The sequence below is a fragment of the Pseudonocardia alaniniphila genome (assembly GCF_022524485.1).
GTDB classification, from domain to species: Bacteria; Actinomycetota; Actinomycetes; order Mycobacteriales; family Pseudonocardiaceae; genus Pseudonocardia; species Pseudonocardia alaniniphila.
This window is the reverse complement of sequence record NZ_JAKXMK010000010.1, coordinates 1-57,671: the sequence shown is the minus strand read 5'-3', so window position 1 is coordinate 57,671 and position 57,671 is coordinate 1. Positions and strand designations below refer to the sequence as shown.

At 70.3% G+C, this 57,671-nt stretch carries 48 protein-coding genes and 2 pseudogenes (1 of these 50 running past the window's edge); 26 read left to right on the top strand and 24 right to left on the bottom strand.

Annotation, left to right across the window (positions count from 1 at the left end):
• The 6 genes from MMF94_RS12720 to MMF94_RS12695 form a co-directional block, all read left to right on the top strand.
• Window positions 1-78: the 3' end of a helix-turn-helix domain-containing protein gene (locus tag MMF94_RS12720; protein ID WP_241036579.1), read on the top strand. The gene continues 723 nt to the left of window position 1, outside the view; 78 of the gene's 801 nt are visible here — the last part of the coding sequence; the start codon falls outside the window, past its left edge; its stop codon occupies window positions 76-78.
• An 84-nt stretch (window positions 79-162) separates the two neighbouring features.
• Window positions 163-690, top strand: a complete 528-nt coding sequence (locus MMF94_RS12715; RefSeq protein ID WP_241036578.1) for a YlcI/YnfO family protein — start codon at window positions 163-165, stop codon at window positions 688-690.
• 70 nt (window positions 691-760) lie between these two features.
• Entirely contained in the window at window positions 761-1,603 is an 843-nt protein-coding gene (locus MMF94_RS12710; RefSeq protein ID WP_241036577.1) for a DUF4097 family beta strand repeat-containing protein, read from the top strand.
• 30 nt (window positions 1,604-1,633) lie between these two features.
• Window positions 1,634-2,593, top strand: coding sequence for an ATP-binding cassette domain-containing protein (locus MMF94_RS12705; RefSeq protein ID WP_241036576.1), 960 nt, complete (start codon window positions 1,634-1,636; stop codon window positions 2,591-2,593).
• The gene (locus MMF94_RS12700) at window positions 2,590-3,420 is read left to right on the top strand and encodes an ABC transporter permease (protein WP_241036575.1); all 831 of its coding nucleotides are present in this window, start codon (window positions 2,590-2,592) and stop codon (window positions 3,418-3,420) included. The genes MMF94_RS12705 and MMF94_RS12700 overlap by 4 nt, the downstream gene beginning before the upstream one ends.
• Window positions 3,421-3,504: 84 nt before the next feature.
• Window positions 3,505-4,716: a cytochrome P450 gene (locus MMF94_RS12695; protein WP_241036574.1), complete on the top strand. Its 1,212-nt coding sequence runs from the start codon at window positions 3,505-3,507 to the stop codon at window positions 4,714-4,716.
• Window positions 4,717-4,748: 32 nt separating this feature from the next.
• On the opposite strand, the gene MMF94_RS12690 is transcribed toward MMF94_RS12695, so the two are convergent.
• From MMF94_RS12690 to MMF94_RS12680, 3 genes are all read right to left on the bottom strand, one after another.
• A complete protein-coding gene (locus MMF94_RS12690; protein ID WP_241036573.1) occupies window positions 4,749-5,417 on the bottom strand; it encodes a biliverdin-producing heme oxygenase in 669 nt (222 codons plus the stop codon).
• A gap of 76 nt (window positions 5,418-5,493) precedes the next feature.
• Complete coding sequence (locus MMF94_RS12685) at window positions 5,494-6,111, bottom strand: TetR/AcrR family transcriptional regulator (protein WP_241036572.1); 618 nt, start codon at window positions 6,109-6,111, stop codon at window positions 5,494-5,496.
• A 115-nt stretch (window positions 6,112-6,226) separates the two neighbouring features.
• A complete protein-coding gene (locus MMF94_RS12680; protein ID WP_241036571.1) occupies window positions 6,227-7,183 on the bottom strand; it encodes a zinc-binding dehydrogenase in 957 nt (318 codons plus the stop codon).
• A 50-nt stretch (window positions 7,184-7,233) separates the two neighbouring features.
• Between MMF94_RS12680 and MMF94_RS12675 the strand changes: the two genes are divergently transcribed.
• Window positions 7,234-7,869 (top strand): TetR/AcrR family transcriptional regulator, encoded by a 636-nt coding sequence (locus MMF94_RS12675; RefSeq protein ID WP_241036570.1) that lies wholly within the window; start codon window positions 7,234-7,236, stop codon window positions 7,867-7,869.
• 53 nt (window positions 7,870-7,922) lie between these two features.
• On the opposite strand, the gene MMF94_RS12670 is transcribed toward MMF94_RS12675, so the two are convergent.
• The 11 genes and pseudogenes from MMF94_RS12670 to rpsF all read right to left on the bottom strand — a co-directional run bounded on the left by MMF94_RS12670 (window position 7,923) and on the right by rpsF (window position 18,944).
• Window positions 7,923-8,849, bottom strand: coding sequence for a decaprenyl-phosphate phosphoribosyltransferase (locus tag MMF94_RS12670; protein WP_241036569.1), 927 nt, complete (start codon window positions 8,847-8,849; stop codon window positions 7,923-7,925).
• Window positions 8,850-8,925: 76 nt separating this feature from the next.
• The gene (locus MMF94_RS12665; RefSeq protein ID WP_241036568.1) at window positions 8,926-10,605 is read right to left on the bottom strand and encodes an ArnT family glycosyltransferase; all 1,680 of its coding nucleotides are present in this window, start codon (window positions 10,603-10,605) and stop codon (window positions 8,926-8,928) included.
• 130 nt (window positions 10,606-10,735) lie between these two features.
• Window positions 10,736-11,347 carry a hypothetical protein gene (locus MMF94_RS12660; RefSeq protein ID WP_241036567.1) on the bottom strand — a complete coding sequence of 204 codons (612 nt, stop codon included), beginning with the start codon at window positions 11,345-11,347 and terminating at the stop codon, window positions 10,736-10,738.
• Between the two features lie 186 nt (window positions 11,348-11,533).
• Window positions 11,534-12,759 (bottom strand): annotated as a pseudogene (locus MMF94_RS43565) (RNA polymerase sigma factor).
• 29 nt (window positions 12,760-12,788) lie between these two features.
• A complete protein-coding gene (locus MMF94_RS12640; RefSeq protein ID WP_241036563.1) occupies window positions 12,789-13,820 on the bottom strand; it encodes an alpha/beta fold hydrolase in 1,032 nt (343 codons plus the stop codon).
• A gap of 412 nt (window positions 13,821-14,232) precedes the next feature.
• Complete coding sequence (locus MMF94_RS12635) at window positions 14,233-15,225, bottom strand: iron-siderophore ABC transporter substrate-binding protein (RefSeq protein WP_241036562.1); 993 nt, start codon at window positions 15,223-15,225, stop codon at window positions 14,233-14,235.
• 135 nt (window positions 15,226-15,360) lie between these two features.
• Window positions 15,361-16,770, bottom strand: coding sequence for a replicative DNA helicase (gene dnaB, locus MMF94_RS12630; protein ID WP_241036561.1), 1,410 nt, complete (start codon window positions 16,768-16,770; stop codon window positions 15,361-15,363).
• Window positions 16,771-17,307: 537 nt separating this feature from the next.
• A complete protein-coding gene (gene rplI / locus MMF94_RS12625; RefSeq protein ID WP_241036560.1) occupies window positions 17,308-17,757 on the bottom strand; it encodes a 50S ribosomal protein L9 in 450 nt (149 codons plus the stop codon).
• A gap of 43 nt (window positions 17,758-17,800) precedes the next feature.
• Entirely contained in the window at window positions 17,801-18,037 is a 237-nt protein-coding gene (gene rpsR, locus MMF94_RS12620; RefSeq protein ID WP_241036559.1) for a 30S ribosomal protein S18, read from the bottom strand.
• Window positions 18,038-18,094: 57 nt separating this feature from the next.
• Window positions 18,095-18,595 (bottom strand): single-stranded DNA-binding protein, encoded by a 501-nt coding sequence (locus MMF94_RS12615; protein WP_241036558.1) that lies wholly within the window; start codon window positions 18,593-18,595, stop codon window positions 18,095-18,097.
• A gap of 10 nt (window positions 18,596-18,605) precedes the next feature.
• A complete protein-coding gene (rpsF, locus tag MMF94_RS12610; protein WP_241036557.1) occupies window positions 18,606-18,944 on the bottom strand; it encodes a 30S ribosomal protein S6 in 339 nt (112 codons plus the stop codon).
• A gap of 249 nt (window positions 18,945-19,193) precedes the next feature.
• Here rpsF and MMF94_RS12605 point away from each other — a divergent pair, with 249 nt between their 5' ends.
• Window positions 19,194-19,964 (top strand): deoxyribonuclease IV, encoded by a 771-nt coding sequence (locus MMF94_RS12605; protein WP_241036556.1) that lies wholly within the window; start codon window positions 19,194-19,196, stop codon window positions 19,962-19,964.
• Window positions 19,965-20,085: 121 nt separating this feature from the next.
• Window positions 20,086-21,405 carry a glycosyltransferase family 87 protein gene (locus MMF94_RS12600; protein WP_241036555.1) on the top strand — a complete coding sequence of 440 codons (1,320 nt, stop codon included), beginning with the start codon at window positions 20,086-20,088 and terminating at the stop codon, window positions 21,403-21,405.
• Here the strand turns inward: MMF94_RS12600 and MMF94_RS12595 are convergent.
• Window positions 21,402-21,986, bottom strand: coding sequence for an NUDIX hydrolase (locus MMF94_RS12595; protein WP_241036773.1), 585 nt, complete (start codon window positions 21,984-21,986; stop codon window positions 21,402-21,404). The genes MMF94_RS12600 and MMF94_RS12595 overlap by 4 nt on opposite strands.
• Window positions 21,987-22,035: 49 nt before the next feature.
• A complete protein-coding gene (locus MMF94_RS12590; RefSeq protein WP_241036554.1) occupies window positions 22,036-23,502 on the bottom strand; it encodes a phenylacetate--CoA ligase family protein in 1,467 nt (488 codons plus the stop codon).
• Window positions 23,503-23,568: 66 nt separating this feature from the next.
• Between MMF94_RS12590 and MMF94_RS12585 the strand changes: the two genes are divergently transcribed.
• Complete coding sequence (locus MMF94_RS12585; protein WP_241036553.1) at window positions 23,569-24,390, top strand: N-acyl homoserine lactonase family protein; 822 nt, start codon at window positions 23,569-23,571, stop codon at window positions 24,388-24,390.
• 10 nt (window positions 24,391-24,400) lie between these two features.
• On the opposite strand, the gene MMF94_RS12580 is transcribed toward MMF94_RS12585, so the two are convergent.
• The 3 genes from MMF94_RS12580 to MMF94_RS12570 all read right to left on the bottom strand — a co-directional run bounded on the left by MMF94_RS12580 (window position 24,401) and on the right by MMF94_RS12570 (window position 29,111).
• Window positions 24,401-25,930 carry a glycosyltransferase family 87 protein gene (locus MMF94_RS12580; protein ID WP_241036772.1) on the bottom strand — a complete coding sequence of 510 codons (1,530 nt, stop codon included), beginning with the start codon at window positions 25,928-25,930 and terminating at the stop codon, window positions 24,401-24,403.
• 112 nt (window positions 25,931-26,042) lie between these two features.
• Entirely contained in the window at window positions 26,043-28,436 is a 2,394-nt protein-coding gene (locus MMF94_RS12575) for a transglycosylase domain-containing protein (protein WP_241036771.1), read from the bottom strand.
• Between the two features lie 258 nt (window positions 28,437-28,694).
• Entirely contained in the window at window positions 28,695-29,111 is a 417-nt protein-coding gene (locus MMF94_RS12570) for a DUF5318 domain-containing protein (protein ID WP_241036552.1), read from the bottom strand.
• A gap of 156 nt (window positions 29,112-29,267) precedes the next feature.
• Between MMF94_RS12570 and MMF94_RS12565 the strand changes: the two genes are divergently transcribed.
• The 4 genes from MMF94_RS12565 to MMF94_RS12550 all read left to right on the top strand — a co-directional run bounded on the left by MMF94_RS12565 (window position 29,268) and on the right by MMF94_RS12550 (window position 32,931).
• Window positions 29,268-29,888 carry a PadR family transcriptional regulator gene (locus MMF94_RS12565; RefSeq protein WP_241036551.1) on the top strand — a complete coding sequence of 207 codons (621 nt, stop codon included), beginning with the start codon at window positions 29,268-29,270 and terminating at the stop codon, window positions 29,886-29,888.
• 13 nt (window positions 29,889-29,901) lie between these two features.
• Window positions 29,902-30,981, top strand: coding sequence for an inositol-3-phosphate synthase (locus MMF94_RS12560; protein WP_241036550.1), 1,080 nt, complete (start codon window positions 29,902-29,904; stop codon window positions 30,979-30,981).
• 548 nt (window positions 30,982-31,529) lie between these two features.
• On the top strand, window positions 31,530-32,120 hold the full coding sequence (locus MMF94_RS12555; protein WP_241036549.1) for a C40 family peptidase: 591 nt from the start codon (window positions 31,530-31,532) through the stop codon (window positions 32,118-32,120).
• Window positions 32,121-32,232: 112 nt separating this feature from the next.
• Window positions 32,233-32,931, top strand: a complete 699-nt coding sequence (locus MMF94_RS12550) for an SDR family oxidoreductase (protein ID WP_241036548.1) — start codon at window positions 32,233-32,235, stop codon at window positions 32,929-32,931.
• Between the two features lie 37 nt (window positions 32,932-32,968).
• On the opposite strand, the gene leuS is transcribed toward MMF94_RS12550, so the two are convergent.
• Window positions 32,969-35,875 carry a leucine--tRNA ligase gene (gene leuS / locus MMF94_RS12545; RefSeq protein ID WP_241036547.1) on the bottom strand — a complete coding sequence of 969 codons (2,907 nt, stop codon included), beginning with the start codon at window positions 35,873-35,875 and terminating at the stop codon, window positions 32,969-32,971.
• Window positions 35,876-36,064: 189 nt separating this feature from the next.
• On the opposite strand from leuS, the gene MMF94_RS12540 reads away from it, so the two are divergent.
• The gene (locus tag MMF94_RS12540) at window positions 36,065-36,520 is read left to right on the top strand and encodes an SdpI family protein (RefSeq protein WP_241036546.1); all 456 of its coding nucleotides are present in this window, start codon (window positions 36,065-36,067) and stop codon (window positions 36,518-36,520) included.
• A gap of 11 nt (window positions 36,521-36,531) precedes the next feature.
• Here MMF94_RS12540 and MMF94_RS12535 read toward each other — a convergent pair whose 3' ends face one another.
• Entirely contained in the window at window positions 36,532-37,137 is a 606-nt protein-coding gene (locus MMF94_RS12535; RefSeq protein ID WP_241036545.1) for a YqgE/AlgH family protein, read from the bottom strand.
• Between the two features lie 33 nt (window positions 37,138-37,170).
• Between MMF94_RS12535 and MMF94_RS12530 the strand changes: the two genes are divergently transcribed.
• Window positions 37,171-38,499, top strand: a complete 1,329-nt coding sequence (locus MMF94_RS12530) for an MFS transporter (protein ID WP_241036544.1) — start codon at window positions 37,171-37,173, stop codon at window positions 38,497-38,499.
• Between the two features lie 6 nt (window positions 38,500-38,505).
• Here the strand turns inward: MMF94_RS12530 and MMF94_RS12525 are convergent, their stop codons facing one another.
• A complete protein-coding gene (locus MMF94_RS12525; protein WP_241036770.1) occupies window positions 38,506-39,897 on the bottom strand; it encodes a CCA tRNA nucleotidyltransferase in 1,392 nt (463 codons plus the stop codon).
• A 176-nt stretch (window positions 39,898-40,073) separates the two neighbouring features.
• Between MMF94_RS12525 and MMF94_RS12520 the strand changes: the two genes are divergently transcribed.
• The 9 genes from MMF94_RS12520 (at window position 40,074) to MMF94_RS12475 (ending at window position 50,628) form a co-directional block, all read left to right on the top strand.
• A complete protein-coding gene (locus tag MMF94_RS12520) occupies window positions 40,074-40,568 on the top strand; it encodes an NUDIX domain-containing protein (RefSeq protein WP_241036543.1) in 495 nt (164 codons plus the stop codon).
• Window positions 40,565-43,153: a DUF6049 family protein gene (locus tag MMF94_RS12515; protein ID WP_277398711.1), complete on the top strand. Its 2,589-nt coding sequence runs from the start codon at window positions 40,565-40,567 to the stop codon at window positions 43,151-43,153. Before MMF94_RS12520 ends, MMF94_RS12515 begins: the two co-directional genes overlap by 4 nt.
• The gene (gene murJ / locus MMF94_RS12505) at window positions 43,150-44,808 is read left to right on the top strand and encodes a murein biosynthesis integral membrane protein MurJ (protein WP_241036769.1); all 1,659 of its coding nucleotides are present in this window, start codon (window positions 43,150-43,152) and stop codon (window positions 44,806-44,808) included. The genes MMF94_RS12515 and murJ overlap by 4 nt, the downstream gene beginning before the upstream one ends.
• Window positions 44,809-44,862: 54 nt before the next feature.
• Window positions 44,863-46,563, top strand: a complete 1,701-nt coding sequence (locus MMF94_RS12500) for a protein kinase family protein (protein ID WP_241036542.1) — start codon at window positions 44,863-44,865, stop codon at window positions 46,561-46,563.
• Window positions 46,564-46,623: 60 nt separating this feature from the next.
• Window positions 46,624-47,175, top strand: coding sequence for an RNA polymerase sigma factor SigM (sigM, locus tag MMF94_RS12495; RefSeq protein WP_241036541.1), 552 nt, complete (start codon window positions 46,624-46,626; stop codon window positions 47,173-47,175).
• Window positions 47,172-47,837, top strand: coding sequence for a hypothetical protein (locus MMF94_RS12490; RefSeq protein ID WP_241036540.1), 666 nt, complete (start codon window positions 47,172-47,174; stop codon window positions 47,835-47,837). The genes sigM and MMF94_RS12490 overlap by 4 nt, the downstream gene beginning before the upstream one ends.
• A 92-nt stretch (window positions 47,838-47,929) precedes the next feature.
• Entirely contained in the window at window positions 47,930-48,928 is a 999-nt protein-coding gene (trxB, locus tag MMF94_RS12485) for a thioredoxin-disulfide reductase (RefSeq protein WP_241036539.1), read from the top strand.
• A gap of 40 nt (window positions 48,929-48,968) precedes the next feature.
• Window positions 48,969-49,295, top strand: coding sequence for a thioredoxin (gene trxA / locus MMF94_RS12480; RefSeq protein WP_241036538.1), 327 nt, complete (start codon window positions 48,969-48,971; stop codon window positions 49,293-49,295).
• Between the two features lie 175 nt (window positions 49,296-49,470).
• Window positions 49,471-50,628, top strand: coding sequence for an N-acetylmuramoyl-L-alanine amidase (locus tag MMF94_RS12475; protein ID WP_241036537.1), 1,158 nt, complete (start codon window positions 49,471-49,473; stop codon window positions 50,626-50,628).
• Window positions 50,629-50,769: 141 nt separating this feature from the next.
• On the opposite strand, the gene MMF94_RS12470 is transcribed toward MMF94_RS12475, so the two are convergent.
• A complete protein-coding gene (locus tag MMF94_RS12470; protein ID WP_241036536.1) occupies window positions 50,770-51,426 on the bottom strand; it encodes a GNAT family N-acetyltransferase in 657 nt (218 codons plus the stop codon).
• Between the two features lie 262 nt (window positions 51,427-51,688).
• Between MMF94_RS12470 and MMF94_RS12465 the strand changes: the two genes are divergently transcribed.
• The gene (locus MMF94_RS12465) at window positions 51,689-52,993 is read left to right on the top strand and encodes an aminotransferase-like domain-containing protein (protein ID WP_241036768.1); all 1,305 of its coding nucleotides are present in this window, start codon (window positions 51,689-51,691) and stop codon (window positions 52,991-52,993) included.
• A 4,542-nt stretch (window positions 52,994-57,535) separates the two neighbouring features.
• Here the strand turns inward: MMF94_RS12465 and MMF94_RS12460 are convergent.
• Window positions 57,536-57,671, bottom strand: a pseudogene (locus MMF94_RS12460) (IS256 family transposase); the annotation flags it as partial.

The following is a 57,671-nucleotide window of genomic DNA, read 5'->3' as shown; positions in this document are numbered from 1 at the left end:
CGGGCGTTCCGTCGGCAGTACGGGACGACACCGGCCGGCTGGCGACGCGAGCACGTCGGCGCGGCGAACGAGGGCTGACGCGACTGCCACATGGTGCCATCCGGCGTCGATCCTGAGCCACTCTGGCTTGCAGTGGTGCCACTCGTGTGCCAAAGTGATGCCATGGACTTGACCTCGTATGTGGGCAACCTCGGACGCGAGTTCGCCACGCTCGCCGACGCCGGCGGTGACGAGGCCCGTGCGGTGGTCGAGCGCCTCAGCGGCTCACTCGAGTCCGCGATCCGGATGACACTGCTGGAAGCGCTCTCGGCTGCCGCGGACGAGATCACCCGCGACCTGGCCCCGGGTTCGGTGGAGCTGCGCCTGCGCGGACGCGATCCGGACTTCGTCGTGACCTCGCCGCCCGCGCAGCCGCTCCAGAACGCGACCGACGACGGCCCGGCGGTGGAGGACGACGTCGCGGACGCCGCTCCGCCGATCACCGAGGACGGCCCCACCACGCGGATCAACGTGCGCCTACCGGAGCAGCTCAAGGCCGCCATCGAGGAGGCTGCCGCCAAGGAAGGGCGCTCGGTCAACGCCTGGCTGGTGCGGGCTGCCGCCGCGGCCCTGCACAGCGGACGCGACGAGCGCCCCGAGCCGCGCGGCATCAAACGCAGCCAGCAGCGCTTCACCGGCTGGGTGCGCTAGCCACACCGCGTTCCATCACACGTCCCTGACCTGCGGGGACGCCCTACCGACTCATGACGAGGGGACAACCATGCCCAATTTCGAGACACCCGAACCGATTTCCGTCACGATCGAGCTCGGCGTCGCCGATGTGCGGATCACCGCGAGCGACCGGACCGAGACGCTCGTCGAGGTCCGTCCCAGTGAGGAGTCCGACGAGTCCGACGTGAAGGCCGCGCAGCAGGTTCGCGTCGATTTCACCAACGGCGTTCTCCACGTCGCCGGTCCGAAGCGGGTTTTCGACTTCTCCCGCAAGACCAGATCGGTCGACGTCTCCATCGAACTGCCCACCGGTTCCCAGGTGTCCGCCGAGATACAGGCGGGTGACTTCCGCAGTGCGGGCCGGCTCGGCGAGTGCCGGTTCAAGACCGGTGCCGGGAACGCCCAGCTGGAACGGACCGGCCCGCTGCGCCTGAACACGGGCGCCGGTCACCTCACCGTGGACGGAATCGCGGGCAATGCAGAGCTCTCCACCGGAACCGGAAAGGTCCGGCTCGGCGACATCGAGGGAACAGCGGTCGTCAAGAGCTCCAACGGCGACATCGTGATCGACAAGGTCGCCGCCGACGTGCGGGTGCGCACGGCCAACGGCGAGATCTCCATCGACCGGGCCGGTGCCGGTGTCGAAGCGAAAACGGCCAACGGCGGTATCCGTCTCGGCGAAGTGGTCCGCGGCACGGTCGTCCTCGGCACCGCCGCGGGCGACCTCGAGATCGGCATCGCCGAGGGCACCGCCGCTTGGCTCGAGGTGAACACCGGGTTCGGGCATGTGCGCAACCAACTGGATACCGCCGGCCGGCCCGAAGAGTCCGACGAGACCGTCGAGGTGCGTGCACGCACGTCCTACGGCGACGTCACGATCCGCCGCTCCTGACCGCTTCCGACCATTGCGAACGGAAATTCCATGACTACCACGCAATTCCAGTCGGCGATCACCGTGACCGGGCTGCGCAAGTCGTTCGCGGACCACGTCGTGCTCGACGGTCTCGACCTGGACGTGCCGAGAGGAACGGTCTTCTCACTGCTGGGCGCGAACGGCGCCGGGAAGACCACCACGGTCAAGATCCTGTCCACTTTGATCAGTGCCGACGCGGGTGCCGCCCGGGTCGCCGGACACGATCTGACGGCCGAAGCCGACGCGGTGCGCGCCGCGATCGGTGTCACCGGCCAGTTCTCGGCGGTGGACAACCTGCTCACCGGCGAGGAGAACCTGCTGCTGATGGCGGATCTTCATCACCTGTCCCACAGAGAGGGGCGGCGCCGCGCCGCCCGGCTCCTCGACCAGTTCGACCTTGTCGAGGCCGGCAGGAAACCGGCATCCACCTACTCCGGAGGTATGCGGCGGCGGCTCGACCTCGCGATGACCCTGGTCGGCAGCCCGCAGGTGATCTTCCTCGACGAGCCGACCACCGGACTGGATCCGCGCAGCCGCCGAGGCATGTGGCGGATCGTCCGCGACCTGGTGGCAGACGGCGTCACCATCTTCCTGACCACGCAGTACCTGGAAGAGGCCGACGAGTTGGCCGACCGGATCGCGGTCCTCGACCACGGCCGGCTGGTTGCCGAGGGAACCGCGGACGAACTCAAGCGCCGCATCCCCGGCGGGCACATCCGCCTGCGGTTCGCCGACCCGCGCGGCCTCGATGCAGCCTTACCCCTGCTGGGCCAGGTCTTTCGCGACAACGACGCGCTCACCCTGAGGGTGCCGAGCGACGGCGGAGTCCGCTCGCTGAAGACCCTGCTCGATCGGCTCGACCACCGGGGTATCGAGGTCGCCGAGCTGTCCGTGCACACCCCCGATCTCGATGACGTCTTCCTCGCCCTCACCGGCAACCCGGACGACCAGAAGGTGACCATCCGATGAGCGCCCCTGCCCACGCCCTCACACGCCCCGCCGCGACGAGTATGCGTTCCTACTCGCTGCGCGACTCGATGACGATGCTGCGCCGCAACCTCAAACACATGCTGCGATATCCGTCGATGACCGTGATGCTTGTCGGGATGCCGATCATTTTCCTGCTGCTGTTCGTCTACGTGTTCGGCGGCACGCTGGGCGCCGGTCTCGGCGGCGGCTCGGGAGGACGTTCCGAGTACGTCAACTACGTGGCACCCGCGATCATTCTGATGACCGTCACGGCCACGGTCCAGGGGACCGCGATCTCGATCGCCATGGACATGACCGAAGGCATCATCGCCCGGTTCCGCACCATGCACATCGCCCGTGTCTCGGTACTGACCGGGCACGTTCTGGGCAGCGTGATCCAAGCGATGCTCAGCCTGGCGATCGTGATCGGCGTGGCGTTGCTGGTCGGATTCCGGCCCGCCGCGGGGCTGGGCGCATGGCTGGCCACGGCCGGTTTCCTCGCGGTGGTGACGTTCGCGCTCGTGTGGTTGTCCGTCGCGCTCGGCCAGGTGAGCAAGAGCGTCGAGACCGCGAGCAATCTTCCTATGCCACTGGTTCTGCTGCCATTCCTCGGCAGCGGGTTCGTCCCCACCGACTCCATGCCCGACGGGCTGCGCTGGTTCGCCGAATACCAGCCGTTCACGCCGATCATCGAAACCCTGCGTGGCCTGCTGATGGACCAGCCGATCGGGAACAACGCGTGGATCGCGCTCGTCTGGTGCGCCCTGATCGCCCTGGGCGGCTACCTCTGGTCGAAGCAGCTGTTCGACCGCGAGTACTCGCGATGACAGCACCCCATCACAATGAATTCTGAATGCATCACGGCTTCCGAGGCGTGCCGAACATGAACTATCGCGAGATGAGGAACGACCATGAGTGAATCCGTCCACACCGTCACGACGCTGCCCGCGGCGCGCCGGCCCGGTTGCCCCTTCGACCCGCCGGCAGAGCTGACCGATGCCCGACGGCACGGCCCCATCAGCCGCTATCCCTTCCCCGACGGGCACCAGGGCTGGTTGATCACCGGATACGACCTGGTCCGGTCGGTCCTGGCCGACTCCCGGTTCAGCTCGCGCAAGGAGCTCATGCACCACCACCCGCTCATCGACTACGGCGACCTCATCGAAGTCCCTTCTGCGGCACCCGGCGAGTTCCTCCTCACCGACGAGCCGCAGCACAGCCGTTATCGCAAACCGCTGGTGGGCAAGTTCACCGTCCGGCGGATGCGCCAGCTCACCGAGCGCGTCGAGCAGGTCACCGCCGACCACCTGGACGCGATGGAGAAGGCCGGGCCGCCGGCGGACCTGGTCACCGCATTCGCCAGGCCCATCCCCGCCATCATGATCTGCGAGCTGCTCGGGGTGCCCTACGAGGAGCGGGACTCCTTCCAGGAGAACATCGACAAGTTCATGAACGGGGAGACGAGCGACGAGGACCTGATCGCGGCCTACCTCGCGACCCAGCAGTACCTCGCGGAGCTGGTGGCCGGCAAGCGCGCGCACCCCACCGATGACGTGCTCAGCGACCTCACCAGCAGCGATCTGACTGATGAGGAGCTGAGGGGGATCAGCCTGACCCTGCTGGCGGCCGGGCTCGACACCACCACGAACATGCTGGCGCTGGGCACCTTCGCGCTACTGCGCAACCCGGCGCAACTGGCCGCGCTGCGCGCCGATCCCGCGCTCGCCGACCGGGCCGTGGAGGAACTGTTGCGGTACCTGAGCGTCGCGAAGACGTTCATGCGAACGGCGCTGGAGGACGTCGAGTTGGGCGGCCAGACCATCGAGTCCGGCACGGCGGTCATCCTGTCGATCAACACCGCCAACCGCGACCCTGAGCGTTTCGATGATCCCGACGTGCTCGACCTCCACAGGCAGGACGGCGGCCACCTGGCCTTCGGCCACGGCATCCACCAGTGCCTCGGCCAGCAACTGGCCCGCGTCGAGATGCGGGTCGCGCTCCCTGCGCTGGTCAACCGCTTCCCCACCCTGCGCCTGGCCGTACCTGCCGAAGAGGTCGGCCTGCGCCCGGAGACCGCGGACATCTATGGAGTGAAGCGCCTCCCGGTCACCTGGGACGTGTGATCGCGCGCCGGCGGCGGGTGAGGGAGGCGGCCTTACGCCGCCTGGTACCGGTGCATGTCCTCGGCCAGCTCGGCGAACACCGCGACGTTGCACTCGAACGCGATGAGTGTCTCGTCGACGACCCTGGTTCGGTCGGTCTCGTTCCACGGGGCGGCGTCGAGCTTGGCGCGGTAGCGGTCGCGGAACGCGGGGGCACTGCCGATCTCGTCGAAGTGGTAGAACAGCGCGCCCTCGTCGACGATGCCGTAGTTGGTGGCCAGCAGCCGGCGGATGATCTGGCCGCCCGCGATGTCTCCGAGGTAGCGGGTGTAGTGGTGGGCGACGTAGCCGCCTGCCCACACCGACGCCTCGTGAATGCGTCGCACGTACGACTCGGTGGCGGGAAGCGGGCGGATCGTCTCGCGCCAGTCCGGCCCGACGAGGAACGCCATGTCGGCCTCGAGCTTCGGCAGCCTGCGCAGCTCGTCGAAGACGAACTCGCGACCGGTGTCGTCGCCGGCCATCGTGTCGCTGACCTGTTCGATCGCCCGGTAGATGAAGTAGTACTGGACCGCGAGCTGCGTGTAGCCGGCCAGCGTGAGCTCGCTGCCCAACAGCGCGTTCATGTAGCCGGAGTGGTTGGCGCGCTCGTGGACGGCCCTGGTGGAGGCGCGCAGCGTCGCGGAGAACGGGGCCGAGACGAGGTCGGTGGTCACCGGCATTGGGGCGTCTCCTCGGGGCAACGATCTGACACCTTGTCAGAAAGAGCTTAGGTCATCCCCGCGAGTTAGGCTACCCTTATTTCGCCGTCCCCTCGTCGACCTCACTCGCTCCGACTGCTCGCAGCACGAACCGCACAGCGGCCTCGATGGCCTGATCCAGCTGCTCAGGCGGCACGTCGACGACCTGGCGACTGGCCAGCGCCGCAGTGATCATCGGGAGCAGGATGTCCGGATCCTCGTCCGGCAACCGCCCCGCGCGCCGCCCGGCGTCGAGAATCTCGCGCAGCTGTTCGGTGATCGGGTCGGCGTGCGCGCTGATTCGCCGGTACGCGGCCGGTGCGAGCGCGGACGCCAGCGCGGTGCCCGGCGGGAGGTGGTACTCGGCGAGCACACGCAGCTGCAGCCGCACGAACGTGGCGAGCTTGGCCACCGGGTCGGGGATCGCGTCGACGGCCTCGCGCAGCCGGTCGACGTAGCCGGCCGCCTCGGCCTCGACGAAGGCGACGAGCAGGCTTTCCTTGTCGGGGAAGTGGTTGTACATCGCGGTACGACCGAGGCCGGCCTCGGCCGCGACCCCGGCGAGGGTGACCGCGTCGAACCCCCGCTCGTAGAGCTGCGTGCGCAGCACCTCGAAGACCCGTGCCCGCACCTGCTGGCGGTGGGCGTGCAGCGAGCCCCCGATGATCTTCGGCATCGCGCACCTCCGTCCGCCCGTGCCTGTTGAGGCCAACCTAGGGGACGCGCGTCGATCAGACCCTGACGAATGGGCAACGCAGGTCGCCGATAGAGCGATCGGATGCCCCGTGTGGCTACCGACCGGGAGTCAGCACGATCCGGCCGAACACCTCGCCCGCGTCCATCCGGTGGTGCGCGATTGCGGCCTGGTCGAGAGGTAGCACATCGTGGATCACGGTGCGGAGTTCACCGCGTGCCGCGGCCGCGAACTGCGCGGCGCGCACGGCGCGTCGATCGGCGGCGGGCACGGTGGCGGAGCTGAAGGTGGCGATGGACAGGGACTTCTGGAAGGAGGCCATCAACCTGGAGCCGAGGTCGCTGGGCGGCAGGCCGCCCACTGCCCCGACCACGACGACGCGCCCGTTCGGGTTGAGCAAGTCGAGGAGGTCAGGCAGGGCGGGGCCCGCCACGATGTCGATGACCACGTCGAACCCGGGGCCTCCGCGTGCCGTGCGGTCGAGCACGTGCGTCGCACCGAGTTCGCGCAGGCGCTCGCCGCGCTCGGGCGAGGACGTGGTGACCGCCACGGCACCGGCACCCTGCTGAGCAGCAAGTTGGACCGTCGTGGTGCCGATGCTGCCGGAGGCGCCCCGCACGAGCACCGACTCGCCGGCAGCGAGGTGGGCGTGGGCGAGGCCGAAGTGCGCCACCACGCCGGAGCCGCCGAGCGCGACTGCGTCGGCGGGCGCGAGGTCCGCCGGCAGGGGGTGGATCTCCTCGACGGTGGCGACCGCGCGTTCGACGTAGCCTCCGCCGGTTCCGGTGAAGGCCCACACGCGGCGACCGATCCAGGACGGGTCTACGTCCGCTCCGACCGCGGTCACGACACCGGCGACCTCGCTGCCGGGGACGTGGCCCTCGGTGAAGCCGTAGGAGCCGAGGGTGCCCCGGCGGATGACGGCGTCAACGCCACCGACGCCGATCGCCTCGGGTGCGACCAGTACCTGGCCACGATCCGGGACCGGCTCCGGGACGTCGACCACCTCGAGACCCTCCGGGCCTCCGAACGACGTGATCACGATCGCCTTCACGTTGCCGGAAGCTAACGGACGGGCCCGTCCGTTCAGCCGAAGTGAGAGAAGTGGTCCAACATCTGCCTCGTTCCCTGCGCTCCGATGCCCGTGACAACCGGGACCGGATCCTCGAAGCGGCCCGCGCATTGTTCGCCGCCGAGGGGTTGGCCGTCCCGATGCGGGAGGTCGCGCGGCGCGCGGGGGTCGGGCCCGCCACCCTGTACCGCCACTTCCCGGCGAAGGAGGCGCTGGTCACCGAGGCCTTCGCCGACCAGGTGCGGGCATGTCGGGTGATCGTTGACGAAGGTCTTCGGGAGCAGGATCCCTGGGATGGCATCCGCCTGGTGATCGAACGGATCTGCGAGCTGCACGCGCGCGACCGCGGGCTTACTACGGCGTTCATAGCGGCCTACCCGCACGCTGCGGACTTCGCCGCAAACCGCGACCACGCGCTGAAGGCGATCGCCGAACTGGCGCGACGAGCGAAGGCGGCGGGTCGGCTGCGGCCCGACTTCGTCGTTGACGACATGGTCCTGGTGCTCATGGCGAATGACGGCATTCACGCCGCGTCGCCTGCCGCCCGCGTCGCGGCCTCCCGTCGCTTCGCCGCTCTCGTGATCCAGGCTCTTCAGGCCACGCCGACGCCGGCGCCGCTCCCGCCCGCCGCCAGGCTGGCACCGATGGCGGGTAGCCGCGCCCGATGAGAGCGCCGACGAGGCCAGGTCCACCGTCTCGCTACATCGAGCTCGTATCCAGGCTAGGCGTACACCGTGAGCACCAGGGCTGCGATCCACAGGAGGGCCAGTACCTGCAGCACGCGGTCGCCGAGCGCGATCTCCTCGGGCGCGCCGCCGTTGCCGGAGTCGACGTCCACCGAGTAGCGCAGCACGGCGATCACGAACGGCACGATCGAGATCACCGACCAGACGCTGCTGTGCTGCTCCACGCCGATGTCGAAGGCCCACAGGGAGTACGTCGTGATCAGCACGGTGGCCGAGAGCGCCCAGACGAACCGCAGGTACGACGAGGAGTAGCTCTCCAGCGACTTGCGGATCTTCGCGCCGGTGCGCTCCGCCAGCATCATCTCCGCGTAGCGCTTGCCGGCCACCATGAACAGCGACCCGAACCCGGCGACCAGCAGGAACCACTGCGACAGCGGGATGCCGGTGGCCGCGCCACCCGCGATGGCGCGCAGTAGGAAGCCGGACGCGACGATGCAGATGTCGAGCACCGGCTGGTGCTTGAGCCAGAAGCAGTACGCCAGCTGCACCCCGATGTAGACCGCGAGGACGATCACGAGGCTCGCCCCTGCCAGCAGGCTCAGCGCGAGCGAGCCCAGCAGCAGCACGCCGGCCACCACCATCGCGAGCGGGCCCGGGACGATCCCGGCTGCAATCGGACGGTTGCGCTTCGTCGGGTGCGCCCGGTCGGCCGCGACGTCGTTCGCATCGTTGACCAGGTAGATGCCGGATGCGGCGAGCGAGAACGCCGCGAACGCGATCGCGAGATTGATCGCGATGCCCCCGGTGAACAGGTCACCACCGACGAATGGCGCCGCGAGCACCAAGACGTTCTTCAGCCATTGCCGCGGCCGCATCGTCTTGACGACGCCGCGGGCGACGCTCACGGGCGTGCGGTTCAGCTGTGGGGCGATCTGCTGTGCGGGCGCGTCGGTACTGGTCATCGATCGTCCTTCTGGGAGAGACGGCGAACGGCGAGCGGGCGGCAGCACGATTGGCTCCGGCCGTTGCGATGTGGGCTCATGGGTTGCCGGGTGGATTCTCGGAGTCGGGAGCACTCCCGCCCGCGGAGGCAGAAGAGGAGCGGGAGGATTGGCCGAGGTCCCAGATCGCGCAGCCGTCCTGAGCTGAGGAGCGGATCTGGTCGGCGTTGTCGGCCAGCCAACTCGCCAGCGGCCCGCCTGCCGGAACGAGTTGGGGATCGCCGACCACCAGGAACCTCGCCCCCTCGGCGCGCAGACTCTGCACACTCTCAGGGGTGTGCTTGTCGGCGGGCAGGCTCCAGCCCTGCCTGTCGGCGAGGAAGAACACGATCGGTTCCTGGTAGTTGTTGGTCACCCCGTCCTCGATCGTGCGGCTGGTGGTACTGACCACCACCAAGTCCGACGGGCTCGACACCGCATCGAGCTGCGTCGCGCAGGCCCCGAAGACTCCGGAGCGGTCCGGCAATGACTGGAAGAACACGTTCACGGCCTGGGAGCCCAACAGCACGGCCATCGCGACGCCGGTCATACCGATTGCGAGGGGGCTCCATCGCCCGCGGGTCCAATGCAGCACCGCAGTACATCCGGCACCGATGGCGAGTGCCGCATAGGGCAGCGAATAGACGTGGTACTGGATTCCCAGGTCGGTGCTGCTGTAGCGGCCCACCGCGAAGTAGTACACGGCCAACGCGATCATCCCGGCGGCGAGCAATGGCACGGTGAGGGAAGTGCTCGAGTGGCGCCGCCAAAGCCACACCGCGCCGAACACCGCCAGCGGCACCCCGATCAGTCCGTAGATGAAAATCGCCTCGCTGCGGAAGTTGCCCACGTAGAAGCCGGGGCTCAGCCACAGTTCGAGGCTGCCCCACTTGCTGTCACCGCCGGAGATCACGCCGAAGGTGTTGCCGTAGGTGGCGTGCAGCCAGGCCGCGTGGCGCAGCCACAGCACGGGCGCCACCAACGCCGCCAGGCCGGCCACGTACAGGGAGGGCCTGCGCAACCGGTCCCGGGCGGCGAAGACCAGCCACAGCCCTAGGACCGCCCCGATGTGCAGTGACGTCGGCTTCACGAGCGCCGCCATCGAGGTCGCCGCCGCGGCCCACACCAGGAAGATGACCCGGTCCTCGCGCAGCCAGCGACAGAATCCGAGCAGGGCGAGCATGTAGAACGCCAATACCGTCGCCTCGGGCATGAACGCCGTCCCCCAGCGCATGAACGCCGGGGACAGGAAGAACGCTGCCAGCGCCCACTGAGCCGCGGTCGGGGGCAGCAGCCTCCGAGCCAGGCCCCAGAACGCGGCCGCAGCCACCAGCATGAAACCCAGCGAGATCAGCCGGCCCAGCGCGACATGTTCACCGAAGACGAGATACAGCACCGCGGTCAGCCACGGCAGCAGCTGGAACTCGGTCTCCACATATCCGGGGCCCGCCCCACCCCAGTTGATCTGCGGAAAGAAGATGTTCATGCCGTTTGTGGCGAAGTTGTGCGCGATAGTGGCAGTGTCACTCTGCCGCCAGATATCACCCGGATAGGTCAGCGGCCCATATGCACGCACGACCGACAGCACGACCACGATCCCGACGATCGCGAAAACCCACCACTGCAACGCCGGCAGTCGCGGACGAATTTCGACGGTGTCGATTCCCTCCTCGCACGCGCGGCCGGGGTCGTCGACCCTCGCCTCGCGGGTCGGACCCACACGCTCATTGGCAGACACAGTTCAATCACCTTGCAGACAAGAGGAGGCGCCAAGCTCCTTAGCGGGAAACGGCGCCTCAGCAGACCGTTGGGTACCGCGGATGCGTCGAAGACGCTGTCCGGGAAGTGGAGTCAGCTGGCCGTACGGCCTATGTCCGCAAGATGCAGAGAAGATAGGGAGACGATTCCGGTGTGGCCTGCCGGAGAACGGCGTTCCGGCCCCAGCCGGCCCCTGCGGAAGGCGCATCAACGTTCGCGGGAAGCACGATGAGCCCCGGCATGCCATCGAGCGCGGGTGGGGCCGGCAGAACTATGGCGTCCAGACCATCGGAATGTGGATCGCAATGCGAATGCGGGGCCGCGGTGGCGACGAGCCCGTCATGCACAGCTGTGCCCGTCGCCACCGGTGCCGTGAGCGAGCCGTAGCCGGCCTCGCGTCGGCTCACCAGAGCGTCGGTATCGACGAACAGCGTCCGCGACCCGTCCTCGACGACATCGGACAGATGCTCGGCGAGAGGATCGGGTGCGGCTACTGCGAGGAGCCGTTCGCTGAGCGGCGGCGTCGCGCTTTGTGTGTCGGCCGACTGCGCCTCGCTCGCGTCCTCGGAGCAGCAGCACAGGATCAGCAACCCACCGATCACTGCCGTCACTGCCAGCAGAGCCAGGTGACGCAGACCTGACGGGCCAGACCATGCAGGCTTCACCGGATCCGCAGCACGGCCGGGCGCGGCCATGTTCAGCTGCGCCGGCGCTCGGGTCACGGGCGGAAAGGCTAGAGATCCCAAGTTGAAAGGACGCTGAGACCGGTCTTGCGGTCACACCGTTGCCGCCTGCCCGCCCGCTTCGCCGGCCCCACACCGACGTTCACGCCATTCAGAGCGCATCGGCGCGTGCGTTCGTCTGGTGACCGCGATGACCGGGAGAACCACTCACCTATCCGCACAACGTCAACCGAGCGCGTCCCGCTTGCGCCCCAGCAATTCCCGCTCGCGGGCGTTCCCGCACCGCCCCACCGCGAGCCCCAGCGCCTTCCGGGCCTCCGCCAGCCGTCCGAGTCGGGTCAGCAGTTCGCCGCGGACGGCAGGGAGCAGGTGGGAGTTGCGGAACTCGGCGGCGGCCCGTCCACGATCGTGAGGGCAGCCGCCGGCCCCTCGGCCATCGAGACGGCCACGGCGCGGTTCAGGTCGACCACCGGGGACGGAGGGAGGCGGCCGAGGGCGTCGTAGAGCAGGACGATGCGGGGCCAGTCCGTCTGCTCCACCGACGGCGCGATGGCGTGGCACTCGGCGATGGCGGCCTACAGGCCGTACGGGCCCAGGCCGCGGCCCACCCGGGCGGCGCGGGTGAGGGCCGCCCGGCCGCGGCCGATGGCTGCGCGGTCCCAGCGGGCGCGGTCCTGGTCCTCGAGCAGGACCGGCTCGCCGGACGGACCGGTGCGGGCAGGGAAGCGGGCGGCGGTGAGCTCGAGCAGCGCGAGCAGGCCCAGGACCTCCGGTTCATGTGGCAGCAGGCGGGCCAGCCGGACGGCTACGTGGGCCAGGTCGGTGCGGATCCAGCGCTCCCCCGAGGTCGCCGTCGAGCCCTCGGTGAAGATCACGTAGACCACGCTCAGCACCGAGCCGATGCGAGCCGAGCGGTCCTGTGGGGCCGGCGCCTCGAACGGGACGCGGGCGGCGGCCAGGGTCTTCTTGGTGCGGGTGATCCTGGCCTGCACGGTGGCGGTGGGGACCAGGAAGGCGCGGGCGATCTCGTCGCTGGTCAGGCCGCCGAGCACGCGCAGCGCGAGCGCCACTCTCGCCTCCCGCGAGACGACCGGGTGGCAGGCGATGAACGCCAGGCCAGGACGTCGTCGTCGATCTGGTCCGGGTCCCACAGGACGTCGCCGTCCGGGGGTTCCTGCGGGGCCGGGGCGCCGGACGTGGCGCCGCCCTCGCCGAGGTCACGGGGCGAGGACGGCGTAACGGTCGTCCTGGACGGCACGGCGGCGGAAGCCGTCGACGGCCCGGCGGCGGCCGACGGTCAGCAGGTATCCCGCCGGGTTGCGGGGTGCGCCCTCGCGGGGCCAGCTGACCAGCGCCTCGTGCGCGAGGTCCTCGGCGAGGGCGAAGTCGCCGGTGTAGCCGGCCGGCGCGCCGACGATCCGGGCGGACTCGATCCGCCAGATCGCCTCCACGCGCGACGAGAGGATCGCAATCCACTGGGTCAGGGCGAGCCGGTGGGCCAGAAGCTCCCGGTGCGGGTGGCCAACCAGTGGGCCAGCACAGCATTGACCTTCTCGGGCTGTTCGAGGGCCACCCAGTGACCTGCCTCGATCGTGATCTCGGTGAGGTCGCGGCACCAGCGTCGCATCGGTTCGGCGGCGTCTGTGGTGACGACGTCGGCCACCTGGTCGTATGCGGCGCCGACGAAGAGCACCGGAAGATCGAGATGGCCGTCTCCAGGGGCGCGTGACGCGAAGTCGCGGTTCGCGACGTGGTTGAGGTAGTAGGCGATCGGTCCGGCGAAACCGTTGCGGGCGAATGACGAGGCGAGCGCGGCGAGGTCGACCTCGTCGAGCACCGCGGTGTCCAGCGGAACGTCCGGCACGATGCCGGTTCCGCCGAACCATCCACCGTCGCGGCTGATCACGGCTGTTCTCGACACGGTGCCGATACTCGCCTGATCACCACGGCGGTAGAACGCCTTCACCACGCCGGCAGGTGCGGAGTCGAACAGCTCGATGACCTCATCGGCGTGCTGTTCGTAGTAGGCCATGTAGTCGTACTGCCCGGCCGGATACGTCTCCGCCGGATAGGTGGTGCGGTTGACCGACGACAGAAGGGCGTCGAGCCCGCGTTCGAGCCGAGCGTAGGGGACGCACAGGCTCGCGACGGCGACGCAGCGGTCGGGATGGTGAGCGGCCAGGTTCCAGACCGTGGGGCTTCCCCAGTCGTGTCCGATCCACACCGCGCTGTGCCGGCCGAGGTGAGCGAGCAACTCCAGCATGTCGGCGACAACATTCTCCTGGGCGTACGCGTCGGATGATCCGTACACCGTCGAGTTGCCGTATCCGCGCATGTCCGGCGCCACCACCCGAAATCCGAGAGCGGCGAAGCAGCGAATCTGGTGCTTCCAGGTCCGTGCGGTGGCAGGCCAGCCGTGCACGAAGATCATCAGCGCGCCGTCGGGCGGACCAGCAGCCAGATAGGAGGTGGTGTGTCTCGGCGACCTGACGACGTGCTCGGTGATTCCCAATGGCACACACCCCTTGCCGGGCGACGCTCGTTCGATTCCCCTCGCGCGCCGTGCTGGGCCACCAGCCCGGCATGCGAGAATAAAACAGCTGAGTACCAAGTTTATACTGAGTTGTTCGTGCATCCGGTCACACCGATCGGAACCGCCCCGCCCACCTCAGGAAACGGTTCCCGCTCACGGGCGTTCCCGCACCGCCCCACCGCGAGGCCCAGCGCCTTCCGCGCCTCCGCCACCCGCCCGAGCGGTGTCAGCATTTCGAGGAACCCACGATGGCGGCCGGCTCCCTGTGCGCTCTGAGCCTCCGTGACGTAGTGATCTCGGTTGACTTGCGGGGTCCTCAGCTTGTCTCACGCAGCACGGATCGTCCGCGTTCGGCGCGTGTCACGAGCTGCCCGCCGTCGTCGCGTCTCGATCAAGCCTTCGCGACCGCCGTGAGCTTCGGGACGAAGGAGTCGAGCAGGTACGGCAGCGAGAGAACGCTGGCGAACTGCAGGGCGTCGTAATCGGCGCCCTCGATGAATATTGACCGGCCCTGCGCGATGGCCGGCACGACCTTCAGGATCGGGTCCGCCTCGATCGAGGACTTCTCCTGCTGCGAACCCGACTGGAACACCACCACGTCCTCGTTCAGCATTCCGGCCTGTTCGCGGCTCAGGTAGCCGTAGAACTGGTCGCCGGCGATCGCGTCGAGCGCTGGCGGCACTACCATCCCGAGCTCGCCGAAGAACCGCGTGCGGGTGTCGGCGCTGGCGTGGATGGGGTACCGGCCGTCGTAGGAGGGGCCGGAGAGCGCCAGGCTCTTCCCGATCAGGCCGGGGTTAGCGGCCTTGACCTCGGCGAACTTCGCCTCGACTTGAGCGACGAGCTCCTCGGCCCTGCCGCTCTGGCCGAGGGCGCGGCCGGCGATGCGGGTCTGGTCTTGCCACGGCACGCCGAAGTCCAGGTACTCCTTCGGCGGCACGACGACCGGCGCGATCCGGCTCAGCACCTCGTACTGGTTCTGGTCGAGCCCGGCTGTCACGGCCATGATCAGGTCCGGTCGGAGCGCGGCGACCGCCTCGGGGTCGACCTCCTCGCGCGGCAGGATCGTCGGCGTCGCACTGCCTGCGGCCGTGTCGACCCAGGGGAAGAACACATCGTCCTGCGGGCCGAAGGCGTAGCGCACGCCGACCGGCACGACGCCGAATGCAAGGATCGCATCCTGCTCGGTGTAGCCGAGCGACACCACGCGCTGCGGCGGCGCCGCGATCGTGGTGCTGCCGAACTTGTGGTCGATCGTCACCGGATAAGCGCCATCCGTTGTGGGCGCGGGCGCAGCTTGCTCGATCGACGACGAGGAACAGCTTGTGAGCAGGGCGAGCGCCGCGAGGCCGGCGGCGACGAGGGGAGCGGGTCGGAGACGCACCCGACCTTCCTACCCGAAGTTAGGCAAACCTTCCATAACCTCGGCGGCGACGACGCTGACCGGGCACCCGCGGCGAAATAACGCACGTGCCGCCCACTACGACATCAAATTTCAGACCCACTACACGCTGGTTGGTCAGCCGTGGGCCAGGTCGGCGAAGCGGCTGTAGTGGAGCTGGTGGGCCACGGTGATCGTGCTCGTGGGCCCGTTACGGTGCTTGGCGAGGATCAGGTCGGCCTCGCCGGCCCGGGGGTCGTCGCGCTCGAACGCGTCGGGGCGATGGAGCAGGATCACCATGTCGGCGTCCTGCTCGATCGAGCCCGACTCACGCAGGTCGGACAGCATGGGGCGCTTGTCGGTGCGCTGCTCGGGCCCACGGTTCAGCTGGCTGATCGCCACCACCGGCACCTCGAGCTCCTTGGCCAGCAGCTTGATCTGCCGGGAGAACTCCGACACCTCCTGCTGGCGCGACTCGACCTTGCGGCCCGACGTCATGAGCTGCAGGTAGTCGAGGATCACGAGCTTGAGGTCGTTGCGCTGCTTGAGACGGCGCGCCTTGGCACGGATCTCCATCAGCGTGAGGTTGGGCGAGTCGTCGATGAAGATCGGCGCCTCGCTGATCTCACTCATCCGCCGCGCCATACGCGTCCAGTCGTCGTCGCTCATCCGGCCGGCGCGCATGTCGGCGAGCCGGATACGGGCCTCTGCCGACAGCAGCCGCATGACGATCTCGGACTTGCTCATCTCCAGCGAGAACACCGCGCTGGTGAGACCGTGCGCGACCGAGCAGGAGCGGGCGAAGTCGAGGCCGAGCGTCGACTTCCCGAGACCGGGTCGCGCGGCCACAACGATCATCTGCCCGGGGTGGAGCCCGTTGGTGGCTGCGTCGAGGTCGGCGAACCCGGTGGGCACACCCAGCGCGACGCCGCCTCGCGAGGCGATGGCATCGATCTCGTCCATCGTGGGCTGGAGGAGCTCCTCCAGCGCCACGTAGTCCTCGCTGGTGCTGCGCTCGGTGACCTCGTAGATGGCCGCCTGGGCGCGGTCGACGACCTCGTTGACCTCGGCTCCGTCGGCGCCGTGGTAGCCGAGCTGCACGATGCGCGTGCCCGCCTCGACCAGACGCCGCAGGATGGCCTTCTCGGCGACGATCTCGGCGTAGTACGCGGCGTTGGCCGCGGTGGGCACCGTGGCGATCAGCGTGTGGAGATACGGCGCCCCGCCGAGACGGATCAGTTCGCCCCGGCGCTGCAGCTCGGACGACACCGTGACGGCGTCGGCGGGCTCGCCCCGGCCGTAGAGGTCGAGGATGCAGTCGTAGACCGTCTGGTGGGCCGGACGGTAGAAGTCGTCGGGCCGCAGCACCTCGACCACGTCGGCGATGGCGTCCTTGCTCAGCAGCATGCCGCCGAGAACCGACTGCTCGGCAGTGAGGTCCTGCGGGGGCTGACGGTCGAATGCACTGCCACCCTGCTCCGGCGCTGCCTCGCCCGCCGCGCGCACCGGACGCGGTCTGCTTGCGGGACGATCGTCAGCCAGAGCCATACGCAGCGTCACCCCCAGTCACTATCATATCGAACATGCGTTCGAAGCGCCTCCCGGGCCCGGGGTGACACTCCGGTGAACCGAAGTTGTCGCCGGGCAGGCGATCTCGGACCCCGAGCGAGCAGGTTATGGGGCTCCACCGACGGTTCAAAACCGCCCTGTGCACGGAGCTGGGGACGGGGTGGGGACGGATCGAGAGCCGCCCAGGAGCGAGTAGGGAGCAGCCTGTGGACCACATGGGGACAACTGGCTTCTACGGTGCGTCTCCGCAGTTCACCGGCATGATCGCAAATGTGGACAACTTTCTCGTCACGACACGCCGACGAGACTGTTTCGGCGTGTCGGGCGCGCTCACGAAGCACACACCTGGCGCGTCCGGACGGTCACTCGGCGATGCCTCCGTCACCTTTCCTCGAACCCGCAAGCGAGCGCAAGGGAGAGAGCGCCCGAGATCAACCAGAAAGAGAACAGGGCGGGACGCGGGCCATGTGCCCGCGTCCCGCCCTGATTACTGCTGGTGACGGTGAGCGCGTCGAGTCAGCTCGCCTCGACGGCGATGTCCAGCTCTGCCGTGACCTCCGGGTGGAGGCGCACCGTGACGGCGTGGGTGCCGACGGTCTTGATCTGACCGGGCACCTCCACGGCACGCCGGTCGAGCGGCGGGCCGCCCGCCGCACGGACGGCCTCGACGACGTCGGCCGCGGTGACCGAGCCGAAGAGACGGCCGGAGTCGCCCGCCGCCTTGGCCCGGACGGTGACCGAGAGCCCGCCGAGCTGGCCGGCGACCTCCTTGGCGTGGCCGAGGTCGCGGATCTGACGGGCCTGCTGGGACCGCTTGATCGCCGCGACCTGCTTCTCCGCGCCGCGCGTGGCGGCCACGGCCAGCGAGCGGGGCAGCAGGTAGTTGCGCCCGTAGCCGTCCTTGACCTCGACGATGTCGCCGGGCGCACCGAGGTTGGGCACGTCGGCGGTGAGGATGAGCTTCATGGTGTGGGTCCTCCGCTGTACTGAGGTTCGCTCGCGAGCTCGCTCAGCGGGCGGTCGAGGTGTAGGGCAGCAGCGCGACCTCGCGGGAGTTCTTCACCGCGACCGCGACATCACGCTGGTGCTGACGGCAGTTGCCGGTGACCCGGCGGGCTCGGATCTTGCCGCGGTCAGAGATGAACTTCCGCAGCAGGCCGGTGTCCTTGTAGTCGATCACCTGGGCCTTGTCCTTGCAGAAGGCGCACACCTTCTTCTTCGGCTTGCGCAGGACGGGCTTGGCCATAGGGGTTGCTCCTGGTTGTGCTCGATACCGCCACGCGGGCGGAGAGTGGTCTCTGGGTTAGAACGGGGGCTCGTCGTCCATCGCCGGGCCGCTGCCGGCCGGCGGGGCGGATCCCCACGGGTCGTCCATCGGGGCGCCACCGCCACCACCGCCGCCGCCGGAACCACCGCCGAAGCCACCGCCGCCGCTACCGCGGCTGACCTTGTTGACCTTGGCCGTGGCGTAGCGCAGCGACGGGCCGACCTCGTCGACCTCGAGCTCGACGACGGTGCGCTTCTCGCCCTCGCGGGTCTCGAAGCTGCGCTGCCGCAGCCTGCCCTGCACCATCACACGCATACCGCGGGTGAGCGTCTCGGCGACGTTCTCCGCCGCCTGCCGCCACACGTTGCAGCGCATGAACAGCGCGTCGCCGTCCTTCCACTCGCCGGACTGGCGGTCGAAGGTGCGCGGGGTGGCCGCCACGGTGAAGTTGGCGACCGCGGCGCCGGACGGGGTGAAGCGCAGCTCCGGGTCGGCGGTGAGGTTGCCGACCACGGTGATCACTGTCTCGCCGGCCATGGCTATCGCCTCAGCTCGCGGCGGCAGCAGGCGCGGGCGCCCGCTTCGGCTCGACGGCCCGCTTCGGCTCGCGGCGCATCACCTTGGTGCGCAGCACGGACTCGTTGAGCCCCAGCTGGCGGTCGAGCTCGGCGACGGTGGCCGGCTCGCAGGTGACCTCGAGGACGGCGTAGATGCCCTCCGCGTTCTTGGCGATCTCGTAGGCCAGGCGGCGCTTGCCCCAGACCTCGATCTTCTCGACGGTGCCCTTGTCGTTCTTGACGACGTTGAGGAACGTCTCCAGGGACGGCGTCACAGTGCGCTCGTCCAGGCTGGGGTCGAGGATGACCATCAGCTCGTAATGACGCATGAGAACCACTCACCTCCTATGGACTGGAACGGTCGCGGTCCATCCGCGACAGGAGGTTCTCAGGAAGCCCCGACAGAAACGGCCGCCGCAAATGGGCTGCGCGTGCGGCATCCGGAGGACGCCGGTCGGGTCGACATGACGAGGCTACCAGGGCGAACGAGTGGAGCTCCGGTCGCCCCCGCGGCCCTGTTGGGCCGAGCGGACCACGCCAGGGAACGGCTGTCGGGGGCGGTCACTACGCTTGCCCGCATGCTCATCGGGGCCCACGTGCGTGAGGACGACCCGCTGGTCACGGCGGCCGACCGTGGGGCCGACATCGTGCAGATGTTCCTGGCCGACCCACAGGGCTGGAAGAAGCCGCCGACGCACCCGCAGGCCGAGCAGCTGCGCACGGGCCCGCTCGCCGTCGTGGTGCATTCACCGTATGTCATCAACGTGGCGTCGCTGAACAACCGCATCCGCATCCCGTCCCGCAAGCTCGTGATCCAGCATGCGGTGGCAGCAGCCGAGGTCGGCGCCATCGGCCTGGTGGTCCACGGCGGCCACGTCACGCAGGGCGAGGACGCCGCCAAGGGCTTCGAGAACTGGCGCAAGTTCATCGAGCGGCAGATGGACGAGGGCGGTTTCGCCGTGCCGGTGTTCATCGAGAACACCGCAGGCGGCGACAACGCCATGGCGCGCCGGTTCGACGCCCTGGCCCGCCTCTGGGATGCCGTCGGTGAGTTCGGGGTGGGGTTCTGCCTCGACACATGCCACGCCTTCGCAGCCGGTGAGGATCTCGTCGACGTCGTCGACCGGGCGAAGTCCATCACGGGCCGGATCGACCTGGTGCATCTCAACAACTCCCGCGACGAGTTCGGCTCCGCCCGCGACCGCCACGCCAACATCGCCGACGGCACCATCGAGCCCGAGCAGCTGGCTGCCGTCTGCGCCGCCGCGGACGCGCCGGTGGTCGTCGAGACGCCGACCGAGGGCCAGGCCGACGACATCGCGTTCCTCCGCGAGCGGCTGGGGTCGTGAACTGTCCGCTGGACGAACCGGACGGCGTCGGGGCCGGCCGGTGACACGCTCCGCAGTGGGCCCCGTCCGAACGGACCGGTCCGCTCCAGCAGCCGTTCCCGTATCCCGGGCGGGCCGCGCCATGCTGGTCGTGCTGGTGCTGCTCACCGGCCTCATGCTGGTGCTCGGCTACGCCAACAAGGCCCGCTGCACCGGACCGGAGTTCGACGCGGCGGGCCGCAGCGAGCCCGACTACGACATCCGGATCGACCGCGACGTCTGCTACTCCGACATCCAGCACCTGTGGCTCGGCCGCGAGATCAACCACCACGTCTTCCCGTACCTCAACGGGTCGATCACCCCGGACGGCCAGCTCGTCGGCGGCACGGTCGAGTACCCGGTGCTCACCGGGATGCTCATCTGGGCCGGGGCACTGTTCGCGCACAACGACGCCGGTTTCCTGCTCGGCTCGGCGCTGCTGATGGCGCCATTCGGCCTGCTCACCGGCTGGATGCTGGGCCGGTTGTCCCGGTGGCGCGCGCTGGTGTGGGCGCTCGGCCCGCCGCTGGTGCTCTATGCGTTCCACAACTGGGACCTGCCCGTGGTGGCCTGCGCGGTCGGAGCCGTGTTCGTGATGCACGGCTGGCGCACCGAGCGCTCACTCGCCGACCGGGGCGCCGTGGCGGGCGTCCTGCTCGGGCTCGGCTTCGCGTTCAAGCTCTACCCCGGAGCCTTCGTGCTCCCGCTCGCGCTCTACGTGCTCACCGCATCACGGCCCGGGGTGCTGCACTGGGGCGCCGCGTTGCGGGTCGCGCTGGCCGCCGCCGGCACCGTCATCCTGGTGAACCTGCCCTTCGCAGTGGCCGGGTACGAGGGCTGGCGCGCGTCGTTCACGTTCCAGGAGCTGCGCAAGGTCGACCTCACCACCAACTCCATCTGGTACTGGGGTTTCCGGCCGGAGTCCGAGCCCGACAACGTCGCCTTCCAGGCCGTCATCAACTGGCTCTCGCCCGGCCTCGTGCTGCTGTCGTTCGCGGTGGCCGCGGCGGTGGGCTGGTGGCGGTGGCGCCGCAGTGGCGTCTACCCCTGGGTCGCGGTGAGCGCGGCGATGCTGTGCGGCTTCCTGCTGCTGCACAAGGTGCACTCCCCGCAGTACACGCTGTGGCTCCTGCCGTTCTTCGTGCTGCTGCAGGTGCCGTGGCGGTGGGTCGTCGGCTACCTGATCGTCGACCTGATGATGGGCATCGGCATCTTCCGCTGGTTCTACGCGCTGAAGACCGGCGTGGGGATCGGCATCTACGAGGGCTTCGCGGCGCAGGCCGTGGCCATCGGCGTCTGGGGACGGGCGGCGCTCCTCGTCGTCCTGTTCGTGGTGTTCCTCCGCCTGCCCGACCGCCTGGCGGACGGCGAGGCCGACCCCCCGGTGGCGCTCACAGGGGCCGTTCGCCCGTCGCCGGCCTAGCGCCAGGCGAACACCGGCTGTTCCAGATGCGCCACCCGCGTGGGGCGCCCGTGCAGCACCACCTCCCGGAACTGGTAGAGCACCGCACCGGTGGGCGCGTGCACGAAGCGGCCGAACAGCGGGAGCTGGATCACCGGTGCGTCGGACTCGGGGATCGTGAGGAACCGCGGCTCGATGTCGATCAGGTCCAGCGGCACGCGGTGCAGCTCGCTCACCTCGGCAGGGTTCGGCTGCAGCTCCCCGTCGGTCCCTGCCCAGAGCACCACCGGCGTGATCACGTAGCCCGACCGCGTGGGGTAGTCGTCGAGCATGCCCAGCTCGGCGTCCGTGCCCAGGACGAGCCCCAGCTCCTCCGCGAGCTCGCGCCGCGCCGCCTCCCCTGGTGACTCACCTGGTTCGTTGCGTCCGCCGGGCAACGCCCATTGGCCGGCGTGGCCCCGCAGGGTCGGCGCACGACGGGTCAGCAGGAACGCCGGGCCCGGCTCGATGAGCGCGATCGCCACCGAGGCGCGTTTGAGGTCCGGCCGCTCGGCAGGACGACGGTCGAACCGGCGCAGGGCATCGACCACCTGCGAGCGCATGCTGTCCACGTCCTGATCGTGCCTCACGGAACGGTCCTGGGCAGCACGGTCAGTTGCCAGGGCTCTGCCGCGTGTAGCGATGCTTGACGCCGACAGGGAAGTACTCGGGGTCGCCCGTGGCCCGCAGCTGCACTTGAGGAAGCTGCTGGTCCGCAGGCACGTAGTGGGCGTACTCGCTGTTGCGCCGCTGCAGCTGATGCCGGACGGACTCGGCCACGTCGGACGAGAAGGCGTCGGTGTCGACCGTGCGGCCGGGAGCGAGCTCGACGGTGATCCGCAGCCGGCGGTTCCGGTCGTCGTCCTCGACCGTCTCGAGGACGAACTTGCCCGTGACCTGCTCGCTGATCACCGGCTGCTCGAGCGCCACGGCGACGTTCTCCGGGTAGACGTTCGCCCCGAAGAACGAGACGGCGAACAGGGACCGCCCGAAGACGTAGACGAAGGGCAGCGGGGGACCGGGCACCGGTTCGAACCCGTGGCGCACGCAGACGTCGAGCAACTCCCGATGCGGGAGCACGCCTCCCTCGTCGGCGATGTGGTAGCGGATCAACGGGATGCCGCTGTCACCGGAGAAGAGCAGGGTGCCGTCCTGCGCCTCGAAGAACCGGCTGCCGGGGTCGTACTGGACCAGTGTGGGCAGCCGGAGATTCCCGAACAACTCGCTCGCCAGCTCGGGACGACCGGCCAGGAAGCGGCGGATCGACACGGACAGCGGAGTCTCGTTGCCGAGCACGCCGGCGTCGGCGGTGCCGTAGAGCGAGGCGGAGTCGGTCACGGGGTTGGCCATGCCGGCGCGCCGGGCCACGAGGTCGCGCCACTCCTCGCTGAACACCTCGCCCGCGAGAACGAGCTTGATGGCGTACGACGACCAGTCGAGGCCGTCGGCCACCCCGGTGTCGATCACGTCCTTCACGAACGGCGGATAGCCGAGCAGGACGACCTGGTCGAAGTGCGGCCCGAGCTCCGGCAGGACGCGCAGGATCTCGCCCTTGTTGTTGCCCGGCGCGACAACCGTGATCGGGTAGCCCTTGGCCGCGAGGTGCCGCACACACGCGGCGGTGAACAAGCCGCCCACCCAGGTGCCCAGTGGGAAGCACACCACGGCGAGCGTGCTGCGGCCTGCCGCGCCGAACCCGTCGCGAAAGATCTGTTCGAACCGGCGGGCGATGTGCAGCTCGTCGACGAGCGACCGCGGCCAGATCGTCGGGCGTCCGGTCGAGCCGGAGGACACCGCGATCATGTCGCTGTCGTCGATCCGCCCGTGCCGGCACAGCCGGGGCAGCGGATGGCGCCGAAGGTAGGTGTCCTTGGTCATCAGCGGGAGACCGCGGAACTCGGCGAGGGAGCGGATCGAGTCGGGGTCGACCTCGTGGTCCCGCAGGAACTCCCGGTAGGCCGGCACCAACCCGGCGACGTCGTGGAAGAGCTCGATGGCCCGCTCCTCGCCGCCGGACTCCGCACCGTCGAAGAACTCCCGGTAGGCGGCGAGAACATCGGCTGGTCGCTCGTCGAGCATCTGCCGAGATTAGCGATCCCGGTCGGCTAGGCTGCCACCGGTTGTAGGACAGTCTGATGATCGGACATGGAGGTCGAATTGATCGATCCGGCTGTGCTCGCTCCCGCGCGAGAAGTTCTGTCGGTGAAGTACGCGGAGCGCCGCGTCCGCCGCAGCGACGTGTTCCACGATTACGCCTCCTACGGCGTCCCCGACGGTTGGCTCGAGATGGACTACAACTTCTGGGTCATCCACGGCGACGACGGGATCACTCTGGTCGACACCGGCTACGACGTCGCGGCGCGCGACTGGCTGGGCGAGGTGCCGGTCACCTCGCCTCCGGAGTGCCTCGAACTGCTGCAGATCGACCCCGCTTCGGTGGCGCGGGTGGTCACCAGCCACTTCCACTACGACCACATCGGCCACCTGGGCCTGTTCCCCGCGGCCGAGGTGGTCTCCGGTGGCCGCGAGTACGACTACTGGTTCGGCAAGCGCGCCTCCGGCGCTCTGAACGGCGAGTTCACCACGGAGGCCGACCTCGCCGTCGTGCAACGGGCCGAGGACGAAGGCCGGCTCCGGCTGGTGCGCGAACCTGCCGCCGTCGCCCCCTCGATCGCGGTGCATCCGGTGGGAGGCCACTGCCCGGGCGAGTTGGTCGTCACCGTGCAGACGGCGAACGGCCCGCTCGTACTGGCGTCGGACGCCGCACACTTCTACGAGCAGATCGAGCACGGCTGGCCGTTCTTCGCCTTCACCGACATCGACGAGATGCGCGACGGCCTGGCGCTGATCAACCGGATGGGCAAGGAGTTCGGAGCCACGATCGTGCCGGGCCACGACGCCCGCACGCGCGAGCGCTTCCCCGCGGCCCCCGGAGCCGCCGGCAAGGTTGCTGTCGTGCTGGCGTGATCCCGGGGGATCAGGACCCGTTGCGGACGGGGTCGGCGTCGGTGGCGACTCCGGACCCCGGCCGCAGCGGCCGCCCCTCACGAGTGCCGCACGGCCGGGACGCAGGCCAGTCCGGGTCGTCCGAGCGGCTCCGCGACCGTGCCGTCCGCACCGGATCGGTCTCGGGCCGCAGGATGGATCGCACGATCAGCACGCACAGCAGCACGACCATGGCGTCGCGGAGGACGACCGCGCCGAGGAACCAGTCCGGCGGCAGACCCTTCTGCGCTGGGGTCAGGTAGTAGAACATCCGCGGCACCCAGACCACGGCGTCGATCACCATCCACGCCATCAGCAGCCGCCAGCGCGGTAGTGCGAGCACGGCGAGCGGCACCAACCAGAGCGAGTACTGCGGGCTCCACACCTTGTTGACCAGCAGGAACGCCGCCACCACCAGGAAGCCGAGCGACGCGAGCCGCGGCGGCTGCGGCGCACGCCACGCCAGCACCGCCAACCCCGCGCAGCACAGCACGAACAGCGATGCGCTCACGGTGTTGAGCACCACCGCGGCCTGACCGGGCTCCAGCGGACCGTCGAAACCCGGCCAGCCCGTGAAGTACGAGACGACGAAGTAGAGCGAGTCGGGGTCGGCGGGCCGCGTCTGGTTGAGCCGGAAGAACTCCCACCAGCCCGGGGTGAACGCCACCGCGACCGGGGCGTTCACCACCAACCACGTGACGACGGCCGCGGCCACCGTGCGCACGCCCGTGGGCAGGTCGCGGCGGCGCCACGCGACCAGAACGACGGGGAGGAGCAACAACAGCGGATAGGCCTTGAACGCCCCGCCCAGACCGATGAGCACCCCGGCCAGCACCGGGCGCCGCCGGGCCAGCGCGAGAAAGCCGGCCGTGGCGCACGCGACGGCGAGTGTGTCGAAGTTGGTGAAGGCGTGCACGATGACCAGCGGCGACAACGCGACGAGCGCGGCGTCCCACGGACGCGCTTGCCGCAGCATCCGCACCGCCCACACCACCACGAGCCAGGCCAGCGCGAGCCAGGTCGCGGAGATGTCGAAGTACACGACGACAGGCAGGGCCGTCGGCAGCGCCGGAACCTGCTCCACCAGCCAGAGCCAGCCGTCGGCGAGGCGGGCGTTGGCGTACTGGAAGAAGCCCGTGAGAACCGGGTACTCCATGTAGCGGACCTGCTCGTCGGGCGTGCCCGCACCCTCCACCCACGAGTCCCGGTACGGCAGCGCCCCGCTGTCGAGACCCTCCACGCCGTACAGCGGGACGGTGTCGGAGTAGCACATCGCCACGTACTGGCGGCCGTTGCGCCAGTCGAGCATCACGCCGCCGTCGGCCGAGGGGCCCTGCTGCAGGCACGGCGCCTTGCCCAGCCAGCCCAGTGCCAACACGATCACCGCGAGGAGCAGCACGACGCGCAGCGGCGTCCAGAACGAACTGCGTCCGATCAGCGCGTGGCGGCCCAGCGGACCGCCGACGATCCGGCTCGCGGAGGCGGCGAGCGGTTCGGTCCAGGTGGGCACCACGCGGGACAGAGTGGGTGGCCCCGCCCCGCGCCCTGCCCGGCTCACCCTGGCGGGCCGGACCGCGGCGCGAACCCGGCCGTGTCGTCAGCCGGTGTCGCGCGCCCTTCCGCCCCGAGCCCGGTCATCTGTCGTTGTTTCCGTTGCGGTTGTCGGAGTTGCCGCCGTCATCGGACGAGCCGCCGCCGTTGTCGTTGCTGTTGCTGTTGTTGCCGTCGTCGCTCCCGAAGAGGCCGCCGTCTCCGAACCCGGAGTCCGACTCATCGTCGGAGTTTCCGTTCGAGTCGTCATCCGAGTTGCCCCGGCCGTTCCCGTTGCCGTTGCCACGACCGCGGCCGTCGTTCTCGTCAGAGTCGTCCCCCGGCGTACCGGAGGGGGACAGCGAGCCGGACGGGTTCGGGTTGAGTGCCGGGTCGGCTGCCGGCGGCACGCCCATGGGCACGAACTTGGAGAACTGCTCCTTGGGCGTGCCCCGCAGTGCGCTGTTCATGAACTCCTGCCAGATCGACCCTGGCAGCATGCGCCCGAAGATCGGGCTACCCGCCGAGTTCTTGATCGGGTCGCTGAGGTCGCTGCCGACCCACACGGCGGTGGAGATCGACGGCGTGTAGCCGACCGTCCACGCGTCCTTGTTCTGGTTCTTGCTACCCGGCAGCTGCACGGTGCCCGTCTTGCTCGCGACGGGCCTGCCGTCGGACAGCGCGATGCGGGAACTGCTCGCGACGTCGATCATCGACTCGGTGACGTTGCGCGCCACCTGCTGGGGGATCGCCTGCTCACCGGCGGCCTCACCGCGGTCGAAGAGCACCCGGCCGTCGGCGGCGACCACCTTCGAGACGATGTAGGGCTCGTGCCGCTCCCCGTCGGCGGCGAACGTCGCGAACGCGGACGCCATGTCGATGGGGTGGACCTCCGAGTCACCGAGGGCGATACCGCCCCGAGCCGCGAGCTCGACGTCGGACGGGATGCCGGCCTGGTGCGCGGCATCGGCCACGCGCTGCGTGCCGACGTCGACGGCCATCCGGTAGAAGATCGTGTTGATCGACTTCGTCATGGCCGTCTGCACCGAGCAGCTGTCGCAGTTGAAGCCCTCGGAGTTGCTGACGGTGACGCCACCCTCGAACTGCTGCGGCGACGATCCGTCGTACAAGGAGCCGAGCCCGATGCCCTCGTTGCTCTGCAGAGCGGCGGCCAGCACGAACGGCTTGAACGACGACCCTGGCTGGCGCAGCGCGTTGGCGTAGTCGAGGCCGAGACCGTTGGCGCCGCCGTAGTAGGCGAGGATCGCGCCCGTCTTCGGGTCGACCGACACCAGCGCGGTGCGCAGGTTGTCGGGCTGGCCCCTCATCACCTTCTTGATCGCGTCGACGGCCTGCGCCTGCCGCTGCTGCTGGACGGTGGTGGTGATCGTCAGACCCTCGGTGTCGATCTGGTCCTGCGTGATCCCCTTGGTCGCGAGCTCCTGCACCGCCTTCTCGTAGATGTGGTAGCGATCGTCGCTCGGCATGCCGCCGGACGAGGGCGGCTCGGGAAGCCAGTTGGTGGGGAACGTCTGCTGCGCGCGCTCCGCCGGCGAGAGCCATCCGTTCTCGACCATGCGATCGAGCGCGACGGTCCATCGGCTCTTGGAGTTGTCGAGGTTCTTCGCCGGGTCCCAGTTGGACGGCGACTGGATGATGCCGGCGATCATCGCGCTCTCGGAGACCGTCAGCTGGCCGACATCCTTGTTGAAGTACGCCTTCGCCGCGGCCTGGATGCCGTAGGCGCCCCTGCCCAGGTAGATGGTGTTGAGGTAGTTCTCGAGGATCTGGTCCTTCGTCTGCTCGCGGGAGATCTTCACCGCGAGGACGACCTCCTTGTACTTGCGCCACAGCGAGTTCTCGTCGTGTCCGCTGGACACCTTGATGTACTGCTGCGTGATCGTCGAACCGCCACCGATACCCCCGGTGACCTGGTTGTACACCGCTCGCAGGATGCCGGTGATGTCGAAGCCCGGGTTGGAGTAGAAGGTGTTGTCCTCCGTCGCAACCACGGCCTGGCGCGTTTGCAGAGGCACCTTGTCCAGGGTGACCTTGACCCGGTTGACATTCTCCGGGCGGACGGTGGCCAGCGGCTGGTCGTCGGCGAACGTGAACGTGGCGACCTGGGTGAGCGCCGCTTCGTCGGAACTGGGCACCGGGAAGATCATCCAGCCGATGACGAAGGCGAGCAGCGGCCCGATCACCGCCAGACCGAGGAGGACGTAGAGGATCCGTCGCACCCGCTGCCACGGATTGCTCTTGCGAGCCGGCTTCTGCGGCATCCCGGGAGCGCCGGAGACCACCTCTGTGCGCTCGGCGACCGCTAGCGCACCCTCCCGCGCCACCGAGGTGGCACCGGTCTCGTCGTGGGTGAGCAGCGGCATGTCGCCGGAGCTGTACGGCGGGCGTTGCGCGCCGCCCTGCTGCGTGACCGGCGGACCGTCCGCGCGGTAGCGCTGGGGAGGAACACGACCGTTGCCGGGTGCGCCCGGAGGCACGGGCGGGCCGCCGCGTCCGCGCGCGCCCGGGGGCGGCGCAGCCGGATACGGCTGTCCGGGACGGTGGGGCGAGTGAGGTGGAGGCGGCGCGGGCCAACCCCCGGGGGGCGGACCTGCAGGCATCGGTGGGCGCGGGGGAAGGCCGGATCGGGGACCGGGGGCGCCCGGCGGAATGCGGCCAGGGCCCCCGACCGCGCCGGGCCGGGGGTGGTACTGATCACTCACCGGTGCTCCGGAGGTTCGGGGGTAGGGAGTCGGTCACTCGGCGGCGGTCCGGCGGCGATCCGACCTGCGGCCACTGGTGTGGGGAGCATCACCAGTTCCCATGACGTACGACAGCACGAGATGGTTCCAGCTGCAGGTGCGGCAGACCTCCACTACGTAAACGGAAAAATCGGCGTAGGAGTTCGACAGCTGCTCGATCTCCTCGGGCTTGCGGGCTGAGCCCGCGGCGTGCTTGAGGGCGTCACCGAAGATCCACGAGACCTGGGTGAGCCGCTCCTTGCGGCAAACCGGGCAGGTCTGGTCGGTCGGCTCGCCGTGGAACCGGGCCGCGCGGAGCAGGTACGGGCTGGCGTCGCAGACCTCGGCAACCCCGACCCGACCGGAGTGGACCTCGGCGAGCAGCGCTCGACGCTGCAACGCGTAGTCGACCACCTGTCGCTGGGTGCGCACCCGGTCAGGGTACGCGGGCTGTCACCACCCCCGTGGAGAACGCCTCCGGACTACCCGATCAGCTGGGCAGGGGTGTGGCTCGACACAGCGATCAGATGTATCGAGCCGATATAATCGGCGACGCCATGATGGCGGGAGCAGAAGGAGGGGTCGCCCGTGCTCGAACTCGCGATCCTCGGTCTACTCCATGAAGCACCGGTACACGGCTACGAGCTGCGCAAGCAGCTCGGGCTGCGGCTGGGCGGGTTCCGGGTCTTCTCCTACGGCTCGCTCTACCCCGCCTTGCGCCGCCTGACACGCGCCGGCCTGATCGTCGAGGATCCAGGCCAGCCGACTCCCGAACCGGGTGCCTGGTCGCGGCGGGCCAGACGGGTGTACCGAATCACCGCCGAGGGCAAGGAGCGACTCGCCGAGCTGCTCAGCGAGTCGGGCCCGCAGTCGTGGGACGACGAGAGCTTCGGCGTGCACCTCGCCTTCTTCTCCCGCACGCCTGCCGAGGCCCGGATGCGGATCCTCGAGGGCCGCAGGCGCGCCGTCGAGGAGCGCCGCGAGGGGCTGCGGTCGGCGTTGACCAAGGCAGGCGCGCAGATCGACCGCTACACCCGGGAGTTGCACCAGCTCGGCCTCGACTCGAGCGAGCGCGAGGTGCGCTGGCTCAACGAGCTGATCGCCACCGAGCGGGCACAACAGGAAGGTGCTACCGGCGACGAAGCCGACCATCGCCCGCAGATCGACCCAGGGACCCGTGAGCCGGGGCCTGGGCACACTGGAATATGAGGAGGAGCCGGCCATGAGTCAGGTCCGTGTCGCCGTCGTCGGCGTCGGGAACTGCGCAGCATCGCTGGTGCAGGGTGTGCACTACTACGCGGACGCCGATCCGGCCACGCGGGTCCCCGGGCTGATGCACGTCGACTTCGGCGGCTACCACGTCCGGGACATCACCTTCGTCGCCGCGTTCGATGTCGACGCCAAGAAGGTGGGCCGCGACCTCTCCGAGGCCATCAGCGCCAGCGAGAACAACACCATCAAGATCTCGGACGTGCCACCGCTCGACGTGCCGGTCCAGCGCGGCCACACGCTCGACGGGCTCGGCCGGTTCTACCGCGAGACGATCACCGAGTCCGACGAGCAGCCGGTCGACGTCGCGCAGGTACTGCGGGACACCCAGGCCGACGTGCTCGTGTCCTACCTGCCGGTGGGAAGCGAGGCCGCCGACCGGTTCTACGCGCAGGCCGCCATCGACGCGGGCGTGGCCTTCGTCAACGCGCTGCCCGTGTTCATCGCCTCCGACCCCGTGTGGGCCGAGAAGTTCCGCGCGGCGGGCATCCCGATCGTCGGTGACGACATCAAGAGCCAGGTCGGTGCCACCATCACCCACCGGGTGCTGGCGCGCCTCTTCGAGGACCGCGGCGTGCAGCTCGACCGCACGATGCAGCTCAACGTGGGCGGGAACATGGACTTCCTGAACATGAAGGAACTCGAGCGCCTGGAGTCCAAGAAGGTCTCCAAGACCCAGTCCGTCACGTCCCAGGTCGACCGTGACCTCGGTCGGGACAATGTCCACATCGGACCGTCCGACTACGTCGCGTGGCTCGACGACCGGAAGTGGGCGTACGTGCGGCTCGAGGGCAGGGCGTTCGGCGACGTGCCGTTGAGCCTGGAGTACAAGCTCGAGGTCTGGGACTCGCCCAACTCGGCAGGCATCATCATCGACGCGGTGCGTGCCGCGAAGATCGCCAAGGACCGCGGCATCGGCGGCCCGCTGCTGTCGCCGTCGAGCTACTTCATGAAGTCGCCGCCCGAGCAGTACAGCGACGACGTGGCTCGCCAGGCCGTGGAGGAGTTCATCCGCGGCGAGCGGGAGCGCTGACCGCCCGGCGGCCCGAGCATCCCGCCGGCAAGTTTTCCCGGCCCCGGTCGTGGGCGTTTCGCCGCGACCGGGGCCGCCTGCTGTTCGGGGTCCTTTTCATTCCATAGCGACAACCTTTTCGTTACTTACGACTCCTTCCATTCCGCAAACGAATTCACTCTTGCGTCGCAGGCTCTGGCGGGCTCCGGGGTCCCTACCATACTGTGACGTCGATAAATACGCCGCCAATGCGGGTATTCGGCCGGACGACGCCCGTACGCTGCTGCTCTTTCCGAGTGGAAGATCAAGTGATCTCTCTCACCACTACCACTCTGAAAACTGAGATTTGCGTCATGACAAATTCAAGAAACGTCTTCGTAGCGTCAGCGATGGCCCTGCGAACATCGCCGCTCAACCGGAGCTGCGAGCGCCGGGTCACCGCCTGACTGGCGGGGTGTGGCACGGCCCCTCGAAGGTCGAGGACCTGCTGCATCCGCTCCCCTTCGGCGCCGCCTGCTCCCCCCTCGGCGGCGGACGTCAGGCGGTGCTCACCCCGAGGAACGACACCTGTGTCCAAGCACATGCCTGCCCTGGCGACCCGCTTCGCCATCACGGCTACCGCTGCCGCCGCAGCAGCTTTGGTCGGCGTTCTCCCCAACGCCACCGACACGGCAGTCCGCTCAACTCCCGAAGCAGCAGCTCCCGACGCAGCAGTACCCGAGGCAGCGCCGGTCGAGGCGGCACGCGCAACCCCGGCGCGTACGACACCGACCGTCGATCTGCCGGTCAGGCACGTCGCCCTGTCCGCTCCCAGCAGGGCCGGCTCGGCCGCTGTCAGCCACGCGATGAGCAAGCTCGGTGCCCCCTACCGGTGGGGCGCGGCAGGCCCCTCCGCCTTCGACTGCTCCGGCTTGGTGAGCTGGGCCTACAAGAAGGTCGGCGTTTCCCTGCCCCGCACCAGCCGGGCCATGTCGAGGGTCGGCACGCCCGTGCCGAGGTCCGCTCTGCGTCCGGGTGACCTTGTCTTCTTCTACACGCCCGTCAGCCACGTGGGCATCTACATCGGCGGCGGCAAGGTCGTGAACGCCAGCCAGCCCGGCACTCCCGTCAAGGTCTCGAACATCAGCGGCATGCCGTTCCACTCGGCTCGCCGGGTCTGACCAGGGCAGCTCCGCCCGGCCACACCTCCCCGAGGGCTCCCGGGCCGGGCGGACGCTGTCACTTGTGGACGTGAGCGCGAGCTCGATCACGTTCCGCGTAGAGTGCGCGCCCGTGACGGAGCTCGACCTGCGTCCCCTCGCCCTGGTCACCGGGGCGTCCCGCGGAATCGGGGCCGCCGTGGCGAGGGCGCTCGCGCCTGGGCACGACCTGCTGCTCGGCGGCCGCGACACGGAGGCACTGCAGGCGCTCGCGGCAGAGCTTCCGGGCGCGCGCCCGTGGCCCGTCGAGCTCACCGACACCGCGGCGCTCGCCGAGGCGACGGGCGGCGTGGAGCGGCTGGACGTCCTCGTTCACTCGGCGGGCATGAGCGCGCTCGGAACGATCGCCGAGACTCCGGTCGCGACATGGCGCCGCCAGTTCGAGGTGAACGTCGTGGCGGTGGCCGAGTTGACTCGGCTGCTGCTGCCCGCCTTGCGGGCGGCGCGAGGCCGCGTCGTGCTGCTGAACGCGGGGGTCGGACTGAACGCCCTGCCCGGTTGGGCGTCGTACGCGGCGAGCAAGTTCGCCCTGCGGGCGTTCGCCGACGCCCTGCGGGCCGAGGAGGGGCCGAACGGCCTGCGGGTCACCTCGGTGCACCCCGGGCGGGTCGACACCGAGATGCAGCGCAGCGTCGTCGCCCAGGAGGGCGGCGAGTACCAGGCGGAGACCTATCTACGGCCCGAGTCGGTGGCCGGAGCCGTGCTGCTGGCCGTCACAGCTCCCGACGACGCCGCCCTCACCGAGCTCGTGCTGCGCCCGGCCCCCCGCTGACCGCGCCACGGCGGCGCGGGAAGGCCGGTCGGCGTCGTCAGAGCACCACGTTGACCAGACGACCGGGCACGACGATCACCTTGCGCGGCTCCTGGCCGCCGAGCATCGCCGCGACCTTCTCGTCGGCCAGCGCAGCGGCCTTCACCGTGTCGGTGTCCGCGTCGGCAGGCACGGTGACGCGGGATCGCACCTTGCCGTTGACCTGGATCGGGTACTCGACGCTGTCAGCCACCAGATAGCGCTCGTCGGCCAGCGGGAACGGGCCGTGGGCGAGCGAGCCCTCGTGGCCGAGACGCGACCACAGCTCCTCGGCCACGTGCGGCGTCAGCGGAGCCATCATCAGCACCAGCGGTTCGGCCACGCTGCGCGGCACCCCGGTGCCGACGTAGGCCTTGGTCAGGTGGTTGTTCAGCTCGATCAGCTTGGCCGCGGCCGTGTTGTAGTGCAGCGCCGCGAAGTCGACGTGCACGCCCGAGATCGCGCGGTGCAGCAGGCGCACCGTGGTCTCGTCGGGCTCCTCTTCGGTGACGCGGAGCTCGCCCGTGCGCTCGTCCACCAGGTTGCGCCACACGCGCTGCAGGAAGCGCTGCGACCCCACGACGTCGCGTGTGGACCACGGACGGGACACGTCCATCGGACCGGTCGACATCTCGTACAGGCGGAACGTGTCGGCGCCGTAGCGCTCGCACATCTCGTCGGGGGTCACCACGTTGCGCAGCGACTTGCCCATCTTCCCGTACTCACGGCGGACGGTCTGGTCCTTCCACGAGTACCCGACCGATCCGTCGGCCGCGGTCACCTCGACCACCTCCTCCGCCGGCACGTACGCGCCGCGGGCGTCGGTGTAGGCGAACGCCTGGATGTAGCCCTGGTTGAACAGACGCCGGAACGGCTCCTCGGACGACACCTGGCCCAGGTCGTAGAGCACCTTGTGCCAGAACCGGGCGTACAGCAGGTGCAGCACCGCGTGCTCGACACCGCCGACGTACAGGTCGACGCCGCCAGGGTCGGACGGGCCGCGGGACGGGTCCTTACCCAGCCAGTACTGCTCGACCTCGGAGTCGACGAACCGCTCGCTGTTCTCGGGGTCGAGGTAGCGGATGTAGTACCAGCAGGACCCCGCCCACTGAGGCATCGTGTTGGTCTCGCGGCGGTAGTGCTGCGGACCCCGGCCGGTGCCCAGGTCCAGCTCCGCCTCCACCCACTCGCTCGCGCGCGACAGGGGCGGCTCCGGCTCGGTGTCGGCGTCGTCCGGGTCGTAGGTCTTCGGGGAGTAGTCGTCGATTTCCGGCAGCTCGACCGGCAGCTGGTCGTCCGGCAGCGGGACGGGCAGGCCGTCCTCGTCCCAGACGATCGGGAACGGCTCGCCCCAGTAACGCTGCCGGGAGAACAGCCAGTCACGCAGCTTGTACTGGACGACCGGCGAACCGGCCGAGCGGGCGGCCAGCCATTCCGTGATCGCGCGCTTTGCCTCGGCGACCCCCAGCCCGTTCAGGCTGATCTCGTCGTTGGCGGAGTTGATCGCCGGACCGTCGCCGGTGTAGGCCTCGCCGTCCCAGCCCTCGCTCGGCTGCACGGTGCGCACGATCGGCAGGCCGAACGCCGTGGCGAAGTCCCAGTCGCGCTGGTCCTGGGCGGGCACGGCCATGATGGCGCCGGTGCCGTAGCCCATCAGCACGTAGTCGGCGACGAAGACCGGGATCGCCTGCCCGTTGACGGGGTTGGTGGCGTACGCACCGGTGAAGACGCCGGTCTTCTCGCGGTTCTCCTGCCGGTCCAGCTCCGACTTGCGGGCCGCCGCGCTGCGGTAGCCGGCCACGGCCTCGCCCGGGGTGGCCGCACCGCCGGTCCAGCGCGCGTCGACGTTCGCGGGCCATGCGTCGGGGACGATCTCGCCAACCAGGGGATGCTCGGGCGCGAGCACCATGTACGTGGCGCCGAACAGGGTGTCGGGGCGGGTGGTGAAGACCTCGATCGGCGTGTCGGCGCCCGAGACCGGGAAGCGAACCTGCGCACCCTCGGAACGGCCGATCCAGTTGCGCTGCATCGCCTTGACCGAGTCGGGCCAGTCCAGCCGGTCCAGGTCGGCCGCCAGCCGGTCGGCGTAGGCGGTGATCCGCATCATCCACTGCTTCAGGTTGCGGCGGAACACGGGGAAGTTGCCCCGCTCGCTGCGCCCGTCGGCAGTGACCTCCTCGTTGGCCAGCACCGTGCCCAGGCCCGGACACCAGTTGACCGGCGCCTCGGAGATGTAGGCCAGCCGGTGGGAGTCGACGATGCGGCGCTGCTCGACCGACGTCAGCTCGTTCCAGCCACGGCCGTCCGGCGTGCGCCTCCGGCCGCCCGCGAACTCCGCCTCCAGCTCGGCGATCGGCCGGGCCTTCCGCTGCTCCTCGTCGTACCAGGAGTTGTAGATCTGCAGGAAGATCCACTGTGTCCAGCGGTAGAACTCGACATCGGTGGTGGCCACCGAGCGGCGCTCGTCGTGGCCGAGGCCCAGCCGGCGCAGCTGCGCCTTGTACCGCTGGATGTTCTCCTCGGTGGTCTTGCGCGGGTGGGTGCCCGTCTGCACCGCGTACTGCTCGGCGGGCAGGCCGAAGGCGTCGAAGCCCATCGCGTGCAGCACGGTGCGGCCGGTCATCCGCAGGTAGCGCCCCAGCACGTCCGTGCCGATGAAGCCGAGCGGGTGGCCGACGTGCAGCCCGGACCCGGAGGGGTACGGGAACATGTCGAGCAGGTAGACCTTGTCGCCTGCCGCCCCGGACGGGTCGGCCCAGGGACCCGACGGGTTGGGCGCGTGGAAGGTGCCCTCGCGCTCCCACCGCTCCTGCCAGCGATCCTCGATCTGCGCGGCCAGTACCGCGTTGTACCGGTAGGGCAGCTCAGCGTCGTCGGCCGGGCCGTCGGCGCGCTCCGGTGCCACTGCGGTCGTGTCCGTGCTCATGTCCCCACTCCTGGGAGGTCTCTAATCGGCCCGAAAACCAGAAGACCCCCCTGCCGCTCGGGCATGAGGGGTCGGCCGCGCCGGGTACTGAGACTGCGACGCGGCCTAGACAAGAAGTCGCTGGGCCACGTCTCCAGGGTAGCTCCGCTGGCTGCGGGCTCGCTTCCGGGTTCACCTACGCTGGTCAATGTGCCGCTGTCACTGCGTCTGGTCCTGGGTTCGCTGCTCGTGCTCGCCGGTGTCGCACTCCTTGCCGTCGCGGTGCTCGGGGCCCGCGGGCGGCTGCGCCGCAACGCCTGGGTAGGGGTCCGGACGGCCACGACACTGCGGTCGGAGCACGCGTTCGCCGTCGGCAACGCCGCGGCGGCGGTGCCGGCCGGCGCCGCGGGCGTGGTGGCCCTCGCCGGCGGGGCGGCACTACTGGCCGGTCCCGGCGGTGCGCTGGGCTGGGTCGTGCTCGCCGTGGCACTGGTCGGGATGCTGGGCCTCGCAGGCGTCGCCGGGATGGTGGGAAACCGCGCCGCAAGCGCCGTGGCACTGCCCCCGCCCGGGCCCGTCTGCTCGGGCTCGTGCGCGGGATGCGATCTCGTGGCCGGCTGCCGCGACGCGACCACATCGCTCCCGGCCGGATCCGAGCGCGGCTGATCCCTTCGAGGTCAGTTGTGCCGGACGTCGGCGGGGTACGTCGCGAGCAACGAGAGCGGCATGCCCTGGCGGCGCAGCACGTGGCCCCAGAGCGCGTCGTTCTCGGAGATGACGTCGTCGGGCAGCGCGGGCACGACGATCCAGTCGCCGCGCTCGATCTCCCCGGCGAGCTGACCTGCGTCCCAGCCCGAGTAGCCGGCGAACACCCGCATGCCGCGCAAGCTCGGGGCGATCACGGCGGGGTCGGTGTCCAGGTCGACCAGCACTATCGGGCCCCGCACCCGCACCAACCCCTCCACGGCAGCCGGGTCGTGACCGGTGCGCACGGCGCCGAGGCAGAGTGCGGTCTCGCCCTCCACCGGGCCGCCCACGAACACCGAGCGCGGCTCCGCGGAGAGCGCCGCCCACGCCGGCAGGACGTCGCGCACCGTCACCTCGCTCGGACGGTTCAGCACGACGCCGAGACTGCCCCGCTCCCGGTGCTCGATCATGAAGATCACAGTGCGGAGGAAGTTGGGATCAAGCAGGCCCGGCGCGGCGACGAGCAGGCTGCCCGGCGCCGGCTCGGACCCGGAGGAATTGCCAGAGCCGGAGCGGTCGTCCACCACAGGTTCCATCGTTGCATCCGACGGGCCGCGTAGCCTTCGCCCGTGCCGACATCGGGACCGACACCGCCCGTCGCCGTGGGGACGCCCGCCACGGCGAAGAGCGAGCGGCTGGGTTTCGTCCGACTCGTCCGGACGCGCGGGCTCCGGCGTCTGCTCGCAGTGCGCTTCGCCACACAGTGGGCCGACGGCGTGTTCCAGGCCGCGCTGGGCGGTGCAGTGCTGTTCAACCCCGAGCGGCAGGCCGACCCACTCGCCGTCGCGGCCGGTCTGGCCGTGCTCCTGCTGCCCTACTCGCTGATCGGTCCGTTCGCAGGGGCGCTGCTCGACCGCTGGGACCGCAAGCGTGTGCTGATGGGGGCCAACCTCGTCCGGGCGGTGCTCATCGTGGTCGTCGCCGCCGTCGTCTTCGCCGGCATCACGGGGCCGGCCCTCTACCTGGCCGCCCTCGCCGTCGCGGGGGTCAGCCGGTTCGTCAACTCCGGTCTGTCGGTGGCGCTGCCGCACGTCGTCGAGCGCCGTCACCTCGTCGAGGCGAACACGTTCGCGGTCACCGTGGGCGCCGCCATGACTGCGATCGGCGGAGCCTGCGCCATCGGGCTCCGCGAGATCGTCGGCCCCGACGACACGGGCTCGGCCATCACCACCACGGTCGCCGTCGCGGGATCGCTGCTCGCCGCCGCGCTGGCCTCCAGGTTCCGGCGTGGTGCTCTCGGCCCCGACCGCACCGACCCGGACCGCCGCACGGCCGTCACCGTGCTGCACGGGCTCGCCGACGGAGCACGCGCCACCGCCGCCACCCCGTCGGTGGCCGCTTCTTTCCTGGCGCTGGCGGCCCACCGGTTCTCGGTCGGCATCACGACGCTGCTCACGCTGCTGCTGTTCCGGTACTCGTTCATCGACAGTGGACCGTTCCGGGCCGGGCTCGCGGGTATCGGGGAGGCCGTCCTGCTCGCCGCGGCGGGCCTCGGCGTCGCGGCGCTGATCGCGCCGTGGATGGTGCGGCGCTGGGGCCGTCCCCGCACGATCCGCGTGGCGTTGATCGTCGCCACGCTCACCCAGCTCGCACTCGCCGCATTGCTGTCCATGCCCGCCGTCCTGGCGGCGGCGTTCGTGCTCGGCGCCACGGGTCAGATCGTCAAGCTGTGCACCGACGCCGCCGTTCAGAGCGAGGCGGGCGACGGGGTGCTCGGGCGGGTCTTCGCCCTCTACGACGTCGTCTTCAACGTCGGGTACGTGCTGGCGGTCGCCGCGGCCGCGCTGCTCAGCCCGCCCAACGGCTACGCCCCGTGGTTGCTGGCCGCAGCGGCAGCTCTCTACGTGCTCGGCCTGCTGGCGCACGACCAGCAGATGCGCCGCACCCGCCGGACCTGAGAGGACTCAGCCGAGACCGTTCTCGGCGGCCCAGGCGCGCAACTCGGCCTCCGCCTCCTCGTGCGACACCGGTCCGCGCTCCATGCGCAGCGCGAGCAGGTGCTTGTAGGCCTTGCCGACGAGCGGGCCCGGGGGGATGCCGAGCAGCTCCATGATCGCGTTGCCGTCCAGGTCCGGCCGGATGGCGTCGAGCTCCTCCTGCTTCCGCAGCTGCGCGATCCGGTCCTCGAGCGAGTCGTAGCTGCGCTGCAGCGCCGCGGCACGGCGCCGGTTGCGGGTGGTCGAGTCGGAGCGCACGAGCTTGTGGAGCCGGTCGAGCAGGGGACCGGCATCCGCGACGTAGCGCCGCACCGCGCTGTCGGTCCACTCGCCGCTGCCGTAACCGTGGAAGCGCAGGTGCAGGAACACCAGCTGGGCGACGTCGTCGATGATCGCCTTCGGGTAGCGCAGCTCGCGCAACCGCCGCCGCACCATCTTCGCCCCGACCACCTCGTGGTGGTGGAAGCTGACCCGCCCGTCCGACTCCTTGCGGCGCGTGTCGGGCTTGCCGATGTCGTGCAGCAGCGCGGCGAGGCGGAGCACGAGGTCGGGCCTGCCGGGCTCCTCCCGGGAGATCGCCTGCTCCAGCACCACCAACGAGTGCGTGTAGACGTCCTTGTGCTGCATGTGCTCGTCGATGGCCAGGCGCATCGCCGGTACCTCCGGCAGCACCTGCTCGGCGAGGCCCGTGTCGACCATCAGCTCGATGGCACGGCGCGGATGCGTGCCGCAGATCAGCTTGGTCAGCTCGACCTGCACCCGCTCGCGGGTGATCCGGGAGAGCTCGCCCGCCATCGCCGTCATCGCCTCGACCACCCGCGGCGCGGGTGACAGGCCCAGTTGGGAGACGAACCGCGCGGCGCGCAGCATCCGCAGCGGGTCGTCGGCAAAGGACTCCTCGGGGGTGGCCGGCGTGTCGAGGACACCGGCCGCGAGCGCCGCTAGGCCGCCGTGCGGATCGACGAACCGCCGCTCGTCCGCGGTGAGCTCCACGGCCATCGCGTTGACGGTGAAGTCGCGTCGGACGAGGTCGTCCTCGATGCTGTCGCCGAAGGCCACGATCGGGTTACGCGTGACCCGGTCGTAGGCGTCCGCGCGGAACGTGGTGATCTCGACGGTGTTGCCGTGGCGGCGTGCACCGACCGTGCCGAACGCGATGCCGGTGTCCCAGACCGCCTCGGCCCAGCCGGAGAGGATCTCGAGAATCGCGTCGGGGCGCGCGTCGGTGGTGAAGTCGAGGTCGCCGGACTCGCGACCGAGCAAGGCGTCACGAACGCTGCCGCCGACAAGGTAGAGCCGGTGCCCCGCCAGGGCGAAACGGCCGGCGAGCTCCTCGGCGACGGCCCCGATCTGCACCATCTCCACGACCGCATTCTCCTGGGCGCGCACAAGATCAGGGGGAACGGCGCCGGGCGCCAGGGCTGCTGCGGACACGGCGGGCCAGTGTAGGCGTCCCCATTGCGAGCAGTGACGAGGATGCTGCACTCGAACCGCTGGCCGGGCACCGGAACCGGTCTGGTCGATACGATCGCCGCATGTCCACATCCCGCGGCCGTTCCGGGGGGCGCCGAGCGAGCCGCCCCACGGACCGGAGGCGGCGGTTGCGGACCGTCGACGAGACGTCGGCAGGGGGACTGGTCGTGGACCCTGCTTCGGGCACGGCTGCGGTGATCGGGCGCCTGGACCGGCGAGGACGTCTGTTGTGGTCGTTGCCGAAAGGCCATATCGAAGCCGGTGAGACGGCCGAGGAGGCGGCGGTGAGAGAGGTCGAGGAGGAGACCGGCATCATCGGCCGCGTGGTCGCACCACTGGGCACCATCGACTTCTGGTTCGTCGCCGAGGATCGGCGCGTGCACAAGACCGTGCATCATTTTCTGCTGCGCGCACTCGGCGGCGAACTCTCGGACTCCGACGTCGAGGTCTCCGAGGTGGCCTGGGTGCCACTCCACGAGCTCGAGTCACGCTTGGCCTACGCCGACGAGCGCCGCTTGATCAGACGGGCCACGGAGCTGTTGGAGGAGACGGCGTGAAACGGATCGCGACCCTGGTCGCGATCCCGGTTCGGGTAGCCACAGCGCTGGCGCTGACGGGGCTGATTCTGGCAGGTCTGACGTTCATCGGGCTGCTTCCCGGAGCCCCGGGGGCCCCGGCCGCGAACGCCGCGCCGAGTCCGGCCGCATCGTTGCCGGAGCCGTTCCAGCAGGGGCCGGACGACACCGCGGGCCCGCTCCGGCTGGACCTGACGCAGCTCTCTCCGCGCGTCGTCACCTCGACCGGGCCGTCCACGCTCACATTTAGCGGCACACTGACGAATACCGGCGACCAGCCCATCGACGACCTGGTGATCCGGCTGCAGCGCGGCAACGCGCTGCAGACCGAGGGCGCGTTGCGCGACGCACTGGACGGCGACGGGAGAGCCGACGCCATCACCCCGCAGTTCACGCCCATCCCCGGGGAGCTCGCACCACGGGGTCAGATGCCGGTCCGGCTCACCGTCCCGCTCCGCGGCGCACCCGACTCGACTCTCGCGCTTGCCGAGACCGGGGTGCACGAGCTTCTCGTCAACGTCAACGGGGCGCCTGGCGACGGCAGGCGGGCACGGTTGGCCGCGGTGCGGATGTTGCTGCCGGTGTTGTCACTGCCACCTGGCCCGGGCCGGGCCGGACCCGTGGTGGCGCCCCCGCCCCCTCCGGCCACGCCGTTCTCCATGCTGTTCCCGATCACCGACACGCCGCGGCGGGTCTCGACCGTCCCCGGCGAGCCCACGCTGCTCACCGACGACGACCTCGCCGCGTCGATGGCTCCCGGCGGACGCCTCGGCAGCCTCGTCGCCACGCTCGCCGCGGACGCGCCTCCCGGCTCGCGAGTACGGGCTGCCACCTGTCTGGCCATCGACCCCGACCTGGTGGAGACCGCGTCCCTGATGCGCGCGGGCTACCAGGTCCAGCAACCCGGCGGTGGGCCGCCCGTGCCGGGTACCGGCGCCGCGGTGGCCGGGCAGTGGCTGGACAGCCTCGCGGCGGTGGCCAAGGGCGGCTGCGTGATGGCGCTGCCCTACGCCGACGCAGATCTCGTCGCTCTGACGAGAGGTGGCCTCGGGCAGCTCGCGGCGCGGACCATCACAGACGGTCGCCAGATCCTCTCCGACGTCCTCGACGTCCCCGTCACGCCAGGGGTGACCTGGCCGGCCGGAGGGGTCGCCGACGACGCCACTCTCGACGAGATCGCATCGGCCGACGGTCGCTCGGTGCTGCTGTCCGCGGACGGCGTGGACCAGGGCCGGGTGCAGCGCCACAGCGGTGTCGTGCCCCTTGTGGGCGGACGCCTGCCACAGTTCGCTGTGCTGACCGACCCGCTGCTCACCCGTGCCGCCGCCGGGCCCAGCGCCGCATCGGGCCCGGATCCCAGCACCGGCGGAGCGGTGGCATCGTCCACTCCCGCCGGAACGGTCGGCGCGCTGTCCACTCAGGACCTGATCGGCGCGCTCGCCTTCCGTATCGAGGCCGGCCCGATCGCCGGTGGTCCGACCGCCCCGGCGGGCCCCCTCGTTCTCGCACCCCCGCACCAGTGGGCAGTGGAGGGCGACGGTGCAGCTGCCCTGCTGACCACGGTCAACCAGTTGATCGGGGAAGGCCGGATCGTGCCCACCGCGCTCGACGGGGTGCTCGCGGCCGGCCCGTCCGCCGGTACGGCCCCCTTGGCCCCCGCCTACCCGCTGCGCTCCGGCGGCCTGGAGACCCCCACCAGCGCGGTCGACATCGTCCGGAAGACGGCGCAGGAGATCGAGGACCTGAGTTCGGCGGCCGTCCCGGACTCCGGTGTCGGCGCCACACCGGAGGAGGCATTCGGTCCACTGCGACGCGGCCTCGCGCGGCCCGTCTCAGCAGCATGGCGAGGGCGGCCGGCCGAGGCGGTCGCCGCGGCGAACGCCGCAGCAGCGCGGGTGGCGGACCTGCGGGCCTCGGTGCGAGTGCTCGAGCCGCCCAGTCCGTACTCGCTCGGGACGTCGGACGCCCCGATCCTGATCACCGTGGCCAACGGGCTGCCGGTCACGGTCGAGGTCAACGTCCAGATCCTGCCGTCCGCAGGCCTGCGGGTGGCGCCGATCCCACCGCAGCAGGTGCCCCCGCTGGGGCGCCGCCAGATCCGGGTCAGTGCCGAGGTGACCCGCTCTGGCCAGTTCATCGTCCAGGCGGCCGTGCGCACCCCGAACGGGGAACTGCTCGGACCACCGAGCCGCCTGCGCGTCCGCTCCACCGCTTACGGCACCATCACCGTGTGGCTGACGGCGAGCGCGGGAGCACTGCTCGTGGTGCTGGCGGTCCGTCGGGTACTCCGACGGGTCCGCGGCGAACCGGTGCGGACCGCCCAGGTCGGTCCGGCGACGGGCCCCCTGCCGGGTTCCCCGGACCAGGCGGTGCCCCTCAGCCCGGAGCACCGCAGCCCGGGCCCGGACGGCCATGGCCCGGTCCCGCCGGCGGCGAAGACCGGCGACCCGTTCCCGGACCCCCTTCAACCCACCGACCGCCTCCCGGTGCCCCGTCGCCGGCCGGACGGGCCGCCCCGGCCCCCTGGCCGGGGGCCCCAGCCGCCGCCCCGCGTCCCGAGCCCATGAGCGGTCCCGCACCGGACGACAGCCCGACGGAGCAGTTGGTCGTCGTGGCGCGCAAGGAGCAGTCGCTCGGGCGGTCGAGCAGCCTGATGGCGCTGGCCAGCCTGGTCAGCCGGATCACCGGCTTCCTGCGCCAGGTCGCGCTGTTCACGGTGCTCGGCGACACGATCCTCAACGACTCGTACACGATCTCGAACACGCTGCCGAACATCGTCTACGAGTTCCTGATCGGCGGCGTGCTGTCCAGCGTGATGATCCCGCTGCTGGTACGTGCCCAGACCGAGGACCGCGACGGCGGCGAGACCTACACCCGCAGGCTGCTCACGCTCGCGGGGATCGCGCTGCTGATCGCGACCGCAGCCGGGATGCTCGCCGCACCGCTGCTCACCCGGCTCTACCTCGGTAGCCATACCACCGGCACGGCCGATCCCCAGCTCGCCACCGTGCTGGCCTACCTCCTGCTCCCGCAAGTCTTCTTCTACGGCATGGGCGCCCTGCTGGGCGCGATCCTCAACAGCCGTGGTGCCTTCGGCGCCTTCGCCTGGGCCCCGGTGCTCAACAACATCGTCGTCATCGGGGTCGTCGGGGTCTACCTGCTGGTTCCCGACAGCGCTCGGCTCCTCGTGCTGGGCCTGGGCACCACGCTCGGGATCGTCGTGCAGACCGTGGTGCTGATCCCGGCGGTGCGCCGGGCCGGCTTCCGATACCGCCCTGTCTGGGGCTGGGACCCTCGGCTCACCACTGCGGGCGGCCTCGCGGTGTGGGTTGCGGCGTACGTGCTCATCGGACAGGTCGGGCTCGTCCTCACCACGCGCGTGGCCGCGTCGTCGGCCGCCGGGTCGGTCACGATCTACTCCTATGCGTGGCTGCTGCTCCAGGTGCCCTACGGCGTGCTCGGCGTCTCACTGCTGACGGCGCTGATGCCCCGGATGAGCCGCGCGGCGGCCGAGGGCCGCAACGCGGACGTCGTGGCGGATCTGTCGCTGGGCAGCCGGCTCTCGGCCGTCCTGCTCGTGCCGGTGTCGGCGCTGCTGACGATCTTCGGCTCGCAGGTCGGCGTCGCCTTGTTCGGACTTCGGGAGGCGAACCTCGACGGCGCCGCCCAGCTGGGCGCGACGCTCGCCGTGTCAGCCTTCGGGCTGCTGCCGTACGCGGTCACGATGCTGCAGCTGCGGGTGTTCTATGCGCTCACCGACAGCCGCACCCCCACGCTCATCCAGCTGTTCACCGTCGCGGTGAAGGTTCCGCTGCTGCTGGTGTGCCCGCTCCTGCTACCGGCCGAGGACGTCGTGCTGGGGTTGGCCGCCGCCAACGCGGTGTCCTTCCTCGCCGGTGCGGTGGTCGGCCAGATGCTGCTGCGACGCAGGATGGGGCGGATTCCCACCGGGGAGGTGCTCTCCTGCGTCGGACGCACACTCGTCGCCTCGATCGCCGGCGGATTGGTCGCCTTCGGAGCGATCACCCTGCTCGACGGGGTGCTCGGCGGCCTCTCGCCTTTGGGCAGGGCGTGGATCGAACTCGCGGTCGCAACCGTCATCATGGGAGTGATCACCCTCATCGCAATGAAGCTGCTGCGAGTTCGCGAAATCGACACAGCACTCGGACGCCTCGAACGGCTCGTCGACCGGCGCAAACCTCGGCGCGACACCACCCGCTGACGTACTCTTCAGCAGGGGCGGGAGCGGTTTCGTGGTGTGCGGGGAGGTCTGGAAGTGAGTGAGTTGGCGAGCCCACCGTCGGGTGCGGCGGCGCCATGGGAGGGGGACGCGCCCACCACCAAGACGCCCGCACCGGTTGTTCCGGAGCAGATGCGCCCTGAGGATCGAACCCCGGCGAACAACGCGTCACCTTCGGACGCCCCCACCCTTCCTGCTGTCCCGCCCGGCACCACCCCGGGCACCGAGCTCGCCGGGCGCTACCGCCTGCGCACGCGCGTCGGGTCCGACGCGGCAGCGGGCGCCGAGTTCTGGCGCGCCCAGGACACCATCCTGCGCCGTGACGTGGGCGCCACCGTGCTGCGCCGCTTCCCCGCCGACCGCGGATCCGAGCACGAGGCCATGGCACGCGCCGACGCGATCGTGGCCCGCGCGTTGCGCGCGGGCAGCTTCGAGCACAGCGGCTGCGCCCGCCTGCTCGACGTCCTCACGCCCGGCACCGGCGGCATGCCGCACGACGTGCTGGGAGTCGCCGTCACCGAATGGGTTCCCGGGCGCAGCCTCGCCGAGGTGATGGCCGAGGGGCTCATCAAGCCGATCGCGGCGGCCCGGGCGGTCGCACCGCTCGCCGCGGCTGCCGAGGAGGCGCACCGCCACGGCCTCGTACTGGGCTGCGACCACCCCCAACGGGTACGGATCACCCCGGAGGGGCGCGCGCAGCTGTCCTTCGTCCTGCCTCGCGCCGACGTCACCCCGGCCGACGACGTGCGCGGACTCGGCGCCGTCCTCTACACCCTGCTCACCGCGCGCTGGCCGCTGTCGAGCGCCGACGCCGCCCTCGCCGGCCTGAGCCCGGCCGAGCGCACCCCGGCCGGGGCACTCCTGCCGCCGTCGGAGCAGCGGCCGGGCGTTCCCGTCGAGCTCGACACCCTCGCCCGCGGCACCCTCGGACCTGACGGCGCCCCCGGCCACGTCCACACCGCCGCGGCCGTCAACCGCCTGCTCGCCGAGGTGGTCGACGAGCACGACCGCATGGCCCTGTTCCCCCCGGCCCACGACGGCGTCCCGTCCGACCCGGGAGACGTATGGCAGGACGGTGGCCGTGTCGTCGCTGCACCCGACCCCCGGCGGAAGCGCAAGCTGGCGATCGGACTCACCGCACTCGCGGTGGCCGTGGTCTTCGTCATCGGTTACATCAGCATGCAGGTGGGCTCGGTGTTCTCGGACGGCAACGGGCCGCCCATCGTCGTCGACAGCCCGTCAGCGTCGTCGAACGGCGCGCCGGCCAACGCCGCGCCACAGGTCGGCGGCGACGGCGGTATCGCGGCAGTCGCGGGCGTCAAGGTCTATGACCCGGTGGGCGACGCCGACAACTCGAGCCGCGTGTCCCGCGTGATCGACGGCGACCCGTCGAGTGGGTGGAGCACCTTCATCTACAAGCAGCAGTTCCCGGCGCTCAAGCCCGGCGTCGGGGTGATGGTGTCGTTCGCCTCGGCTGTGCAGCTCTCCCAACTGGAGATCCAGTCGCCGAGCGCGGGCACCGTCATCGAGGTGCGTTCGGCTCCCGCCGCGGATTCGTCCTTCCGCGACACCTCACCCATCACCGAGGTCACCCTCCGGGACGGCACCACGCCTGTCTCGCTCGCCGGGAGCCAGCCCGTCACCCACGTGCTGCTGTGGATCACCAAGCTCAGCGGCGGGGGCGACGCCAACGTCACCCAGATCGACGAGGTCCAGTTCCACCGCGCGGGCTCCTGACCACCACCAGTTCTCCGGAACGGCCACGGGAGAGGGGCATCTCGACCTAATCTCCGCGTCGTGCGCTCCCCGGCTCCCACCGACGCGGAGCTGCTGGCCGCGCACCGGGCGGGCGATCCGAGCGCATTCACCGAGCTGGCGACGCGGTACCAATCCCGGCTGTGGGGGTTGGCACTGCGCACGCTCCATCATCCCGAGGACGCCGCCGATGCCGTGCAGGAGACTCTCGTCGCCGCCTACCGCCGGGCGGGCTCCTACCGGGGCGAGGCCTCGGTGCGCACGTGGTTGCACCGGATCCTCGTCAACGCGTGCATCGACCGGATCCGCCACGACAGCAGGCGCAGCACGGTCCCGCTGCCGGAGCGCGAGCTGCCGGCGAGGCATCCCGACCTCGCCACGGAACTGGTCACGCGCCTGTCGGTCGACGCCGCACTCGCGGCGCTCCCCGTCGAGCAGCGGCTGGCGGTGGTGCTGGTGGACGTCCAGGGCTGGCCGGTGGTGGAAGCCGCCGAGATGCTGGAGGTGCCGGTGGGCACGGTGAAGAGCCGCTGCGCACGGGGCCGCGCACGCCTGGCGGTGCTGCTCGGGCACCTGCGGGAGGAGGAGCGATGACCACCCCACGCCCCGACCTCACGCAGCTCGCCGACCTGGACGCGGGTGTGCTGGAGCCGGCGCGGGCCGCGCAGGTGCGCGCGGCCGCTGCAGCCCACCCCGAGTCGGCCGCAGTACTGCACGCCCTCGCCGTCACCCGCGGCGAGCTCGCGGGGCTGCCCCCACCGCCCGTGCCACCGGAGTTCGCCGCTCGATGGGCGGCGGCTCTGGAGGCAGAGGCTGCGACCGGTGAGCCGAGTCCAGCCGTCTCATCTCTCGATCAGCGACGGCCCGCACGGTGGCGCCGGCCGCTAGCCGTGGTCGGCGCGGCCGCCGTGCTCGTCGTGCTCGTCCTCACCGGCGTGCTGTCGTCTCGACCCCAGCCCGCACCGTCCATCGACCGGGTGAACTTGGCTGCCGTCGCTCGCTCCGCAGTCGGGTCGGTGGACGCGGGCCCGCTGGCGGATCCCGCACGACGCGCCGGCTGCCTGCGAGCCGCCGCACCGGCGCTGGCACCTGACGCGCCCCTGGTGGGAGGCCGCCAGGTCACGGTGGACGGTCAGGAAGCGGTGCTGCTCGTGCTCGTCACCGGACGGCTGGGAACCTTCGACGTCGTCGTCGTCGACTCGGAGTGCGGCCCTGGTCACGGCACGCTCTTGGAGTCAATGGTGGTCGGAGGGTGAGCCGTCTCACCCTCGGTTGCCGCCCGGTAGCAGTAGGAATGCCCGTCCCTGGGATCGTGTTGACAGGCAGAGACAACAGGGAGGACGCGCCAGTGACCACCGACGAGGTGCGCGAGCTGATCATCATCGGGTCCGGGCCGGCAGGCTACACCGCTGCGGTCTACGCAGCGCGTGCGCAGCTGCGGCCCTTGGTCTTCGAGGGCACCCAGTTCGGCGGCGCCCTGATGACCACGACCGAGGTCGAGAACTACCCGGGCTTCACCGACGGAATCATGGGCCCTGAGCTCATGGAGCAGATGCGCAACCAGGCCACGCGCTTCGGCGCCGAGCTGCGCGCCGAGGACGTCGAGCAGGTGTCGCTGCAGGGCGAGGTCAAGACGGTCGTGGCCAACGGGGTCACCTACCGCGCTCGCGCCGTGGTCCTCGCGATGGGTGCTGCTGCTCGCTACCTGCACGTTCCGGGAGAGCAGGTTCTCCTGGGCCGTGGCGTCAGCGCCTGTGCCACCTGTGACGGCTTCTTCTTCCGTGAGAAGGACATCGCCGTCATCGGCGGCGGCGACTCGGCGATGGAGGAGGCCCTCTTCCTCACCCGCTTCGGCCGCACGGTCACGATCGTGCACCGCCGCGACGAGTTCCGCGCCTCCCGCATCATGCTGGAGCGCGCCAAGAACGAGCCGAAGATTCACTGGCGCACCAACTCCGAGGTCGTCGAAGTTCTCGGTGAGGGCAGCGTCTCGGGCTTGAAGCTGCGCGACACCGTCACCGGAGAGGAGTCCGTCCTCGAGGTGTCCGGCATGTTCGTCGCGATCGGCCACGACCCCCGCAGCGAGCTCGTGCGGGGTCAGATCGACACCGATGAGGCCGGCTACGTCCAGGTCGAGGCTCCCTCCACCCGCACGGGGATCCCGGGCGTCTTCGCCGCGGGCGACCTCGTCGACAGCACCTACCGGCAGGCGATCACCGCCGCTGGCACCGGCTGTTCGGCCGCGATCGATGCAGAGCGCTGGCTGGCCGACGGCCCCGTCCCCAGCGAACTGGCGGGCGGCGGATACGGGCAGGCGGCCGAACAGGTCGCCGTAGTCAGCGGCTGAATCGAATTCACGAGTTTCTTTCCCGAGAACGGAGATCAGAATGGCCAACACGGTGAACGTCACCGACGACTCTTTCGACGCCGACGTCCTCAAGAGCGACAAAACGGTCGTTGTCGACTTCTGGGCCACCTGGTGCGGCCCGTGCAAGATGGTCGCCCCGGTGCTCGACGAGATCGCTGGTGAGAACAAGGACAAGCTGACCGTGGCCAAGCTGGACATCGACGCCAACCCGGCGACTGCCCGCGACTACCAGGTCATGTCCATTCCCACGATGATCGTCTTCCAGGACGGCAAGCCGGTCAAGCAGATCGTCGGCGCCAAGCCGAAGGCCGCCCTGCTCTCCGACCTGGCCGACTACCTGGGCTGAGTCCAGAACCACCCATAAGTACCCCGCTTCCCGAAGCCGGAAGCGGGGTACTTGTCTATCACGACACAAAATTCGGTGGACACGGCCCGCCGTCCCCCATCGGGGAACCGGCAGGGCACAATGAGCGACGGCCCAGCACCGAAACGTCGGTGCCTGACGAACGAGCGAGGGGTGCATGCAGCTGCTGCGCCGAGGTGACAGCGGTCCCAACGTTGTCGAGATCCGGTCCACGCTGCGACGGTTCGGCCTGCTCGGTGACAGTACGGGCGGTCCAGCCCAGGAAGACCGGTTCGACGCCGCCCTCGAGCAGGCCGTGCGGGCATTCCAGCAACAGCGGGGTCTGATCACCGACGGCATCGTCGGGCCGGCCACCTACCGAGCGCTGCGTGAGGCCGGATGGAGCCTCGGCGACCGCATGCTCGCCCTGATGATCTCTGCGCCGATGAGCGGCGACGACGTCGTCGCCCTGCAGGAGCGGCTCCTCGAGCTCGGTTACGACCCCGGTCGCCCTGGCGGGGTGTTCAACGAGCAGACGGAGGCCGCGCTGCGCAAGTTCCAGCGCGAGTACGGCCTCCTGCCCGACGGGCTCTGCGGGCCCGCCACGCTGCGGTCCCTGCGCCAGCTCGGACGGAAGGTCACAGGCGGCCGTCCACACCTCCTGCGCGAACAGGAGCTGCTGCGTCAGGCTGGGCCCCGGTTGCGGGGCAAGCGAATCGTCGTCGACCCGGGACACGGCGGACCCAACCGCGGCATCGTCGCCGCCGGTGTCGCGGAGGCCGACCTCATGTGGGACCTCGCGCGCCGGTTGGTCGGCAGGATGTCGGCCACGGGGATGGACGCGATGCTGTCCCGGCAGGAGGACACCTGCCCCGCTGAGACCGAGCGTGCAGCCTTCGCCAACAACGCGGGCGCCGACCTCGTGCTCTCGCTGCACACCGACGCCAACCGGAGCATGCACGCCCAGGGGCTTGCCACGTTCCATTTCGGCAACGGTTCAGGAGCCACGTCCACCGTCGGTGAGGCTCTTGCCGGGTTCATCCAGCGGGAGCTGCTCACCCGTACCGCGATGCACGACTGCCGCACGCAGGGCCGCACGTGGGAACTTCTGCGACTCACGCGCATGCCCACCGTGCGTGTGGAGATCGGCTACCTCTCCCACATCGGTGACCGCAGGCGGCTGCTGGATCCTGCGTTCCGTGACGTCGTCGCCGAAGGCATCCTCGTCGCCGTGAAGCGGCTCTACCTGCTGGGCCAGGACGATCAGCCCACCGGCACGTTCACCTTCTCGGATGTGCTGGCTCGCGAGCTGGAACGCGGCGCACAGGCCATCTGATCCGGGCTCCGGAACGGAAAATCACGACGTACGCCAATCTGGGGCGTGTACCACCCACCATCGGCCCCATCGCCCCAGGGTGGTCGTCACAGGCCGCCAGCGTGGCGTACAGCGCGCCCTGTACGCCGCTGAGAGCGGCGATCACGAGCGGCTGGGTACCTGACGGTAGGACTCCTGGGTCACGCTGCTGGCCTGCATCGGGATCGTGATCGTGCCGAGCAGCTGCTCCAGCGCGGCCTCCACGTCCTCTTTCCACGTCATCGCCGAACGCAGCTCCATGCGCAACCGCGGGTAGCGCGGATGCGGCCGGATGGTCTTGAAGCCGACGCGGCGGAGGAAGTCGGCGGGGATGAGACAGGCGGGCTCGTTGCCCGGGCGCTGCTCACCGAACACCTCGATGGCTTTGACACCACGACGAGTGAGATCACGCACGACGGCCTGAGCGAGCATCCGGCCCAGACCCTCCCCGGCGAACTCCGGCATCACCTGCATGGTGGTGAGCAACACGGCGTCGGCGCTGACGGGGCCGGTGGGCATCTCCGCGGCGCGCGGCACCGCTGAGGGCGGTGCGTAGATCACGTAGCCGGCGGGCACGCCGTCCATGTGCAGGATGCGTCCGCACGAGCCCCACTCGAGGAGCACCTCGGAGACCCAGGCTTCCTTCTCGAGCTCGGTGGAGCCGAAGTCGGCCGCCTGCTTACCCAGGTGCTCCGACAGCTCCCAGAACACGCACCTTCGGCACCGCTTGGGCAAATCATCGAGATTGTCCAGGGTGAGGGGCGCCACATGCCAGGACAAGAGCAACCTCCGGCGCCAAGATCATCATCGGAATGCCGCCGCCCCTCGCGCCGACTTCTCGACGATAGATCGATCCAGCATGGAAGGACACCCCAAGTACTGCGACCGGTGTCTCACCCACGACGAACTGAAGAATGTTCCCCCTTCCCGGTTACACTCGGCCAGCCTGCTTGGTTGAACGACATCCCCACTGCCGAGGAATTCTCCGGGAGGATCCACCGTGCCGCAGTCGGACACGCCCCCGTCTCCACGACCCTTCGGCATCCACACGGCAGCAGCGGCAGCACCAACTGAGCGGTTCGCAGCCCGCACAGCGGGCATGACGGCCTCGGAGATTCGCGCCCTGTTCGCCGTCGCCAGCAGGCCGGAGGTCGTCTCCCTCGCGGGCGGCATGCCGAACCTCGCCGCGCTGCCACTCGGCGCGCTCGCGGCAGAGGTGTCCGACCTCGTACAGCGCGAGGGCGAGGTGGCGCTGCAGTACGGCTCGGCGCAGGGAGTGCCCGCCCTGCGCGAGCAGATCTGCGATGTGATGGCGCTCGAAGGCATCCGCGCCGACCCGGACGACGTGGTCGTCACCGTCGGGTCGCAGATGGCGCTCGACCTCGTCACACGCATCTTCTGCGACCCCGGCGACGTCGTACTCGCCGAAGGTCCGTCCTACGTCGGCGCGTTGGGCAGCTTCGCGGCCTACCAGGCCCGCGTGGTGCACATTGCGATGGACGAGCACGGCCTGGTGCCCGACCTGCTGCGCGATGCCCTCCGCACGCTCGCGGCGCAGGGCATCACTCCCAAGTTCCTGTACACGATCCCGAACTTCCACAACCCCGCCGGCGTCACGCTCGCCGTCGAGCGCCGGGCCGAGGTGCTGGAGATCTGCGCAACCCACGGCGTCGGCGTCGTGGAGGACAACCCATACGGCCTCCTCGGCTTCAGCGGCCGCACCTACCCGGCCCTGCGCTCCCTCGACTCGTCGGTGGTCTACCTCGGGTCGTTCTCCAAGACGTTCGCCTCCGGGCTGCGCGTCGGATGGGCGCTGGTGCCACCCGCGGTGCGCGACCGGCTCGTGCTGGCCGCGGAGTCGGCCACCCTCTGCCCGCCGAGCTTCACTCAGATGCTCGTGTCGCGTTACCTCGCCGGCCACGACTGGCACAGCCAGATCAAGACGTTCGCCGAGGCCTACCGCGACCGCCGGGACGCCCTGCTGGACGCGCTCGAGACCTACCTCCCCGAGGGTTGTACGTGGAACGTGCCTGACGGCGGCTTCTACGTCTGGCTGACGGTGCCCGAGGGCGTCGACACGAAGGCGATGCTGCCGCGGGCGGTCACCGCACGCGTCGCCTACGCGTCCGGCACCGGCTTCTACGCCGACGGGTTCGGCAGCCGGCAGCTGCGGCTGTCGTACTGCTACCCGACGCCGGAGCGCATCACGGAGGGCGTGCGGCGCCTCGCGGGAGTGCTCGAGGCGGAGCTCGACGTCATGCGCACGTTCGGCACGCCCACCCGCCCGGCGCTCGGCCCGGCGCCGGCTCGCAACGGCCCCCAGACGCCTGGCCCCCACACTCCCTGAACCGAGCCCGCCACATCAGCGGGTCGCCGATGCGCCCTGGCAAGGCGCGCGGACCCGTGCCATTCCCAACTCGACGGTCTCGCGGCGCGAGTCGATCCGTTTTATGCGAATCGCCGGTCGAGCGGCGCGACTCGCCACCGACCGATCCAGCAGTGCACGGATCACTCGGGCCCGCGGCATGAGTGAGCCGATCACGTGAAACGACGTGCCGGGCCCGCAACGGAGACCCCGTGCGGCCCCGCCGTCCGGCAATACCCGGAGCCCGAGCGAGGACCTCGTCGTCCGGCTCGTTGCCGACCCCGAGGACAACGGGTTCGAATCAGTAGAGGCCGGTCGCCTCGGGCATGGGGTAGTGGCGGCCGTGCCGGTGACAGAGACGAGCTCCTCCAGGCGGCCCTTGGACGCTCGCGACGGCACCCGTCGCCGGTCAGCGGTTGCGGGTCTTGGACCGGGCTCCGCGTCGTGAGGAAGCCGGTACTGGAGCGCGGATCAGCCGGTCCCGCGACCCGGATCTCCGCACGGTTAGCCCGGACCCACAGCTCATCCGGCCCCACCCGCTGCCTGCCCGCCTCGTCGCGCAGCTCGCCTGGCGCCACTCGCTGCTTGCCCGGCCGCCGCGCAGCTCGCCCGGCCCCGCCCACTCATGTTCGGCTCGCCCACAGCTCGCCCGATCCTGCCCCGCTGCCCACTTGTCCTCTCCGTACGGCTCGCCCGATCCTGCCCGGCCGCTCGGTCGGCCCCTCCGCAACGCTCGCCCGATCCAGCCCCACGGCTCCGCTCGGTTCCGCTCCGCAGCTCGCTCGATCTCGTCGGCGCCGCTGCTCACTCGGCCCGGCTGGACAGCTGCCCGGCTTCGCCACAGCTCGATCGCTCCTCCGCACGGCTCGATCGACCCCGCCCCACAGCGCGATCAGCTCCTCCACAAAGCTCCGCTCCGCCAGGCAGCTCGACCAGCTCCCCACAAAGCTCCGCTCCGCCAGACAGGTCGGTCGACCCCGCCCCACAGCGCGATCAGCTCCTCCCAAGCTCCGCCCGCCAGACAGGACGGTCGACCCCGCGGCGCGGCTCGATCGGCGCCCCACATCGCGATCAGCTCCGCCGCGAAGCTCGGCCCCGCCACGCATGTCGGTCGATCCCCTCCGCACAGCTCGACCGGCCCCGCCCGACAGCTCGACCGGCTCCCCCGCATAGCTCCGCTCCGACAGGCATGTCGGTCGGCTCCTCCGCGCGGCTCGATCGGCACCCCGAAGCGCAATCAGCTGCTCCGCAAAGCTCGGCCCTGCCACGCACGTCGGTCGATTCCGGTCCAGAGCTCGTTCGTTCCGCTGCCCGGCTCAATCAGCCCCGCCTCACAGCTCGACCAGCTGCTCCGTAAAGCTTCGCCCCGCCACGCACGTCGGTCGATCCCGCCGCACGGTTATCCGGATCTCGCCGCCGAAGTCAGTCCTGCGACACCACCGGCCGCCTGGCACCGGCCGCAGTCGACCAGCCCCGGCGCGCGACTCACTCAGCCCCGCCGCCGGAGCCGACCAGTCCCGCAACACGGGGCGCCTCGGTCGGGGCGGGCCTCGAAGCCGGCGGAAGAGTCCACCAGCGCACCACCGCTCCGGCTGGAGGGTCGATTAGTTCCGCGACGCTGTTCGCCGGTGAAGGATGCGATCCAGCGGTCCCTCCCGACGACGGCGGTCCCGGTCCGCTGGTCACATCCTCCCTGCACGACTCGACGAGTCCCGCGATTCGACTCGCCCGATCGCTCGACGGAGTCCACCGGCTGAGCGGCAGGACCTGGCCGGTCCCGAGCCGCGCGGACGAAGGGGCCGCGACTAGGCCCCCCGTCGCGCGTCCGCCGTTCGGCGAGGCGCAGGCGCACGGCGGCAGGAGCATCGCGCGTCCATTTCGGCTAGCGCGAGGCGGGGTGGCGCCTCGCCGAAGAGATCCCTCTCCACTCAGCGGGTCGAAGTGATCGGCTGAGCGGGCAGGCGCTGGATCGGGGTTTCACGTGAAACACCGTGCCGTAACCGCCGAGCGTTCGTGTTGGCGTCGCGCTTCTGGCTTCCGCCAAAACGGCGATGCCGACCGTGTCACACGGACATGTCGTAGGGGAGGACCGTGTCGCAGGGACGATTGAGCCGACGAGCGGACGACGGTCACCTTTCGGCAGCCGCGGGCCAGCCCGCCCGCGAAGTTGAGCGGCTCTACCCCGTCGTTCCTCGCGGCGGCGGCCCGTGGTCCCGGCGCGGTCGGCTAGCCCTCGCATGAGTCGGTCGGCTCGACGGCTTCGCTCATCCCGGCGGCAGAGGACTCGGCGACGCGGGCGACGCGCGCCGACCACGGCTCGAAGCGTTCCAACGGCGTGTTTCACGTGAAACCACGCCGCGCCCGATAGCGCCGCGCTGCCACGGCCGTTCGACTCGGCGCGGCCCCACGCCACCAGTTGGCAACCATGCCCGCTCAACCCAGCGCCGGCGCCCGAGGTCCCAGCACGGTCGGCCGGCCCCGACAGCGGTCAGCTCGGCGGCTCCCGTCGTTGACGGGCAGACGGTCTGGACGGTGCGGTCCGTCGATGGGGTCCGCTCTGGCGCGAGCACTCAGAACGCCTGTTTCACGTGAAACAGCGCCGCCGCGTCGAAAAGCGACGGCACCGGTCGGCAGTCGTACACACGCTCGACCCGGTGCTGGAGCGCCCGGTGTCCCAGACGTTGGCCCGTCCGCAGAGCAACCATGCCGACTCGGCGGCTCTCGTCCGCCGGCACACGGAGTGGACGGCTTCGCGCATGGCAGTGGCTCCACCGGCGCAGGCACTCCGACGCGCCTTGTTTCACGTGAAACGGCGCCGCCCTCGACAAGCCACGGCATCAGCCCGGAGTCCTACACGTACGCCCGGGGCCGGCGCCCGCGGTCGCGGCGCGGCGCGGCGCGGCGCGGGCCGCCAGGCTACGGAATGGGGTGAACGGCGTCGCGGCCAGCATCAGGATGAGCCGTCTATCCGCCCCACGTTGTCCAGTCCTAGCCCGGGGGTTGCGGCGCGGTGTTTCACGTGAAACCTCGATCCTGCGCCTACCCCAGGTCTGACGCCTCGCTCCGCGCCCAGATCGGCCGACTCGATGGCCGGATCTGTTTCACGTGAAACAGGCATGGAGCGCCGGTGTCGGCGTGGGTGCACGTCGCCGTACGCGGCACCGTCCAGTCCGTCTGCCACAGAGGACAGGAGCCCCCGAGTCGACCGATCGTTACGGAGGTCGGCCGCCCGCGGCGGGACCGCGGGCGCTGGCTGTCCTGCGACATGGGCGCGTCCGCCTGAGCCGCGGCGCGGGCCCGCTTCTCCTTCTCGGTGGCCCGGGCGTGCTGCTCTGCGCCCTGGCGGACCGCTTCCGCGGCGGCCAGCCGGTGGCGCACCTCCCGCATCTGAGAGTCGACCTGATCGCGGTCGTATCCGCGCCCGGGGTCGAGTCTGGAGAACTGCCGCGTGGTGCTGTGGCTTCAAGCGCGGCGCGGTTTCACGTGAAACAGGCGTCGGAGCGCCAGCGCTGGGGCGGAGCTCGCCAGCCCGCTCGGCACTGTCCGACAGCCGCGGCTCGCTATTCGGGCACCCCAGCTCGCGCCTTGCCTGACCCGTCGTCCGAGCGGACCGGCCGCGGGCCACGGCTCGATACGCCGCGGCACGGCTCAGCATCCGCACACCCCAGACGCCGATCCCGCGCGTGAATCATCGAGCCGGCCGGGAGCAGGAGTCCCCCGCGTCAGCCGGCACACCCCCCGAGATCCGCCCGCGGAGGATTGTGCGTGAGGCGCGGGGCGGTTACGGACGTTCAGCTTCCGAGGGCGGGCCGTCCGCGGTCAGCCCGAGCCGGACGATCCCACGCCGCTTCCCGCAAGCAGGGGCGAACACCTGAAATGAGCCGCCGGTCCACCCGGCCGGCTCCGGCAATGTGTGTCACGCGCAAGGCCGCTCGCGCAGGCCGAGCGCAGGGTCGTCGAGGAGGTCCGCGCGGACTGCCGCATCACTCGTTGGGAAGGCGGACCGGGTGCCCTGTGCGGCGGAACCGACTTCTCTCGCCGGCGCTCCGCGGCGACGGTGCCGAACTTGCGCTGGCCAACCCTCACTGGGTGCGCCGGCCACCCTTCAGCGTCGGTTCGACACGCGAGCGTGGAGCACCACGAGACAGTCACCCGCTCCAGACACGCCACCCTCCCGGCCCCACGATGCGCACCCGACTCCGGCCGGCTGCTGATCGCGCCACCGTCGTTCCGGGACGGGCAAACCGCCGCAGCGGAGCCGCCACGTGCTCCCGGGTGATCGGCGTCGCGGCCAGCAGCGCAGGATGAGCCGCTTGCCCGCCCCACGTTGTCCAGTCCTGACCCGGGGGGTTGCGGCGCGGTGTTTCACGTGAAACGTCGACCTGCGCCTACCTCAGGTCCGCCGCCTCGCTCCGCGGCCCCTGCCGCTGCCGGGGCGTGGTTCGCGGCGAACGAGTGGCGGCCGGTTGCGTCCACGGAAGTGGTGGATGGGAGACGACCACTTCGTGACCTTCGCTGGGAACGCTATGCGCTGATCGCGGTCGGTGTCACCACCTCCTGACCCGTTGCTGGCTGCGGTGTCCGGCGGGCCTTGGCCAGGACCTCCACGCCCATGTAGCGCCGCTGCTCGGCCCATTCGTCGGTCTGCTCGGCGAGCACT

Coding starts and splice junctions, on each gene's coding strand:
- MMF94_RS12715 (WP_241036578.1), top strand. CDS start 163: ATGGACTTGACCTCGTATGTGGGCAACCTCGGACGCGAGTTCGCCACG.
- MMF94_RS12710 (WP_241036577.1), top strand. CDS start 761: ATGCCCAATTTCGAGACACCCGAACCGATTTCCGTCACGATCGAGCTC.
- MMF94_RS12705 (WP_241036576.1), top strand. CDS start 1,634: ATGACTACCACGCAATTCCAGTCGGCGATCACCGTGACCGGGCTGCGC.
- MMF94_RS12700 (WP_241036575.1), top strand. CDS start 2,590: ATGAGCGCCCCTGCCCACGCCCTCACACGCCCCGCCGCGACGAGTATG.
- MMF94_RS12695 (WP_241036574.1), top strand. CDS start 3,505: ATGAGTGAATCCGTCCACACCGTCACGACGCTGCCCGCGGCGCGCCGG.
- MMF94_RS12690 (WP_241036573.1), bottom strand. CDS start 5,417: ATGCCGGTGACCACCGACCTCGTCTCGGCCCCGTTCTCCGCGACGCTG.
- MMF94_RS12685 (WP_241036572.1), bottom strand. CDS start 6,111: ATGCCGAAGATCATCGGGGGCTCGCTGCACGCCCACCGCCAGCAGGTG.
- MMF94_RS12670 (WP_241036569.1), bottom strand. CDS start 8,849: ATGACCAGTACCGACGCGCCCGCACAGCAGATCGCCCCACAGCTGAAC.
- dnaB (WP_241036561.1), bottom strand. CDS start 16,770: ATGGCTCTGGCTGACGATCGTCCCGCAAGCAGACCGCGTCCGGTGCGC.
- rplI (WP_241036560.1), bottom strand. CDS start 17,757: ATGAAGCTCATCCTCACCGCCGACGTGCCCAACCTCGGTGCGCCCGGC.
- rpsR (WP_241036559.1), bottom strand. CDS start 18,037: ATGGCCAAGCCCGTCCTGCGCAAGCCGAAGAAGAAGGTGTGCGCCTTC.
- MMF94_RS12615 (WP_241036558.1), bottom strand. CDS start 18,595: ATGGCCGGCGAGACAGTGATCACCGTGGTCGGCAACCTCACCGCCGAC.
- rpsF (WP_241036557.1), bottom strand. CDS start 18,944: ATGCGTCATTACGAGCTGATGGTCATCCTCGACCCCAGCCTGGACGAG.
- MMF94_RS12605 (WP_241036556.1), top strand. CDS start 19,194: ATGCTCATCGGGGCCCACGTGCGTGAGGACGACCCGCTGGTCACGGCG.
- MMF94_RS12600 (WP_241036555.1), top strand. CDS start 20,086: ATGCTGGTCGTGCTGGTGCTGCTCACCGGCCTCATGCTGGTGCTCGGC.
- MMF94_RS12595 (WP_241036773.1), bottom strand. CDS start 21,986: ATGCGCTCGCAGGTGGTCGATGCCCTGCGCCGGTTCGACCGTCGTCCT.
- MMF94_RS12590 (WP_241036554.1), bottom strand. CDS start 23,502: ATGCTCGACGAGCGACCAGCCGATGTTCTCGCCGCCTACCGGGAGTTC.
- MMF94_RS12585 (WP_241036553.1), top strand. CDS start 23,569: ATGGAGGTCGAATTGATCGATCCGGCTGTGCTCGCTCCCGCGCGAGAA.
- MMF94_RS12560 (WP_241036550.1), top strand. CDS start 29,902: ATGAGTCAGGTCCGTGTCGCCGTCGTCGGCGTCGGGAACTGCGCAGCA.
- leuS (WP_241036547.1), bottom strand. CDS start 35,875: ATGAGCACGGACACGACCGCAGTGGCACCGGAGCGCGCCGACGGCCCG.
- MMF94_RS12535 (WP_241036545.1), bottom strand. CDS start 37,137: ATGGAACCTGTGGTGGACGACCGCTCCGGCTCTGGCAATTCCTCCGGG.
- MMF94_RS12525 (WP_241036770.1), bottom strand. CDS start 39,897: ATGGTGCAGATCGGGGCCGTCGCCGAGGAGCTCGCCGGCCGTTTCGCC.
- MMF94_RS12520 (WP_241036543.1), top strand. CDS start 40,074: ATGTCCACATCCCGCGGCCGTTCCGGGGGGCGCCGAGCGAGCCGCCCC.
- murJ (WP_241036769.1), top strand. CDS start 43,150: ATGAGCGGTCCCGCACCGGACGACAGCCCGACGGAGCAGTTGGTCGTC.
- MMF94_RS12490 (WP_241036540.1), top strand. CDS start 47,172: ATGACCACCCCACGCCCCGACCTCACGCAGCTCGCCGACCTGGACGCG.
- trxA (WP_241036538.1), top strand. CDS start 48,969: ATGGCCAACACGGTGAACGTCACCGACGACTCTTTCGACGCCGACGTC.
- MMF94_RS12475 (WP_241036537.1), top strand. CDS start 49,471: ATGCAGCTGCTGCGCCGAGGTGACAGCGGTCCCAACGTTGTCGAGATC.